Raw genomic sequence first — 57,671 nt, forward strand, 5'->3', positions numbered from 1 at the left:
CTCTTTTGGTGCAGTATCGGAAATCACCGGCCACCCCAGAGCGCCAAAGCCTTTACCAAAGAACGCCAGCGCCATCAATGCAACGACCAGGACGGTATTATCAGTGTAATTACACAGAATAATGGTCGAAGCCAGAAGCATTCCGAGCACAATCGGCAGCTTACGTGCCAGAGTGATACTGAAACCACGTTTAATCAGATAATCAGAGAACACTCCGCCCAGTACACCGCCAGCAAACCCGCAAAGCGCCGGAATTGAGGCAACCAGACCGACTTTCAGAATCGACATGCCTTTTTCCTGCACCAGGTAAATCGGGAACCAGGTCAGGAAGAACCAGGTGATGGTGTTGATAAAGTACTGTCCGAAGAACACTCCCAGCATCATGCGATTGGTCAGCAGTTGCTTGATATAGTGCAATTTCGGGCCACTCGCAGCCGCAGTGCCAGGCTTCTTGTGGTCCATATCCACTACCGCGCCGTTATCAGAGATAAACTTCAGCTCTTCTTGCGACATACGCGGATGATCAGTTGGATTATGGATAAGCTTGACCCACAGCCCGGTCAGGACAAAACCAATCACACCCATCACGGTAAAAACATGTTCCCAGCCCCAGGCGAAGGTCAACCAACCTAACAATGGCGAGAATAGCGCCAGAGAGAAATACTGCGCCGAGTTAAAAATCGCCGATGCCGTGCCACGTTCTTTAGTCGGGAACCAGGCCGCAACAATACGGGCGTTAGCCGGGAAAGAAGGCGCTTCAGAAAAACCAAGCATGAAACGCATGATAAACATTGATATCCCTGCCCAGGCCAGTGGGAACATGTCCACAAAGCCCTGCAGGAAGGTAAACAACGACCAGAAGAACAGACTGTAGGTGTAGACTTTCTTCGAACCAAACTTATCAAGCAGCCAGCCGCCGGGGATTTGCATCAACAAATAGGCCCAGCCGAAGGCGGAGAAAATATAACCCATGGATATGGCGCTTAACTGCAACTCTTTTGCCACTTCGGTACCAGCAATAGATAGCGTCGCACGATCCGCATAGTTAACGGCTGTAACAATAAATATTATCAGCAATATTAAATATCTGGTATGCGTACCTTTCTTTTCCTCTACTACCGTATCCAACATCATTCTATTTACCTCGGGTACATAAAAACATTTTATTATTATTTGGTGGGTATTCGTGGTGATGAATTACCGATAAAAAGATATACGATAATTTATCAGACGCTATTAAACCGTGATTCAGTATAATCAGCTGCGCGCTGTTAATCATTGTGCAAAAGCTCATTTAAGACATACTGTTAAAAGATTATTTTGGTCATATGCACATAATCATGGGCGCTAATGCACACATTTACGTATTGCTATCCCCGATGGCAAGGCTTTCCTGATGTTAAGTGATCCTGGTCACATTCTTCAAATTAAACTCCTGACATTCTTATTTAACGACAAAGAGTCTTTATTACTTATAATTAGATTCAATATACATATTCGCACTATTATCACCACCTGGCTGGAGAATACTGGACAATGGCCGACATCGAAATTAGGCAAGAATCGCCTACGGCGTTTTATATTAAAGTACACGACACGGATAATGTGGCGATTATTGTCAATGACAATGGTCTGAAAGCCGGGACGCGTTTCCCGGACGGACTGACGCTGATTGAACATATTCCCCAGGGTCATAAAGTGGCGCTCACGGATATTGCTGTTCACGGTGAAATTGTGCGCTATGGCGAAGTGATCGGCTATGCCGTTCGCGACATCGCACGCGGTAGCTGGATTGATGAGTCGATGGTTGAGCTGCCCAAAGCCCCGCCACTGGAGACACTGCCGCTGGCAACCAAAGTACCAGAGCCACTTCCACCTCTTGAAGGTTACACCTTCGAAGGCTACCGCAATGCAGACGGTAGCGTCGGCACCAAGAACCTGCTCGGCATCTCCACCAGCGTGCACTGTGTGGCAGGCGTTGTGGATTATGTGGTGAAAATAATTGAGCGCGATCTGCTGCCAAAATACCCGAACGTAGACGGTGTTGTGGGTCTGAACCATTTATATGGTTGCGGTGTGGCGATCAACGCGCCAGCAGCCATCGTGCCCATTAGAACTATTCACAACATCGCCCTGAACCCGAACTTCGGCGGCGAAGTGATGGTTATCGGCCTGGGCTGCGAAAAGCTCCAGCCGGAGCGACTGCTGGAAGGTACTCATGATGTAAAAAGTATTCCGGTGGACAGCGCCAGTATCGTCAGCCTGCAGGATGAAAAACACGTTGGCTTTAAATCCATGATTGATGACATTTTGCAGGTCGCCGAGCGTCATCTGGCGAAACTCAATCTGCGCCAGCGTGAAACCTGTCCAGCATCTGAACTGGTGGTTGGGATGCAATGCGGAGGCAGCGATGCGTTTTCCGGCGTAACGGCCAACCCGGCGGTAGGCTACGCCTCCGATCTGCTGGTACGCTGCGGCGCAACCGTCATGTTCTCAGAAGTGACCGAAGTGCGTGATGCGATCCACCTCCTGACCCCGCGCGCGATCAACGAAGAAGTGGGCAAACGTCTGCTGGAGGAGATGGCCTGGTACGATAACTATCTTGATATGGGCAAAACTGACCGCAGTGCTAACCCTTCTCCGGGCAATAAAAAAGGAGGTCTGGCGAACGTGGTCGAAAAAGCGCTGGGTTCCATTGCGAAATCAGGCAAAAGCGCAATTGTGGAAGTGTTGTCGCCAGGTCAGCGCCCCACCAAACGCGGCCTGATTTATGCCGCAACGCCTGCCAGCGATTTTGTCTGCGGTACGCAACAGGTGGCTTCCGGGATCACCGTGCAGGTGTTCACCACCGGTCGCGGCACGCCGTACGGCCTGATGGCAGTACCGGTAATTAAAATGGCGACCCGCACCGAACTGGCTAATCGTTGGTTTGACCTGATGGACATCAACGCCGGGACCATCGCCACCGGAGAAGAAACCATCGAAGAGGTGGGCCTGAAGCTGTTCGAATTTGTTCTCGACGTCGCCAGCGGGCGTAAGAAAACCTTCTCGGATCAGTGGGGACTGCATAACCAGCTGGCCGTGTTTAACCCGGCGCCAGTGACCTGATTATCTCATCCTGCTGTTAAAAAGCATGCCTACGGGCATGTTTTTTTTTGCCTGTAGCTTTCATAACCCTCCCATTCCTTTCGAAACTTTCATTTTTCCGATCAAAATCACAAAATAACATTACGAAACCCTATATTTTGTTTCGACAAAAGAAATCGAAAGAAATCGGAGGAAGGATGTTCATTATTTCAAGCAAAACGATGCTCAGGAAGGCCCAGCAAGAAGGCTATGCGGTGCCTGCCTTTAACATCCACAATCTCGAAACCTTACAAGTGGTAGTAGAAACTGCTGCAGAGTTACGTTCGCCATTAATTGTCGCCGGAACACCTGGCACCTTTAGCTACGCAGGAGTTGGCAATATCGTTGCTATCGCCAGCGAACTGGCGAGAAGCTGGAACCATCCCCTCGCTATTCATCTCGATCACCATGAAAAAATTATCGACATTCAAGAGAAGGTCGCTGCAGGTGTCCGCTCGGTCATGATCGATGGTTCGCATTTACCGTTTGCCGACAACATCGCCCTGGTCAGAAACGTGACTGACTACTGCCACCGCTACGACGTCAGCGTAGAGGCTGAACTGGGACGTTTGGGTGGACAGGAAGATGATCTGATCGTCGAGGGAAAGGATGCTCTGTATACCCACCCAGAGCAGGCTCACGAGTTCGTTACAAAAACCGGTATTGATTCCCTGGCGGTAGCTATCGGCACAGCACACGGCCTGTATACCGCAGAGCCAAAACTGGATTTTGAACGGCTGGAAGAAATTCGTCAACGCGTTGATATCCCTTTGGTTCTACATGGCGCATCCGGCCTGCCCCCTCAGGATATTAAGCGAGCTATCTCGCTGGGAGTCTGCAAAGTCAATGTCGCTACTGAACTCAAAATCGCCTTTTCTAATGCGCTAAAAAACTATTTGAGCACGCACGCCGATGCAAGTGACCCACGGCACTACATGGTTCCCGCCAAGGCGGCCATGAAGGAAGTAGTAAGCAAAGTCATAGCTGACTGCGGCTGCGAGGGAAAGCTGTAATCCATTAATTCATTTGAATAGCACGGGTTCTGACGAAGGTTTGTTTTTAAAGCTGGATCACGAAAGAGGCTTTTGACCTTTGCCTTCAATCCAAAAATATTATGAAGATAAACAAAAGATATCGGAGATAGAAGTGAAAGAAATAATCTCTCGTCATAAAGCAGGTGAACATTTAGGAATTTGCTCTGTTTGTTCAGCACATCCGCTGGTCATTGAATCCGCATTACGTTTTGATCTCAATACGGACAGTAAAGTCCTGATTGAAGCAACGTCCAATCAGGTCAACCAGTTTGGCGGTTACACCGGAATGAAACCCGCCGATTTTCGTGATTTTGTCTATAACATCGCGCAAAACATTGGTTTCCCACGCGAAAGACTGATTTTAGGGGGCGATCATTTAGGCCCTAACTGCTGGCAAAATGAACCAGCAGCAGAAGCTATGGAAAAATCCGTGGCTCTCATTAAGGCCTATGTCTCTGCAGGTTTCAGCAAAATTCATCTTGATGCCTCAATGTCCTGTGCTGGCGACCCCATGCCGCTGGACCCGGTGACCGTCGCCCAGCGTGCAGCCGTGCTTTGTCAGGCTGCAGAAGAGACAGCCACCGAAGAACAGAAACACCAACTGACTTATGTTATTGGTACGGAAGTTCCTGTGCCGGGCGGAGAAGCCAGTACCATTGGTACCGTTCACGTCACGCGTGAAGAAGATGCCGCCCGTACACTGGAAACACATCAGGTCGCCTTTCGCGCATTAGGGCTCGAAGACGCATTAACCCGCGTGATCGCGATTGTGGTCCAACCCGGCGTAGAGTTCGATCACACTCAAATCATTCATTACCAGCCTCAGACTGCCAAAGCGCTTTCCGCCTGGATCAAAGAGACACCAATGGTCTACGAGGCACACTCTACTGACTATCAGACCCGTCAGGCCTATCGTGCCCTCGTACGCGATCACTATGCGATTCTGAAAGTCGGTCCGGCGCTGACCTTCGCCCTCCGTGAAGCCATTTTTGCACTGGCACAAATGGAAAATGAACTCATCGCTCCGGAACAACGGAGTCAGGTGCTGGAGGTGATTGATGAAGTCATGTTGAATGAGCCGGATTACTGGAAAAAGTACTATCGCCCTACCTGGAGTCAGGCAATGGTCGATATTCATTTTAGCCTTTCCGACCGCATTCGTTATTACTGGCCTCATCCACGTATTCGTCAAGGCGTGGAAAAGTTAATCAGCAACCTGAATGACGTCGAATTACCGTTAGGGTTAATAAGCCAATTTTTGCCCGTGCAGTTTGAACGCCTGACCGAAGGTACGATTACTGCCTCACCCCATAATCTGATTATCGACAAAATCCAGGACGTCCTGCGCGCCTATCGCTTTGGTTGCGCGCCAGCTATAGCCTGAAATCTGGAGAATATATGAGCCAACTCTTTGTCCGAACCGGTATTAATTTTAGCTCGTGTCAGCATGCGCTGACACACATTGGGGAGGAGATGCTGGCCAAAGGGGTCGTGCATAAAAGCTACCCACAAGCCTTGATTGAGCGTGAAGCAACATTCCCGACAGGGATAGCGCTGGAGCGTCATGCAGTCGCTATTCCGCACTGTGAAGCTATCCATGCAAAATCTCCAGCTATCTATCTGATTCGCCCGGATACACCTGTCAATTTTCAACAAGCAGATGATGACGAAGAGATAGCTGTCTCTTTAATTATCGCCTTAATCGTTGAGAACCCTGCGGCACAGCTGAAACTCCTGCGCCGTCTGTTTAGTGAGCTACAAAACCCGAACACCATTGAAGCATTATTGAATGCTCCAGAAGCTGAACTGGAAATGCTCTTTCGGGAATCAATCCTTGAGTCTGAGCCATGTGCGCAGGCCTGATAAAAAACTGATAATAAAAGGAATACCCTATGAAGCGTAAAGTAATTGTGGCCTGTGGCGGTGCGGTAGCAACTTCAACAATGGCTGCGGAAGAAATTAAAGAACTGTGCGAAGCCAACAATATCCAACTCGACCTGGTGCAGTGCCGGGTAACTGAAATCGAGACCTATATGGATGGCGCAGACCTCATCTGCACTACCGCCCGCGTTGACCGCACTTTTGGTGATATTCCTGTGGTTCACGGCATGCCTTTTGTGTCCGGCGTGGGTATCGAAGCATTACAGCAAAAAATCCTGACCATTCTCGTGGGGTAACGCCATGTTTAGCGAAATTATGCGTTATATCCTTGATTTAGGTCCAACGGTCATGCTGCCGTTAGTGATCATCATCTTCTCAAAACTGTTGGGGATGAAACTCGGGGATTGTTTTAAATCCGGTCTGCATATTGGGATTGGTTTCGTCGGTATCGGACTGGTTATCGGCCTGATGCTCGACTCTATTGGCCCTGCAGCAAAAGCCATGGCGGAACAGTTTCAAATCAACCTGCATGTGATTGATGTGGGCTGGCCGGGGTCATCTCCGATGACGTGGGCATCGCAGATCGCGCTGATTGCGATCCCTGTCGCCATCGGAGTCAATATCCTGATGCTGGTCACGCGAATGACCCGCGTGGTGAACGTCGATATCTGGAATATCTGGCATATGACATTTACCGGCGCAATGTTACATCTGGCGACGGGGTCTTACTGGCTAGGTATTCTGGGTGTGATCGTTCATGCCGCCTTCGTCTACAAACTTGGCGACTGGTTCGCGAAAGATACGCGAGACTTTTTTGGTCTTGAAGGGATAGCTATACCACACGGATCGTCAGCCTATCTGGGGCCAATAGCGGTATTGGTTGATACCATCATTGAAAAAATACCCGGTCTGAATCGCATCCATTTTAGCGCAGACGATGTACAAAAACGCTTCGGTCCTTTTGGCGAGCCGGTTACCGTTGGCTTTGTTATGGGTCTGGTCATCGGTATGCTGGCTGGTTACGACGCGAAAGGGGTTCTGCAACTGGCCGTCAAAACAGCGGCGGTGATGCTGCTGATTCCACGCGTGATCAAACCAATTATGGATGGCTTAACGCCGATTGCGAAGCATGCACGTAAACGTCTGCAGGCCAAATTTGGCGGTCAGGAATTCTTAATCGGTCTGGATCCTGCGTTGCTGCTCGGCCATACATCGGTGGTTTCCGCCAGTCTAATCTTTATTCCGCTGACCATTCTGATTGCCGTCCTGGTACCTGGTAACCAGGTACTGCCATTCGGCGACCTCGCAACCATCGGTTTCTTTGTGGCAATGGCCGTTGCGGTGCATCAGGGTAATCTGTTTCGCACGCTGATCTCCGGCGTCATCATCATGGGCATCACCCTTTGGATTGCCACACAAACCATTGGCTTACATACCCAGCTCGCCGCCAATGCAGGCGCGCTGAAAGCTGGTGGAATGGTGGCATCAATGGACCAGGGGGGTTCCCCAATAACCTGGCTGCTGATTCAGCTCTTTACCTGGCAAAACGTTGTGGGCTTCATTGTTATTGCCGTCATTTATCTGACTGGTGTTCTGCTGACCTGGCGTCGGGCGCGTAACTTCACCGCTGCGGAAAAAGCCGCCTCTATCTCAGAAAGCCAGCCCGCATCTTAATTTCTGGGGGGCATTTGCTCCCCTTCACATTTCTGGAGACTTTTATGAAATCAGTGGTTATTCACGCTGAGGGAGACGTGCGCGTTGAAGAACGTCCCGTACCACAGTTGCAAACTGAAGACGATGTATTGGTCAGGGTTGTTAGCTCGGGACTTTGCGGTTCAGATATTCCCCGCATTTTTAATCATGGTGCACACTATTACCCGATAACGCTAGGCCATGAATTCAGCGGCTATGTTGAATCGTACGGTGCAAGTGTTACTGACATGCAGCCCGGCGATGCCGTCGCCTGCGTACCGCTACTCCCCTGTTTTCACTGTCCACAGTGCGAGCGAGGATACTTCTCGCTGTGCAAGCAATATCAGTTTGTCGGTTCACGCAGCGAAGGCGGTAACGCGGAATATGTAGTCGTAAAACGCGCCAATCTGTTCCGCCTGCCTTCAGATATGCCGATCGATGATGGGGCGTTCATCGAACCTATTACCGTCGGACTGCATGCGTTTCACCTGGCTCAGGGTTGCGAAGGTAAAAATGTGATTATTGTGGGTGCCGGTACTATCGGTTTGCTGGCAATGCAATGCGCCCGCGAACTCGGCGCGAAAAGCATCACTGCGATTGATATCAACCCACAGAAGCTGGCATTAGCAAAAGAGCTGGGAGCAACTCATGTTTTTAACAGCCGGGAAATGAGTGCTACGGAGATTCACTCGAGCCTTACCGATATTCAGTTTGACCAGCTCATACTGGAAACCGCAGGAACCCCACAAACTGTAACCTTGTCTGTCGAAATTGCAGGCCCTCGCGCGCAGGTGGCGTTGGTCGGAACACTGCATCACGATCTGACGCTGGCTTCAGGAGTATTTGGTCAAATATTGCGTAAAGAGTTAACCATTCTCGGTAGCTGGATGAACTATTCCAGTCCATGGCCTGGAGAAGAATGGGAAATCGCAGCACGTTTACTGACTGAAAAACGCTTGCAACTGGAACCTTTAATCGCCCACAGCGGTAATGCCGAGAGCTTCGCCAGTGCCGTTAAGTCACTTAATGGCGCGCCGATGCAGGGAAAAATCCTGCTTAAACTATCCTGATCTCACGAGCCAGCAACCTGCGCTGGCTCACATTTACTTTCGAAATTTGGCGTTCACCTTTCGCAATCCTTCGATTAAACTAGTGACAATTAAATTGTCAGGCAAATCAATATGAACTCATTTGAGAGAAGGAACAAAATTGTCGACCTGATTAATACGCAAGGTAGCGTACTGGTAATGGATCTTTCGAATACCTTTGGTATTTCTGAAGTAACCATTCGCGCCGACCTGCGATTATTAGAAGAGAAGGGGCTTGTCACCCGTTTTCACGGTGGTGCGGCAAAACCTGGAAGCCATCTGGCCGAAGGTGACAATCAGGAAGTGATATTAGAAGAACGGTATCAGCTCGCCAGTGATCCCAAAAAAAGGATTGCCCAGGCCGCTACTGCGATGGTTGAAGAAGGGATGACCGTGATTCTGGATAGCGGAAGCACTACCTTACTGATCGCGGAGGCGTTAAACCGGAAAAGCAATATTACCGTGATTACCAATAGCCTGCCTGCCGCATTTACGCTGTCAGAAAACAAAGACATTACGTTGGTTGTCTGTGGGGGAACGGTACGCCACAAAACCCATTCAATGCATGGCACCATCGCGGAACGTTCATTACAAGGGATAAGCGCTGACCTGATGTTTGTTGGCGCCGATGGGATTGATGCCACGAATGGTATTACCACATTCAATGAAGGTTATTCCATTAGCAGCGTAATGGCAGCGGCGGCGCATAAGGTCATTGCCGTACTGGATGCGACTAAGTTCAATCGACGTGGTTTTAATCAGGTATTACCGATGGAGAAGATTGACTGCGTGATTACCGATGACGGCATTAGCAAACAGGATAAATCAGCACTGACAAAAACAGGCGTTGAATTGCTGGTCGTTTAGAGGTGCCAGGTTTCCCGTTTCCCCCCAGAGCGTTGCAGCCTATCTTTTTGCTGCAACGCTTTCTGGTTGATGCCTACAATAAATTACATATTGAAGTATCACACTTACTTAATACGACAAATATTCCTTCATATATTATATAATATACCCTCAAACATACAATCTTCAAAAAAAATACAACCTTCGATAATGTCATGACGAGCTAGTATAATTATACGCACAACGTTACCATTAAAAAAATCAACATCACCTATAAACGTCAGTAAATCATGCGCTAAATAATGATTCCAAAATCGTTATCAACGTAATAAAAAACATAAAATGAATATAAATTTATTCCCAAAAATACATGCCTTCGTTCTAATTTACAAACATAAATCATACAATAAAAAGCTTACAAACTTATCGCTAAAATAATATTCATTCATGAAATAAATATCACAAGGATTAGGTTATTATGACGTTAATAAACAAAATGCTGATTGTGGGCGCGCTAGCTTTAGCCGCAGGCAATGCTGCCGCAACCGATGGGCAAATAATCTTTAATGGCGAGATCATCGAATCTACCTGCGAAATCAACACTCCTAACCGTGAAGTTAATGTCGAACTGGGAAGCTACAATAGGTACCAGTTCAGGGCCGCTGGCGACCGCAGCCCAAAAATTCCGTTCACTCTTCCATTAATCAACTGCCCAATGACCGCATGGGAGCACATTGATGGAACCAAGGATGCGTCATTCCAGTTATGGCTGGAAACACGCTCAGGCGGCACGGTCGTTAACCACCCAGACCTGGCGAAAGTCAGCAGTATGACCACCGCCGCTGACGGGGTCGGTATCCAGATTGAGGATGCAAAAACCCAAACGATCATACCGTTGAACAGGCTGGCCACGCCGAAAATATCCTACAAGATTACGGGGGCCACGATGAACGTCGACCTGTTCGCCTACTACGTTTCAACAGAAGCTCCCGCTGACATTACCGCCGGTGAAGCCGACGCTGCCGTTGATGTCACACTCGATTACCGTTAATCGTCACTGCGGTGCAGCCTGCGCATTTACACGGGCTGTACCCATTCCCCCTGTTTTTGCAGCATCAGGTAGAAAAATGACCATCTTGATACGGATCATCACGGTAGTAATAACCTTGTTGTGTAACACCCTTGTCAGCCAGGCGCAGGCCGGAGGCGTAGTATTACAGAGAACGCGGGTTATCTATAACGCCGATCGTAAAGAGGCGGCGCTACCGCTGCTCAACCACAGCGATAAAATGCCTTATCTGCTGCAATCCTGGGTTGATAATCTCCAGGACGGCGAGCGCGGCCCATTTATTATTACGCCACCGCTATTTCGTCTTGATGCAGGTGATAGTTCGTCATTGCGTATTATAAAAACGGATGCTTCATTACCTGACGATAAAGAATCAATGTTTTATATCAATGTGCGAGCCATTCCTGCGCAAAATAAATCAACCGCCGACAAGAACATGCTGACGCTGGTTTTTAAGACCCGTATCAAGCTTTTTTACCGTCCTGCGCAGCTTAAAGGACGGGCTGTCGATGCCTGGAAAACGGTGGTATTTAAACGTAGCGGTAATTCACTCAATATTTATAACCCGTCTGAATATTATGTTGTTTTCGCAGGAATGAATGTTGGAAAAACCGAATTAACGCAGAGTATTGATTATCTGGCTCCCGGCGAAAATAAAACATTGCCGCTGCCTGCGAACACTGGAAATACCGTGAAATGGGCGGCAATAAATGATTACGGTGGCAGTACTGAACCGGAAACCCGTCAATTGCAATAAGCACATAACAGCAAACAAAATTACGGATTCCAGTAATGAAAATAATCATAGCCCCCAAGAGCAGGCTGATTTTTAACCGCTTGACGGTTTTCGTCAAACACAGTTTACCGCTGGTCTTTTCCGCCAGTGGGCTGGTCTGTAGCACAGCCTATACCGCAGAATATTATTTTGATTCGTCCATGCTGGAAACTCAAAAAAGTGGCATGCAACCTACCGATCTGTCGCTATTTTCACAGGAAAAATCGCAGCTTCCGGGCGATTACCGCGTAGATATTTATCTCAATAAAAATAAAATCGGGCAGAAGACGCTAGCGTTTACCGCCAACGCCAGCCAGCAGCTGGAACCGCAGTTCACCATCGCTCAGCTACGTGAACTGGGGGTAAAGGTGGATGATATTCCGGCGTTAGCCGAGAAAAGCGACGACGCGATAATCAGCGCATTGCCGTCGCTTATCCCCAGTACGACCATAGACTTCGACTTCAACCACAGCCGGCTGAATATGAGTATTCCGCTGATTGCGCTCTATCGTGATGCCCGAGGCTACGTTGCCCCCTCCCGTTGGGATAGCGGCGTCCCAGCCCTATTCACCAATTACAGCTTTTCCGGCTCTGATACACGCTATCAGCGAGGCGACCAGAGCGAGCGCCAATATCTTAATTTGCAAAATGGTGCCAACGTCGGCCCATGGCGGCTGCGCAACTACAGCACCTGGAACCGCGACGATCGGTCGTCCAGTTGGAATACCATTAACAGTTATCTCCAGCGCGATATTAAGACGCTGAAATCTCAGCTATTGATAGGTGAAAGTGCCACCACTGGCAGCCTGTTTTCCAGCTATCAGTTCACCGGGATGCAGCTCGCCTCTGACGACAACATGCTGCCCAACAGCCAGCGCGGTTTTGCGCCGACCATTCGCGGCATCGCCAATACCAGCGCCATCATCACGGTACGGCAAAACGACTACATCATTTATCAAAGTAATGTACCCGCCGGGGCATTTGAAATTAACGACCTTTACCCCAGCGCCTCCAGCGGCGACCTGGATATCACCATTGAAGAGAGCGACGGCTCCCTTCGCCACTTTGTCCAGCCTTACTCCTCGCTACCGTTGATGCAGCGCCCAGGGCGTTTGAAGTACAGCGTCACCGCCGGGAAATTTCGCGCCACTACCAGCAACGATAGCGACGAACCCGAGTTTGCCGAAGGGACGGCGATATATGGCCTGAATAACACACTCACGCTCTACGGTGGCCTGCTCGGAGCAGAAAACTATCAGTCGCTGGGCGCAGGCGTCGGCAGCACACTGGGGATGATTGGGGCACTGGCGGTGGACATCACTCGTGCCGACAGTCAGTTCGACGATCAACAGTCTGCATCGGGCTACCAGTGGCGAACCCAATACACCAAAGAGATCCCGGAAACAGGAACCAACCTGTCGCTGAGCTATTATCGCTACACCAGCAGCGGCTTCTTTACCTTCTCAGATGCGAATGCACACGGTCAGGACAGTAGCCAACGCCAGCGTAGCCAAATTCAGCTCAACCTTAGCCAGTCGCTGTTTGGCAGCGTGAGTTTTTACACCTCTGGCTCGCAACGTGATTACTGGAATAGCGGTGGGCATGATCGCAACTTATCGCTGGGGATTAACGGCCAGATAGCCGGAATTGGCTACAACCTTAGCGGGCAGTTCACCGACTATGACGAAGAAGATAACGACCGCACGCTTTCGCTTAGCCTCAGCATTCCACTGGATCGCTGGCTACCACACAGTCGGGCGTCATACCGCATGACAAATCAGAAAGACCGCGCCACTCAGAATGAAGCCCGCCTCGATGGCTCATTGTTGCAGGACAACCGTCTGAGCTACTCGCTCAAGCAAACCCAGGATACTGATAACAACCACAGCAGCAGCCTTGGCAGTAGTTATCGCTCAGCCTATGGCACTTTCAACGCCAATTACGACTACAGCAATGACAGCCGCCAGTACAGCTACGGCGCGTCCGGCGGCATCGTGATGCATCGGCACGGCGTCACGCTGTCGCAACCGCTGGGTAACAGTTTCGCGCTGATCGACCTCAACGGCGCACCCGGCGTACGCGTGCAGAACTATCCCGGTATCGCCACCGATCCGTTCGGTTACGCGGTGATCCCTTATCTGACTTCGTACCAGGAAAACCGGATCTCACTGGATACCACGCTAATGCCTGATGACGTTGACGTGCAGCAAACCACACAAGTGGTTGTGCCAAACAATGGTGCAGTGGTCACCGCCCGTTTTACTGCCGATATCGGCCTGCGCGTGTTGGTCACGCTGCGCGACAAAAATGGCAACCCTGTGCCATTTGGCGCACGGGCCAGCAATCCAGATAGCGGGCAGGAAAATATTGTCGATGAAGGCGGCGTTCTTTATCTGGCGGGGGTCTCTACGCAGCCACAGCCCTGGACTGTGCAGTGGGGGAATCAGGCCGATCAACAGTGCCAGTTTACCTTCAGCTTACCTGCCGGCAAAGCCAGCAAGGCCTCAGTTTTGCGTGGCACTGCCCAGTGTCTCTAAGGATAAAAACAATGAAAAAAAGCGCGTTTATCATGGCTATTTTACTGTGTAGCAGCCATTCTGCGCAGGCTGCCTTCGGCAGTTGTGAAGCCAATGAGGTCTATTCCAGCGATCTTTCTGCCGACTGGAGTGAAGCTGACAACGTTGTCGGGCATAACTCGACATCGACTGCCCCGGTCACGGGAAACAGTTATCAAATCACCTGCGACTGCCCGAAAAACACCGGGGTTAATCCCTATTACAGGGCGGACTCACTGCTCCCGACCCAGGGACAAACTACGGGTTACTACAAGCTGAACGATAGCCTGGATATTCGCACCACGCTCAGAGACATTCCCGGAAAAGGCGAACAGGTTGTTCCCATGGCGAGCGTGAAAGAGAGCGTGCTCTACCAGGAGAGATCCGACAACGGTTTGTGTCGCGACGATGACCCCAGCAAACGTGCCGCCGCCGTAACGATCGGGGCACAAACTAAGTTTGAACTGCGCATTACTAAACCGTTTTTAGGGGAGTTGATTATCCCGCAGACGGATGTAGCGGTGATTAAAGCCGCGTGGAGCAACAATGTATCCTCTCCTCAAAGCCCTGGCGCCTATAAAAACCTGGTTACGCTTTCCATCAGCGGGCGGATCACCGTACCGCAGAACTGCAAAATTAATCAGGGCGACGTGGTTCAGGTCAATCTTGGTTTTATTAACGGCAACCGCTTTACCACCAAAGACGCCATGCCCGACGGCTATACGCCGGTAACATTCGATATTACCTACGATTGTGGCGATACCTCGACCATCGCAAATACCTTACAGATGAGATTTGACGCTGACGATATCATCAATCAGTACATTCTCGTGGCTCGGCGCAGAAGCGGGGATAACGTTCCGGATGTAGGTATTCGTATGCGGCATACCGACGGAGGAGCAACGAATATTCCGTTTTCTGACGGCATTGTTGCTCTCGACTCGTCAGGTTCCGGCGCAGCCCATATGTCCGCGTACCCCGTCAACCTGGTCGGCGGCGTGCTGGCTCCGGGAAAATTCAGTGGCACGGCCACCATCACAATTATTGTCAGATAACGCGATGACGAATGAAAAAATCGGATGACGCGTCGCTGACCAGAACCACAAAAAAACGTACAATTTATTGAAATTTAACATCATTGTAGTATTTGGCAAGCACAGCGACGCCCGATGAAATATTACTAGCCCTGCTGCTCCAGCGCATATTTATACAGCGCATTTTTCTTCACGCCGTGGATCTCTGCCGCCAGGGCTGCCGCTTTCTTCAGCGGTAGCTCTTTTTGCAGCAATGCCAGCGTGCGCAATGCTTCGGCAGGTAGTTCATCTTCCTGCGCTTTATGCCCTTCGACAATCAGCACCATTTCACCCTTACGGCGATTTTCATCTTCTTTTACCCATGCCAGCAGTTCGCCGACCGGTGCGCCGTGAATGGTTTCCCAGGTTTTGGTCAGCTCGCGCGCCAGGACCACGTAGCGGGATTCCCCCCACACAGCCACCATATCTTCCAGACTATCCAGCAGGCGATGGGTTGATTCATAGAAAATCAATGTACGTGGTTCAGCTTCGATGGCTTTCATCGCATCACGACGGCCTTTCGATTTCGCCGGTAAGAAACCTTCGTAGCAAAAACGATCCGACGGCAAACCGGCTGCGCTCAGCGCGGCAATGGCAGCACACGGGCCAGGCAGAGGAACCACACGAATACCGGCTTCCCGGCAGGTGCGCACTAAATGGTAGCCAGGATCGTTAATCAGCGGCGTTCCGGCGTCGGAAACCAGCGCGATGTTTTGCCCTTCTTTCAACTTCGCCACCAGCGTTTCGGCCTTTTGCTGTTCGTTATGGTCATGCAGCGCAAACAAACGGGCGTTAATCGCGAAATGTTGCAGCAATAAACCTGTATGACGCGTATCTTCAGCGGCAATTAAATCAACAGCTTGCAATACTTCGAGCGCTCGTTGGGTAATATCAGCCAAATTTCCGATAGGAGTAGGTACAATAAAGAGTTGGCCTTGAGAATTATCCGCCGATTCGTGTTGTTTCATTGTGTCGTCCGTATTGCCGATTTAATATTGAGCATTGCGTAAAAAATATCACTGGATACAGTATGGTACCCTCAACATTTTCTCGTTTGAAAGCCGCGCGCGCTCTGCCAGTAATCCTGGCAGCATTGATCTTCGCCGGCTGTGGCACCCAGGCGCCAGACCAAAGTGCAGCCCACATGCAGGGCACCGCACAGGCTGATTCCGGCTTTTATCTGCAGCAAATGCAGCAAAGCTCAGATGATAGCAAGACCAACTGGCAATTACTCGCCATTCGTGCGCTGCTGAAAGAAGGCAAGACCCAGCAGGCTGTCGAATTGTTCAAGCAACTCCCACAGAGTCTGAACGATACACAACGTCGCGAACAGTCTTTATTGGCTGTTGAAATCAAGCTGGCACAAAAAGACATTGCTGGCGCGCAGGCGCTGCTGGATAAACTCACTCCGGCCGATTTCGATCACAACCAGCAGGCTCGCTACTGGCAAGCGCAGATCGATGCCAGCCAGGGGCGCCCATCGTTAACACTGCTGCGCGCTCTGATTGCTCAGGAACCGCTACTGTCAGCACAGGACAAGCAGAAAAACATCGACGCCACCTGGCAGGCTCTCTCGTCAATGACGAAAGAGCAGGCACAGACACTGGTCATCAATGCGGATGAAAACGTTCTGCAAGGCTGGCTGGATCTGCAACGCGTGTGGTTCGATAACCGTAGCGACCCGGATATGATGAAAGCGGGTATTGCCGACTGGCAAAAACGTTATCCGCAAAACCCTGGTGCGAAATTACTACCCACTCAGTTGATAAACGTCCAGAGCTTTAAGCCAGCATCCACCAGTAAAATTGCGCTGTTGCTGCCTCTGAATGGCCAGGCTGCTGTTTTTGGTCGTACTATTCAACAGGGCTTTGAAGCGGCTAAAAATATGGGCACGCAACCCGTAGCTACTCCTGTTGCAGCCCCCACCGCATTGGCTACGAGCAACACTGAAGCGAATACTCAACCGCAGACTGCCGACGGTGTTGCCAGCCCTTCTCAGGCCTCGGTGAGCGATCTGACACAGGATGCGCCAGCACAGCCAGAAGCTGCTGTCAGCACACCGCAAACTGCACCAGCCCCGGCGACGACGGCAAGCACGCCAGCGAATCCATCCGCTGAGCTGAAAATCTACGACACCTCATCACAACCGCTAAATCAAATCCTGGCCCAGGTTCAGCAGGATGGCGCCAGCATTGTTGTCGGCCCGCTGCTGAAAAACAATGTTGAAGAACTGATGAAAAGCAACACACCGCTGAATGTGCTGGCGCTTAACCAACCTGAGGCGGTGCAGAATCTGGCAAATATTTGCTATTTCGCTCTGTCACCAGAAGACGAAGCTCGCGATGCCGCACGCCATATTCACTCGCAGGGTAAGCAGGCCCCGCTGCTGCTTATCCCTCGTAGCGCGCTTGGCGATCGCGTGTCCAACGCCTTTGCTCAGGAGTGGCAGGCGCTTGGTGGCGGCGTGGTGTTACAGCAGAAATTCGGCTCCACCGCGGAACTGAAAATGGGCGTCAACGGCGGTTCAGGGATCTCCCTGACGGGTAGCCCTATTGTATCCTCTATACCTTCGCAGCCTGGCGTGACGATTGGTGGCCTGACAATTCCAGCTCCACCAAGCGATGCGCAAATCACCGGTGGCGGTGGTCGCGTTGATGCCGTGTATATTCTGGCAACGCCAGAAGAAATCGCGTTTATTAAACCGATGATTGCTATGCGTAACGGCAGCCAGAGCGGTGCAACCCTTTACGCCAGCTCTCGTAGCGCACAAGGCACAGCCGGCCCTGACTTCCGACTGGAAATGGAAGGCTTGCAGTACAGCGAAATCCCGATGTTGGCCGGCGGTAACGAGCCTCTCATGCAACAAGCGCTAAGCGCGGTGCATAACGACTACTCGCTTGCGCGCATGTACGCAATGGGTGTCGATGCCTGGTCGCTGGCTAACCACTTTTCGCAAATGCGTCAGGTGCAGGGCTTCGAAATTAATGGCAACACCGGTGCATTAACCGCGACTCAGGATTGCGTGATTAACAGGAAGTTATCATGGCTCAAATACCAGCAAGGGCAAGTCGTCCCCGCCAGTTAACGAGTAAAGAGACCGGTGACGCGTGGGAAGCTACCGCGCGTGACTGGCTGGAACGCAAAGGACTGCGTTTTATTGCCGCCAACGTACGTGAACGTGGCGGCGAAATTGACCTGATAATGCGTGAAGGCAAAACGACCGTCTTTGTTGAAGTCCGTTTCCGCCGTTCAGCCCTTTTTGGCGGCGCGGCAGCAAGTGTGACCCGTAGCAAACAACACAAATTATTACAGACCGCCCGTTTGTGGCTCGCCCGTCATAATGGGAGTTTTGATACTGTGGATTGCCGGTTCGATGTGTTAGCCTTCACCGGAAATGATGTTGAGTGGTTTAAGGATGCGTTTAATGACCACTCATAATTGAAGATACAGAGCCTGGTTCTTAAGGATTAGCGTGTTAGATAGAATTAAAGTCTGCTTTACAGAAAGCATTCAAACTCAGATTGCTGCGGCTGAAGCGCTTCCGGATGCGATTTCCCGTGCAGCCATGACGCTGGTTCAATCCCTGCTCAATGGCAACAAAATTCTCTGTTGTGGTAATGGGACGTCCGCTGCCAACGCACAGCATTTTGCTGCCAGCATGATCAACCGTTTTGAAACAGAACGCCCCAGTTTACCTGCTATTGCACTAAATACTGATAATGTGGTCTTAACTGCGATTGCCAACGATCGCCTGCACGACGAAGTTTATGCAAAACAAGTCCGTGCGCTGGGACATGCAGGTGATGTTCTGTTGGCTATCTCTACGCGTGGTAATAGCCGCGATATCGTTAAAGCCGTTGAAGCTGCCGTCACGCGTGACATGACGATCGTAGCGCTGACCGGTTATGACGGGGGTGAACTGGCCGGATTATTGGGGCCACAGGATGTCGAAATCCGCATTCCCTCACACCACAGCGCCCGCGTTCAGGAAATGCATATGCTGACGGTAAACTGCCTTTGCGATCTCATCGATAACACGCTTTTCCCTCACCAGGATGATTAAGGAGTACACATGAAGGCATTTTCGCCGCTCGCAGTCGTTATTTCTGCGTTGCTGTTGCAAGGCTGTGTAGCTGCCGCCGTTGTCGGAACTGCAGCTGTAGGGACTAAAGCCGCAACAGACCCTCGCAGTGTCGGCACCCAGGTAGATGATGGTACCCTGGAATTACGCGTCAATACGGCGTTGTCAAAAGATGCCCAAATTAAGAAAGAAGCGCGCATCAACGTCAGCGCCTATCAGGGTAAGGTGCTGCTGGTCGGTCAGTCTCCTAATAGCGAGCTTTCTGCACGAGCAAAACAAATTGCTATGGGCGTAGAAGGCACGACGGAAGTATTTAACGAGATCCGTCAGGGCCAGCCAATCGGTCTTGGCGAAGCATCCAACGATACCTGGATCACCACCAAAGTTCGTTCCCAGTTGCTGACCAGCGATCAGGTGAAATCCTCTAACGTTAAAGTGACAACCGAGAATGGAGAAGTATTCCTGTTGGGTCTGGTCACCGAGCGTGAAGCGAAGGCTGCAGCAGATATCGCCAGCCGGGTAAGTGGCGTGAAGCGCGTCACCACAGCCTTTACGTTCATCAAATAACGCGTAAATAGCCCGGTGAGGCCATACTCGCCGGGTTATTTCGCTCTTTCCCGAAGCTGGGATGAAGTAAGAACTGACACCCCTTCATGAGCAGGTGAGATAGCTTCCGCCAGCATTGCCCGCGCAACATCACGCGCCTCAATCGATTTCCAGTTTCCGGGCAGCAGCCGGAATAACGGTGCAAAGAACATTTCATTTGCCCGCTGCTTATCCCGTTCCCCCAACAACATTGAAGGCCGTGCAATCGTTAACCGTGGCCAGTTCTGAGCAATCAGCGCCTGTTCCATTTCACCTTTAACCCGGTTATAAAAAAATGGGGAGTTGGCATTGGCTCCCATAGCGCTGACTACCAGCATATGCTGGGCCCCCAGGCGAAGACCCGTCAGGGCGGTATCCACCACTAGGGTATAGTCTGCGTGAATAAATGCCTCTTTGCTGCCCGCTTCTCGTCGGGTGGTTCCCAGGCAGCAAAAAACGATATCTATCGGATCGTTCACCTGTGCCAGCGCATCTGTCAGTTGCGGATCGTGCGGGTTATAAACCCCAACCGTATCGGCCAGTGGGCGGCGTGTTGGAGCAGTAATGGCGTGGATCCGCGGTTCATTCAGCAGCATACGCAATAAATGCCCCCCCACCAACCCCGTTGCACCTGTAATTAACACCTGACTCATCGCTTCTCCTTCCTTTGCGCCCACTATCATTTATCTAACTATAGATCACGTAGCCAAAGCATTTTTTTACCAAAACCCAATGTGTTGTCAGTGAATTTGATTTCATCCAGCCGAATCTCCCAGACGGGCGCAGGCATCATTTTGGCGACAGGGAAGCGGCGATTATAAGCTTTACGCGCTAAGTCACTCTCTTCTCCCTCCAGACGCCTGATTTCCCCTTTAAACTGCACACCGCGGATCAGCGCCACCGTTTTGGGCTGGCCGTTTACCGTTCCAGCAACGGGTGCGCGCGGGCCGGACATCTGTGCATGGCGCGTCTTCTCTTCGGTGAGCAAATAGAACGCCATCTTTTGTGCATCAAACAGATAAAATGCATTGGCACACCACAATTCACCCTCATGGTGCACACACCAGGTCACGACGTGCTGTTTTGCCAGCCAACGAGTCACCGCAGTCAGTGTTTCCATTTCTGTTCTCTTTTATACTGTAAGTTTGAAAATTATCACGTCGATGGTGACAATGACACCCTGGTATCTGTACCTGATCCGTACCGCAGACAACGCCCTATACACCGGAATAACAACCGATGTGCAACGCCGCTATAAGCAGCATCAGAGTGGAAAAGGCGCAAAAGCACTGCGCGGAAAGGGGGAATTAACTCTGGCATTTGCGGCGCAAGTCGGCGACCGTTCGCTGGCCCTGCGCATAGAATATCGTATTAAACAGCTTACAAAGCGTCAGAAAGAACGCCTTGTAGAAGGCGAAGGGTTTGAGGCGCTACTGAGCAGCCTGCAAACCCCGGCGCTTAAAAACGATTGAAGTGATCGTGGTATTCCACCAAACCCGTCACACCATTCAGCGCATCTTCCGCCAGGCGATGCACCTGAAATGCGCTTTCGGTACCAGGCCAGCGGCAATGAAGATCGTGGTGAGCGGCCAGTTCAAAGCCTAAGCGACTGTACAATGCTGGATCGCCCAGTGTGACCACCGCGGCGTAACCAAACTCGTTCAGCGAATCCAGCCCTTCATAAACCAGTTGACGCGCCAGACCCTGTCCACGGTAGTTTTCATCAACCGCCAGTGGAGCCATTCCGACCCATTGCAGGTCTTCACCCTGTACATCAACAGGACTGAACGCGACATAGCCCACAACCTGGCCTTCGTCATCGGTCGCAACCAGACCCAGCGTCAGAAAGCCATCTTCGCGCAGGTCATGTACTAACTTCGCTTCTGCATCGCTATCAAATGAGCGGCGCAGCAACGCATCAATACCAGGGGCATCAATGGGAATTTCAACTCGAATCAGCATGGTTCACCTACCGAGGTCTGTTTGGTTTCTGGCGAATGTTTCATACCCGCCTCAACAAAGTCCGCCAGTTGCAGCAGCATGACACGCAACGGTTTCGGCATCTGCTCCAGTTCAATGGCGTCCATCAGATTTTTCACATGTAGCCCTAATTCTGTATCGCCTTCAATCACCAGGCGACGCTGGAAGAAAAGCGTATCCGGGTCCTGCTTGCGCGCTGCAATCATCAATAAATCGCTGGCATCTGCGCTAAAACTCACATCAGCGTCTGCGTCCTGACTGACGATAAGTTTGTCGTTCTCAACAGAGGTATACCATCTGAGGCCAATATCGCGAACATTTATGCTCAACCAGCGACCGTCGAGAAACTCAAGTTCTCCATCGGCCAGCGCCTGGCGAAATTGCCAGCTCAAGACTTGTTCCAAGACCTGGCGCTTCAGCGTAAAGGGCGTCAGTTTAACCGGTACACTCATCAGAGAAGGACCAAAATGTACTAAGCGTGAACGCAGTTTTTCCAACACGAGCTTTACTCCCTGTTTCAATAGTCCTGCTATTTTGCCATATCAAATAAACGACATAGCGGCATAAATCAACAATTCGATGCGAAATTGTTACCTCTTTATTGGTGTCACCAATACGACTTTAACTGCCTCAAATCAAAAATTGTCTCAGCAAGGTTAACTAAAATCCCTCTTCGTTAACATTTTTGCGCCCTGGTGGCGCAACTTTCAGGATAAATTATGGAGCTGCTCTGCCCTGCCGGAAATCTCCCGGCGCTTAAGGCGGCCATCGAGAACGGCGCTGATGCTGTATACATCGGGCTGAAAGATGACACCAACGCCCGTCATTTCGCCGGCCTTAATTTTACCGAGAAAAAATTGCAGGAAGCGGTGAATTTTGTCCATCAACACCGCCGTAAGCTGCACATCGCAATTAACACCTTTGCGCACCCGGATGGTTACGCACGTTGGCAACGAGCCGTTGATATGGCGGCGCAACTGGGTGCTGATGCGCTGATCCTCGCCGATCTCGCTATGCTTGAGTATGCCGCAGAGCGCTACCCGCATATTGAGCGCCATGTCTCCGTTCAGGCATCCGCAACCAACGAGGAAGCGATTAATTTCTACCATCGCAACTTTGACGTCGCACGCGTTGTTCTACCACGTGTGCTATCAATCCATCAGGTAAAACAGCTCGCTCGCGTAACACCAGTTCCTTTAGAAGTGTTTGCCTTTGGCAGTCTGTGCATTATGGCGGAAGGTCGCTGCTATCTTTCGTCTTATCTGACGGGTGAATCCCCCAACACCGTTGGTGCGTGCTCCCCTGCCCGATTTGTTCGCTGGCAGCAAACCCCAGCAGGCCTTGAATCTCGCCTGAATGAAGTGCTGATTGACCGCTATCAGGACGGTGAAAACGCAGGTTATCCAACGCTTTGTAAGGGACGCTATCTTGTGGACGGTGAGCGTTATCATGCGCTGGAGGAGCCGACCAGCCTTAATACGTTAGAACTGCTACCCGATCTGATGGCAGCCAACATCGCCTCGGTGAAAATTGAGGGACGTCAGCGTAGCCCGGCTTACGTCAGCCAGGTGGCGAAAGTGTGGCGCCAGGCGATTGACCGTTGCAAAGCCGATCCGCAGAACTTTGTTCCGCAAAGCGCCTGGATGGAAACACTCGGTTCAATGTCCGAAGGCACGCAGACTACGCTTGGTGCGTATCACCGTAAATGGCAGTGAGAAAAGCAATGAAATATTCCTTAGGACCAGTGCTCTACTACTGGTCGAAAGAAACGCTGGAAGATTTTTATCAGCAGGCCGCTACCAGTAATGCCGACGTTATCTATCTTGGGGAAGCTGTGTGTAGCAAACGCCGCGCCACCAAAACGGGTGACTGGATTGATATGGCAAAATCACTCGCCAGTAGCGGGAAACAGGTGGTGCTGTCCACGCTGGCGCTGGTTCAGGCATCATCGGAGCTGGGTGAGCTGAAGCGCTATGTAGAAAATGGCGACTTCCTGCTGGAAGCCAGCGATCTGGGCGTTGTGAACATGTGCGCCGAACGTAAACTGCCATTTGTCGCCGGGCATGCGCTCAACTGCTACAACGCCGTGACCCTTCGTCTGTTGCTTAAACAAGGCATGGTGCGCTGGTGTATGCCAGTAGAACTATCCCGCGACTGGCTGGTGAATCTGCTCAACCAGTGTGATGACTTGGGTATTCGCAACCAGTTTGAAGTCGAAGTTCTGAGCTACGGGCATCTACCTTTAGCGTACTCTGCCCGCTGCTTTACCGCACGCTCTGAGGACCGACCAAAAGACGAATGCGAAACCTGCTGCATCAAATATCCAAATGGCCGCGATGTCCTGTCGCAAGAGAACCAGCAGGTCTTTGTCCTGAATGGGATTCAGACCATGAGCGGTTATGTCTACAACCTCGGTAATGAACTGACGTCCATGCAGGGCCTGGTTGATATCGTCCGTCTGTCCCCATTAGGAACCGAGACATTCGCGATGCTTGATGCCTTCCGTGCCAATGAGAATGGCTGTGCCCCATTACCACTTACTGCCCACAGCGACTGTAACGGCTACTGGAAACGTCTGGCAGGTCTGGAGCTTCAGGCGTAAAAAAGCTCACTTTGTTAACAACGGTAATCAAATTTTAATGCAGTATTAAAAGATTAACCGGTAACAAAGTGAGCCGTTATGACTGACAAAATTATTCCGTTCTCGGTGCTGGATCTGGCACCGATCCCCGAAGGTTCCAGTGCAAAAGAGGCTTTTACGCACTCTCTGGATCTCGCTCAACTGGCTGAAAAGCGCGGCTACCATCGCTACTGGCTGGCTGAACATCACAATATGACCGGTATCGCCAGTGCAGCAACCTCTGTACTGATAGGTTATCTGGCAGCCAATACCACCACCCTGCGTCTGGGGTCCGGTGGGGTCATGCTACCTAACCATTCACCGTTGGTGATCGCTGAGCAGTTCGGGACGCTGAATACGCTGTATCCTGGCCGTATCGACCTGGGCCTTGGACGTGCGCCAGGCAGCGATCAACCCACCATGCGCGCACTGCGCCGTCATATGAGCGGTGATATCGATAACTTCCCGCGCGATGTGGCGGAACTGGTGGACTGGTTTGACGCATGCGATCCTAATCCACAAGTACGCCCGGTTCCCGGCTATGGTGAGCAAATTCCGGTCTGGTTACTGGGATCCAGCCTGTACAGCGCACAACTGGCAGCACAGCTTGGTTTGCCGTTTGCCTTCGCCTCACACTTCGCACCAGATATGCTGCACCAGGCATTGCATCTGTATCGCACTCAGTTCAAACCTTCAGCACGGCTGGCAACACCGTATGCCATGGTGTGCATCAATATCATTGCCGCTGACAGCAATCGTGATGCCGAATTTCTCTTTACCTCGATGCAGCAGGCATTCGTAAAATTGCGTCGGGGTGAAACCGGACAGTTACCACCTCCGGTAGAAAATATGCATCAGCTGTGGTCCGCTTCTGAGCAGTATGGCGTTCAGCAGGCACTGAGTATGTCGCTGGTGGGAGATAAAGTGAAAATACGTCATGGACTGGAGTCGATTCTGCGTGAAACACAAGCGGATGAAATTATGGTCAATGGGCAGATTTTCGACCACCAGGCACGTTTACATTCGTTTGATTTAGCGATGCAGGTGAAAGAAGAGTTGGTTGGGTAGGGCGTTGTTTTGCCCGGTGGTGCTTCGCTTACCGGACCTACGAGAGCGTGTAGGCCGGATAAGCGTAGCGCCATCCGGCACTAAAAGGTTACTGGTACACAGGCAATAGATTCACGCTCGACAGGATGTGGATAACCGCGTTGCCGACGCCGAAGACCAGGATCAGAGCAATCATCGGCTTGCCCCCCCATACACGGAATTTCGGGCTACCGAAGCGTTGACGGGATTTACGCGCCAGTAATGCCGGGACAATTGCCGCCCAAATCGTTGCTGCTAATCCTGCATAACCAATTGCATACAGGAAACCGTTCGGCCACAGCAGGCCACCCACAATCGGCGGAACAAAAGTCAGTAATGCCGTTTTAAAGCGGCCCATTGCAGAATCGTCAAAACCAAACAGATCCGCCAGATAGTCAAACAGCCCCAGCGTCACTCCAAGAAACGAACTCGCTACCGCAAAGTTAGAGAACACCACCAGCAGCAGATCCAGACTACGGCTGTTCAACACACCACTCAGCGCCTGCACCAGCACATCAATGTTACCGCCCTGCTGTGCAATACCAACAAATTCAGGACGCGGAATATTGCCCATCGTCCCCAGCAACCATACGGTGTACAGCACCAGCGCCAGCAGCGTGCCGTAAACGAGGCATTTAACAATGGTGCGCGGGTCTTTGCCGTAGTACTTCATCAGACTCGGTACGTTGCCGTGGTAGCCAAATGAGGCGAGGCAAAACGGCAGCGTCATCAGCAAATACGGCGTATATGAAGCATTGCTTTCCGCCACGTTAAACAGCGTAGTCGGTGTCACATGCCCTAACAAACTGCCGAAGGTCAGGAAGAACGTTATTACCTTCGCACCCAGTACAATGGCGGTCATGCGACTGACCGCTTTAGTACTCAACCACACCACAAACGCTACCAGCAGAGCAAAACCAAATCCTGCCGCACGTGCCGGAACATTCAGCGACATCTCCGAGAAGGTGTGATGCAGGATCGAACCGCTCGCAGAAATGTATGCATAGGTCAGAATATAGAGTACAAAAGCAATCGAGATACCATTAACAACGTTCCAGCCCTTGCCCAACAGGTCTTTAGTAATGGTGTCAAAACTGGATCCAATACGATAATTCAGATTGGCCTCCAGGATCATCAGCCCGGAATGCAGCATACAAAACCAGGTAAAGATGAGCGCCGCCATAGACCAGAAGAACCACGCCCCGGACATGACCACTGGCAGAGAAAACATTCCTGCGCCAATAATGGTGCCGCCGATAATCACTACGCCGCCGAGCAGCGAAGGTGACGTTTGGGTGGTGGTTAGTGTTGCCATTCAGCCATCTCTCCAGTCAATTATATTGTGACTACATTTTAATGTGTCGCACTGTACCAGTACACGAGTACAAATGAAATAAAAAAAGCCCCGATTGTTTAGATCGGGGCTGTATATTTTACTTTACGCTTTTAAACCGTAAGGCTTATGCGTCACCACCGAAACGACGACGGCCAGCAGAGTCATCACGGCGAGGCGTAGAAGAATCATCGCGGCGCGGACCACGGTTACCTTCACGACGCTCACCGCTGAAACGACGACCATCGCCACGGCCGCCTTCACGACGCTCACCGCTGAAACTACGACCTTCACCACGACCGCCTTCACGACGTTCGCCGCTGAAGCGACCACCGCCACGACGCTCACCACCGGTGTGCGGTACTGCATCGCCAACCAGTTGCATGTTCATCGGTTTGTTCAGGATACGGGTACGGGTAAAGTGCTGCAGCACGTCGCCCGGCATGCCTTTCGGCAGTTCGATGGTGGAGTGGGAAGCAAACAGCTTGATGTTACCAATATAACGGCTGCTGATATCGCCTTCGTTAGCAATCGCGCCAACGATATGACGAACTTCAACACCGTCGTCACGGCCCACTTCAATGCGGTACAACTGCATATCACCAACGTCACGACGTTCACGACGTGGACGATCTTCACCACCACGTTCTGGACGGTCGCCACGCGGGCCACGATCGTTGCGGTCACGCGGACCACGATCATCGCGGTCGCGGAATTCGCGTTTCGGACGCATCGGAGCATCTGGCGGCAGGATCAGCGGACGTTCACCCTGAGCCATTTTCAGCAGTGCTGCGGCCAGAGTTTCGATATCCAGTTCTTCTTCCGGCTGCATTTTTGCCAGCAGAGCACGGTACTGATCCAGATCGCTGCTTTCCAGCTGTTGCTGTACTTTCGCGGCGAATTTTTCCAGACGGCGTTTGCCCAGCAGGTCTGCGTTCGGCAGTTCTACTTCCGGAATGGTCAGCTTCATGGTGCGTTCGATGTTACGCAGCAGACGACGCTCGCGGTTCTCAACGAACAGCAGCGCACGACCCGCACGACCCGCACGACCAGTACGACCAATACGGTGAACGTAAGACTCAGAGTCCATCGGGATGTCGTAGTTAACAACCAGGCTGATACGCTCAACGTCCAGGCCACGAGCAGCAACGTCGGTCGCAATCAGAATATCCAGACGGCCATCTTTCAGACGCTCCAGAGTCTGCTCACGCAGAGACTGGTTCATGTCGCCATTCAGTGCAGCGCTGCTATAGCCGCTACGCTCCAGTGCTTCAGCGACTTCCAGGGTCGCATTTTTGGTACGTACGAAGATAATCGCCGCATCAAAGTCTTCTGCTTCCAGGAAACGTACCAGAGCTTCATTTTTACGCATGCCCCACACAGTCCAGTAGCTCTGGCTGATGTCAGGACGCGTGGTTACGCTGGACTGAATACGAACTTCCTGCGGCTCTTTCATAAAGCGGCGGGTAATACGACGAATCGCTTCCGGCATAGTTGCAGAGAACAGAGCGGTCTGATGACCTTCCGGGATCTGCGCCATAATCGTTTCAACGTCTTCGATGAAGCCCATACGCAGCATTTCATCAGCTTCGTCCAGCACCAGACCGCTCAGTTTGGAGAGATCCAGAGTACCGCGCTTCAGGTGATCCAGCAGACGTCCCGGCGTACCGACAACGATCTGCGGGCCCTGACGCAGGGCACGTAATTGCACGTCATAACGCTGGCCGCCGTACAGGGCAACCACATTCACGCCGCGCATATGTTTAGAGAAATCCGTCATGGCTTCTGCAACCTGAACCGCCAGTTCGCGGGTCGGTGCCAGCACCAGAATCTGAGGTGCCTTCAGCTCAGGATCAAGATTGTTGAGCAGCGGTAAAGAGAACGCTGCAGTTTTGCCGCTACCGGTCTGGGCCATACCCAGAACATCGCGACCGCCCAGCAGATGCGGAATGCACTCTGCCTGGATTGGAGATGGTTTTTCGTAACCCAGATCGGTAAGGGCTTCAAGGATAGGAGCCTTCAGGCCCAGATCTGCAAAAGTGGTTTCGAATTCAGCCATGTAGTACGTGTGCCTCAAAATTAATGGCGGCCAGTCTACATAACTCATCATGAAATTGATCTGCAATTTTCATTGAAAAGTGTGAACCGGCTCAAAGTAGGTGTATTAACGAACAACAACGCCCTCACCCGCGAAGGTGATGGCAATCAAAAAGATTACGGGCTGATGTGTACGTCAGCTATTGCTGGTCCGATTCTGCCAGGTCATCTTGGTCCTGGCCCAGGAGCGATAATTCCAACAATGCGTATCGGTGCTCAACAAAGTTATGAACGTTGTTAGCCACCGCCAGTTTGAACAATGCCGTAGCGTTGTCCAAATCCCCCAGACTTAGGTAGTACTTACCTAAATAGAAGTTGGTTTCACTGAGATGCTCAGCGAGCGAGGTGTTATCCGTTGCGTCCGCCTTCAGGCGTTCCATCAGCGTTGCTTCGCTAATGTTGCCCAGGTAGAACTCGACAATGTTCCATCCCCATTGTTCTTTATCCGATTTCTCGAAGCGCTGCTTTAACGCTTCTTTAGCCTGCTTCTCATCGAGCTTCTGCTCAGCGAGATAAAGCCACAGACTGCGGAAAGGATCATTGGGATCGTCTTGATAAAACGCCAGCAGATCATCTTGCGCTAACTTATCACGACCGCCGTAATACAATGCGATACCGCGATTTAAGTGCGCGTAGTTGTAAGTTGGATCAAGCTCAAGTACAGAATCAAACGCTTCATAGGCAGCATCAAAATTGCCTGCCTGCGTTAAATATATACCTAAGTAATTGAATACTTCAGGCATATCTGGTCGGATTGCCAGCGCTTGTGAAAAATCATTTCGCGCCAGTGCCCTCAGACCGAGACTATCATACAACACTCCGCGCTCATATAAAAGCTGTGCGCGTTCGTCATCGGTTAAAGCCCGACTGGCAAGAATTTGTTCCATACGTGCCAGAATCACTTCCTGCTGTAAAGTCGGTTGCAGTGGTACTGCGAGGACTTCACTCTTACGCCAGGTGGAATTACTGCATCCAGCCAGCGTGAGTGCTGTCGCAACGAAACACCAGCGCAAAAAAGGCTTCATTTCCCACTCCCGAAGACAACGATTGAATGAACGTCCAGTTCCCCGGTTGCTAACAAGGCGTCCTGCCGGGTTAAAGGCCCTCCGCTCACACGGAGGGCAATGGCAACCTTACTCGCCCTGCTGGCTCACCGGTGCTTCCGGTGCAGCTGCGGGTTGAGATTGCTCAGTTGCTTCTTTAATGCTCAGACGTACGCGGCCCTGGCGATCAACTTCCAGAACTTTAACCGGTACTTCCTGGCCCATCTGCAGGTAATCGGTCACTTTCTCTACGCGCTTGTCGGCGATCTGAGAGATGTGTACCAGACCTTCTTTACCGCCACCGATGGCAACGAATGCGCCAAAGTCAACGATACGGGTCACTTTACCGTTGTAGATACGGCCTACTTCGATTTCTGCGGTGATCTCTTCGATACGACGGATAGCATATTTTGCTTTTTCACCGTCGGTCGCCGCGATCTTCACAGTACCATCATCTTCAATTTCGATGGTGGTGCCGGTCTCTTCGGTCAGAGCACGGATAACAGAACCGCCTTTACCGATAACGTCTTTGATCTTGTCCGGGCTGATCTTGATAGTATGGATACGCGGAGCGAACTGAGAAATGTCGCCGCGCGGCGCGTTGATCGCCTGTTCCATCACTCCCAGGATGTGCAGACGCGCACCTTTAGCCTGGTTCAGAGCAACCTGCATGATCTCTTTGGTGATACCTTCAATTTTGATATCCATCTGCAGTGCAGAGATACCGTCGCGGGAACCCGCCACTTTGAAGTCCATATCGCCCAAATGGTCTTCGTCACCCAGGATGTCAGACAGAACAACAAAGTTGTCGCCTTCTTTCACCAGACCCATCGCGATACCCGCAACAGCGGCTTTGATTGGCACACCTGCATCCATCAGCGCCAGGGAAGCACCACACACGGAAGCCATGGAAGAAGAACCGTTAGATTCAGTGATTTCAGACACAACACGTACGGTGTACGGGAATTTGTCCAGGTCCGGCATTACTGCCAGCACGCCGCGTTTCGCCAGACGACCGTGACCAATTTCACGACGTTTCGGAGAACCGACCATGCCAGTTTCGCCTACGCAGTACGGAGGGAAGTTGTAATGGAACAGGAAGTTGTCAGTACGCTCGCCCATCAGTTCATCAAGGTTCTGCGCATCACGCGTGGTTCCGAGGGTCGCAGTAACCAACGCCTGAGTTTCACCACGGGTGAACAGTGCGGAACCGTGAGTACGCGGCAGAACGCCAGTACGCACGTCCAGACCACGGATCATATCTTTTTCACGACCGTCGATACGCGGCTCACCTGCCAGTACGCGGCTACGAACAACGTTTTTCTCGATAGCGTGCAGAATTTCACCCAGTTCGTTAGCGTCCAGGGTTTCGTCTTCTGCAACCAGCGTAGCGATGGTTTCAGATTTGATCACGTCAACCTGAGCATAACGCTCTTGTTTGTCGGTGATGCGGTAAGCATCGCTCAGACGAGATTCTGCCAGCGCTGCAACGCGCGCATTCAGCGCTTCGTTGACGGCTTCTGGCTGCCAGTCCCAACGCGGTTTGCCAGCTTCTTTTACCAGCTCATTGATCGCCTGAATAACAACCTGCTGCTGCTCGTGACCGAACACTACAGCGCCCAGCATCTGGTCTTCGCTCAGCAGTTCAGCTTCGGATTCAACCATCAGTACGGCAGCTTCAGTACCCGCTACAACCAGGTCCAGTTTACTTTCTTTCAGTTCGTCCTGGGTCGGGTTCAGTACGTACTGGTCATTGATGTAACCAACGCGTGCTGCGCCAATCGGGCCGTTGAACGGAATGCCGGACAGAGACAGCGCAGCGGATGCACCGATCATTGCCACGATATCCGGGTTAACCTGCGGGTTAACGGAAACAACAGTCGCGATAACCTGTACTTCGTTTACGAAGCCTTCCGGGAACAGCGGGCGAACCGGGCGGTCAATCAGACGCGCGATCAGGGTTTCACCTTCGCTCGGACGACCTTCACGACGGAAGAAGCTACCTGGGATACGACCAGCAGCGTAAGTACGCTCCTGATAGTTAACAGTCAGCGGGAAGAAATCCTGGCCTGGTTTCGCTTTTTTCTGACCAACAACGGTAACGAATACCGCAGTGTCATCCATGCTAACCATAACGGCGGCAGTCGCCTGACGCGCCATCATGCCGGTTTCCAGCGTTACGGTGTGTTGACCGTACTGGAATTTACGAACGATCGGATTAAGCAAAATAATATCCTTTCTCTATTTTTTTTGACGACACAAATGCGCCATCGTTAATACCCGATCTTCTGCGCATCCTCGCGACTAATGACAACCCTAACCCACGCTTATTGGGTAAAGCCTCTCATTAGCCGCGCGAACCTCTGCAACGGAAGATCATACTTAGCAACAATACATTAGTTTCCAGCGAATTGCTGCCATCTGCTGGAAAAAAGGGGCCATGAAGGCCCCCTCTTTCTGAAACTCGAAAGAATTAGCGACGCAGGCCCAGACGCTCGATCAGCGCGGTGTAGCGTGCAACATCTTTACGTTTCAGGTAGTCGAGCAGTTTACGACGCTGAGAAACCATGCGCAGCAGACCACGACGGCTGTGGTGATCTTTTTTGTGCTCTGCAAAGTGGCCCTGCAGGTGGTTAATCTGTGCAGTCAACAGAGCAACCTGAACATCGGTAGAACCGGTGTCGTTTGCATCACGACCAAACTCAGAAACGATTTTAGCTGTAGCTTCAGTACTTAGAGACATTTTAAAACTCCAAAGTGTTAAGAATGAAAGGACGCCGATCTCTAATTCAGCGATCCCAGTGTATACACTTCATCCTTCAAACTGACTCTGCGTTGGCTGCGTCCGCTCACCTCAGTCACTTACTTAAGTAAGCCCCTGAGGATTCTCAGACTTGCCGCCTTGATGCAGCTCGAATGATTTGTGTACACGCCGCGCAAACTGTTAAATAATTTGCGCGACGTTAAGCGGCAGTATTCTACTCGCAGCGCCCTTTTATCGCAAGACAGAGAGCGCTACGCAGGATACTCAACCACCAGTCGACGGGGGGCGACACGACCTTCATCGTCTATCTCCCCCATGCCGATAAATTTGCCTTCGTCACCTTCCGTCACGCGAACCAGTCCTTCCAGAGGCACGCCCGTCGTACGCACAGGATTACCATTTTTAAAGTAAACCGATGACGTTAAAGGAAGATTAACAACAGGATAGTCAGACGCCGGGCTGTCCATTGGCATCAGCAGCGGATCAAGCAACTGCGCTGGCGGAATGTTCTGCTGTTCGGCTTGTTCAACCAGACTGCGTAAATGCTCCAGCGTGACCATACGATCTACCGGATATTTGCTGACCGTCAGACGGCGCAGATACGTAACATGCGCGCCGCATCCCAGTTTTTCGCCCAGATCGTCAATAATAGTTCGAATGTAAGTTCCTTTGGAGCAATGCACTTCCAGCTCCAGATCGTTACCTTCATGACGAATAAATAGCAGCTCATAAACAGTAATCGGACGTGCTTCACGCGGTACTTCAATGCCTTGACGTGCATATTCGTACAGTTTTTTACCCTGATACTTCAGCGCCGAATACATCGAAGGTATTTGTTCGATATCGCCGCGAAAAGTGTCCAGCGCATTCGCAAGCTGTTCCGGGGTAAACGTCACCGGACGCTCCTGCACGATTTGCCCATCAGCATCGGAAGTGTCTGTGCGCTGTCCCAAACGGGCAACCACACGATAGCGTTTGTCAGAATCCAGCAGGTACTGCGAAAACTTTGTCGCTTCCCCGAGGCAGATAGGCAACATGCCTGTAGCCAGCGGATCCAGCGCACCAGTGTGACCGGCACGGTTGGCATTGTAGATGCGTTTTACTTTTTGCAGTACGTCATTGCTGGACATGCCCTGTGGCTTATCCAGCAATAGAACACCATGAATGTCGCGACCACGACGACGAGGACGACTCATCAGTCCTCCTTGCTGTCGTCCGCAGGATTCACACGACGTTCATCGTCATGTTTCACCACGCTGGTCACCAGGTTAGACATGCGCATCCCTTCGACCAGTGAGTTGTCGTAAAAGAAAGTCAGCTCAGGCACGATACGCAGACGCATGGCTTTACCCAGCAGCGAGCGGATAAAACCGGAGGCTTCTTGCAACGCTTTGATTCCGGCTTTAACAGCCGCTTCATCTTTGTCGTTCAGGAAGGTGACAAATACTTTGGCATACGCCAGGTCACGGGACATTTCGACACCTGAAACAGTTGTCATCATACCCAGACGCGGATCTTTAATTTCGCGCTGCAGGATGATTGCGATCTCTTTTTGCATCTCCTGGGCCACGCGTTGCGGGCGACCAAATTCTTTCGCCATAATAAATTCTCCAGAATAAAGACAAAAAAGGGGCCATTAGCCCCTTTTTAAATTTCATTGCCGGGTGGCGCTTCGCTTACCCGGCCTACCGCAAATAAGCTTCCATGGATTGGGCTGTCCAACACATCAACAACCCAAAAGACGACGAAGATTATGCGATGGTACGTTTGATTTCGATGATTTCGAATACTTCGATCATATCGCCGGTACGTACGTCGTTGTAGTTCTTAACGCCGATACCACATTCCATACCGTTACGGACTTCGTTGACATCATCTTTGAAGCGACGCAGGGATTCCAACTCGCCTTCATAGATAACCACGTTGTCGCGCAGGACGCGGATTGGGTTGTGACGTTTAACCACACCTTCGGTAACCATACAGCCTGCGATAGCGCCGAATTTCGGTGATTTGAACACATCACGGACTTCAGCCAGACCGATGATCTGCTGTTTCAGTTCCGGAGACAGCATACCGCTCATCGCTGCTTTCACTTCGTCGATCAGGTGATAGATGACGGAGTAGTAACGCAGATCCAGACTTTCAGATTCAATCACTTTACGTGCAGAGGCATCAGCACGTACGTTGAAGCCAACCAGAATCGCGTTGGATGCAGCAGCCAGAGTTGCGTCGGTTTCGGTGATACCACCAACCCCAGAACCGATGATCTTCACTTTTACTTCGTCGGTAGACAGTTTCAGTAAAGAGTCGGAGATCGCTTCTACAGAACCCTGAACGTCTGCTTTCAGTACGATGTTCACTTCGTGAACTTCGCCTTCGGTCATGTTAGCGAACATGTTCTCGAGTTTAGATTTCTGCTGACGAGCCAGTTTAACTTCACGGAATTTGCCCTGACGATACAGTGCAACTTCACGCGCTTTCTTCTCGTCACGTACGACGGTAACTTCGTCACCGGCAGCCGGAACACCGGACAGACCCAGAATTTCCACCGGAATGGATGGACCTGCTTCCAGTACTTCCTGACCCAGTTCGTTACGCATTGCACGAACGCGGCCATACTCGAAACCACACAGAACGATATCGCCTTTGTTCAGCGTACCTTCACGAACCAGAACCGTTGCTACCGGACCACGACCTTTATCCAGGAAGGATTCGATAACCGCACCGCTCGCCATACCTTTACGAACAGCTTTCAGTTCCAGAACTTCGGCCTGCAGCAGGATTGCATCCAGCAGCTCGTCGATACCGGTACCCGCTTTCGCAGATACGTGTACGAACTGGCTTTCGCCGCCCCACTCTTCCGGCATGATACCGTACTGGGACAGTTCATTTTTAACGCGATCTGGATCCGCTTCTGGCTTATCGATTTTGTTGACCGCTACCACAACCGGCACCTGCGCCGCTTTCGCGTGCTGGATAGCTTCGATGGTCTGCGGCATCACGCCGTCGTCTGCAGCGACAACCAGTACAACGATATCCGTTGCCTGAGCACCACGAGCACGCATAGAAGTAAACGCGGCGTGACCCGGGGTATCCAGGAAGGTGATCATACCGTTGTCAGTTTCAACGTGGTACGCACCGATATGCTGAGTAATGCCGCCCGCTTCGCCTGAGGCCACTTTCGTTGAACGAATGTAGTCCAGCAGAGAGGTTTTACCGTGGTCAACGTGGCCCATGATGGTCACTACCGGTGCGCGAGCTTCAGCTGCAGCACCTGTATCACGGTCGCTCATTACCGCTTCTTCCAGCTCGTTTTCACGACGCAGGATAACTTTGTGACCCATCTCTTCGGCAACCAGCTGCGCGGTTTCCTGGTCAATAACCTGGTTAATAGTGGCCATTGCGCCCAGCTTCATCATCGCTTTGATAACCTGAGAGCCTTTAACCGCCATCTTGTTCGCCAGATCGCCAACAGTGATGGTTTCGCCAATCACAACGTCACGGTTAACAGCCTGAGCCGGCTTCTGGAAGCCCTGCTGCAGAGAAGAACCTTTACGCTGTTTACCACCTTTACCGCCGCGAACTGCTGCACGAGCTTCTTCACGGTCAGCTTTAGATTCAGCGTGTTTGTTGCCTTTTTTCGCCGGACGCGCTGCTTTCGTGCTGCGAGTACGGCCACGGCCGCCTTCTACTTCACGATCGTTCTCGTCTTCTGCCTGGCGAGCATGCTGAGAAGTGGTGACGTGATAATCACTCTTATCTTCTTCCACTTTCTCTTGCTCTGCCCAAACACCGGCATTCTCTTCCGCCATACGACGGGCTTCTTCAGCCACACGACGCGCTTCTTCTTCAAGCTTACGGCGCGCTTCTTCTTCCGCTTTACGCTTCAGTTCAGCGGCTTCATTTTCACGGCGGGCTTTTTCGGCCTGGGCGGTTTTAGTCATATCGTCGGTCTGTTGATTGCTCACTTTGTCTTTTTCCGCAGCTTCACGTTTCGCTTTATCAGCGGCTTCACGTTTAGCTTGTTCTGCGGCCTCACGTTCGGCTTTTTGTTGCGCCTCGCGTTTGGCAGCTTCTTCTGCCTCACGACGGGCTTGCTCTTCCGCTTCACGCTGCGCCTGCTCTTCCGCGGCAAGGCGTTCAGCCTCTTGCGGATCGCGTTTCACAAAGGTGCGTGTCTTGCGGACTTCGATTTGTACCGATTTACTTTTTCCACCGGTACCAGGAATATTGAGAGTACTGCGCGTTTTACGCTGCAATGTTAACTTATCCGGCGCCGATCCATTTTCACGGTTCAGGTGCGCCAGTAAGGTTTGTTTCTCTTGTGCGGACACAGAATCATCAGCAGACTTCGGGATACCAGCATCAGCAAATTGCTGAACCAGGCGATCCACGGAGGTCTGAATCTCTGCAGCCAGCGTTTTTACGGTTACATCTGTCATACTGTTCCTTCCTGCTACAGTTTATTACGCTTCGTCGCCGAACCAGCAAATATTACGGGCAGCCATAATCAGCTCACCGGCTTTTTCGTCGGTCAACCCTTCGATATCAGCCAGATCATCAATGCCCTGTTCAGCGAGATCTTCCAGCGTACAAACACCACGGGCAGCCAGTTTGAATGCCATTTCGCGATCTAATCCTTCCAGATTCAGCAGATCGTCAGCCGGTTTGTTATCACCGAGGCTTTCTTCCTGGGCCAGTGCCAGAGTGGTCAGTGCGTTTTTAGCACGCTCGCGCAGCGCTTCAACGGTCTGCTCATCAAGGCCGTCAATTTCCAGCAGTTCTTTCATTGGCACATAGGCCAACTCTTCCAGCGTAGCAAAACCTTCTTCCACCAGAACCGTCGCGAAATCTTCATCGATATCGAGATACTTGGTGAAGGTATCAATGGCTGCATGCGCTTCAGCCTGATGCTTAGCCTGCAGGTCATCAACGGTCATGACGTTGAGTTCCCAACCGCTCAGTTGTGAAGCCAGGCGGACGTTCTGACCATTACGTCCAATCGCCTGAGCCAGGTTACCGGCTTCAACCGCGATATCCATGGTGTGTTTATCTTCATCCACCACGATAGAAGCGACGTCTGCTGGCGCCATTGCGTTGATCACGAACTGTGCCGGGTTATCATCCCACAGGACGATATCGATACGCTCGCCACCCAGTTCGGTAGAAACCGCCTGAACACGCGCACCGCGCATACCCACACAAGCACCAACCGGATCAATGCGCTTATCGTTGGTTTTCACCGCGATTTTCGCACGAGAACCCGGATCGCGAGCTGCCGCTTTAATTTCGATCACTTCTTCGCCAATTTCTGGCACTTCAATGCGGAACAGTTCAATCAGCATTTCCGGCTTGGAACGCGTAACAAACAGTTGCGCACCGCGCGCCTCCGGGCGAACAGAATACAGAACGCCACGAATACGGTCTCCCGGGCGGAAGTTTTCACGCGGCAGCATGTCTTCACGCAGGATCACAGCTTCAGCGTTACTGCCGAGGTCCAGAGAGATGTTGTCGCGGTTTACTTTCTTCACCACACCGGTGACGATTTCGCCTTCGTGTTCACGGAATTGATCAACAACCATCGCACGTTCAGCTTCACGTACTTTCTGCACGATAACCTGTTTCGCGGTCTGGGTAGTGATACGGTCAAAGGTTACAGATTCAATCTGATCTTCAACATATTCACCCACGTTCAGACTTTCGTCTTCGTAACGTGCAGCTTCCAGCGTAATTTCTTTGGTTGGCTGAGTGACTTCTTCCACAATTACCCAACGGCGGAAGGTATCGAAGTCACCGCTTTTACGATCGATCTCTACGCGAACGTCGATCTCTTGTTCATATTTTTTCTTTGTTGCTGTAGCCAGCGCACTTTCCAGCGCTTCAAAAATTTTCTCGCGTGGCAGCGCTTTTTCGTTGGATACGGCTTCAACAACAGCCAAAATTTCTTTGTTCATCGCGGGCTTTTCACCTCAATCCAGACTGTTAAAAGTGGGGAACCAGGTTCGCCTTCTGGATATTACTCAGCGCGAACACTTCATCTTTACCTTCGACTGTGACAGTGATCATTTCACCATCCACCGCTTTGATAACGCCCTGCCATTTACGACGGTTTTGCACCGCCATACGAAGAACCAGCGTGACTTCTTCACCCAGGAAACGCACGTAGTGTTCAGCCGTGAACATAGGACGGTCGAGACCCGGTGAGGAGACTTCCAGGTTATAAGCTACAGTGATCGGATCTTCGACATCCATCACAGCACTTACCTGGTGGCTCACATCAGCACAATCATCAACATTGATGCCATCTTCACTATCAATATAGATGCGCAGTGTGGATGTGCGACCGCGAATAAATTCGATGCCGACCAGCTCGTACCCCAAGGCTTCAACTGGCGCTTTAATCATCTCTGTTAATTTTTGCTCTAATGTGGACAAGCCCACCCCCAAGACATAAAAAAAGGGCCTAAAGCCCAGTTATTCTGTAGTCAGATAACAAAAAACCCCGATAAATCGGGGCTTTAGATAACTGAACCCTATAACCGCACCTGCGGTTCGGAGAACCTTCCGAAAGAATTTTTTTCAAATCCAGCTACGAAGGCTTAAGTCTTCACAGTATATTTGAAAAAGAACTCTAAGGGAAAGTGGTTGCGGGGGCCGGATTTGAACCGACGACCTTCGGGTTATGAGCCCGACGAGCTACCAGGCTGCTCCACCCCGCGCCTGAAACGTGGCAAATTTTACTCGTTTTGGGTAAAAAATGCAAATACTGCTGGGATTTGGTACCGAGGACGGGACGTAAAATCTGCGCACAGTATATTGATTCTTTATACGTTATGTCAACCTTGATACAACTATGCAAATGGATGAATGCTGACGGATGTATAATAAACAGAACGCAATAGCAATAAAATCGCCGTCTACGCCGTTATTTAACGAAATTATCACTAAGCTCTTCCTGTCATCCTTAAAAGATGATTAAATGAAAACTCACTTATTTTGCATAAAAATGCAATCAACATAAAAAACCGACCTCTTCACCAGTCTATCAAGCAGGGTTTTATTTTATGACGACGATTCTCAAGCATCTCCCGGTAGGTCAACGTATTGGTATCGCTTTTTCTGGCGGCCTGGACACCAGTGCAGCACTGCTGTGGATGCGACAAAAAGGGGCTGTCCCATATGCATATACTGCGAATTTGGGCCAGCCAGATGAGGATGACTATGACGCCATTCCTCGCCGTGCAATGGAGTATGGTGCTGAGAATGCTCGCCTGGTAGATTGCCGTAAGCAGTTGGTTGCTGAGGGGATCGCCGCAATTCAGTGTGGTGCATTCCACAACACCACGGGTGGACTGACCTACTTCAACACCACTCCACTGGGCCGTGCCGTGACCGGTACTATGCTGGTAGCCGCCATGAAAGAAGATGGTGTGAATATCTGGGGCGACGGCAGCACCTATAAAGGAAACGACATTGAGCGTTTTTATCGTTACGGTTTGTTGACCAACGCGGAACTGCAGATCTACAAACCGTGGCTGGATACCGATTTCATCGACGAACTCGGCGGTCGCCATGAGATGTCCGAATTTATGATCGCCTGTGGTTTCGACTACAAAATGTCTGTCGAAAAAGCCTATTCCACTGACTCGAATATGCTCGGCGCGACCCACGAAGCGAAAGATCTGGAATTCCTGAACTCCAGCGTCAAAATCGTCAACCCGATTATGGGCGTCAAGTTCTGGGATGAAAGTGTGAAGATCCCGGCTGAAGAAGTGACTGTCCGTTTTGAGCAGGGGCATCCGGTTGCACTGAACGGCAAAACCTTCAGCGATGACGTAGAGATGATGCTGGAAGCCAACCGCATCGGTGGCCGTCACGGTTTGGGCATGAGCGATCAAATTGAAAACCGTATTATCGAGGCGAAAAGCCGTGGCATCTATGAAGCCCCGGGAATGGCGCTTCTGCATATCGCTTACGAGCGTCTGCTGACTGGTATTCATAACGAAGATACCATTGAACAATACCACGCTCACGGTCGCCAGCTTGGCCGTCTGCTGTATCAGGGCCGCTGGTTCGACTCTCAGGCGCTGATGCTTCGTGATGGTTTACAACGTTGGGTAGCAAGCCAGATCACCGGCGAAGTGACGCTGGAGCTGCGTCGTGGTAACGATTATTCGATTCTCAATACTGTGTCCGACAATCTGACCTACAAACCAGAACGTCTGACCATGGAAAAAGGTGATTCAGTGTTCTCACCGGACGATCGTATTGGACAACTGACCATGCGTAACCTGGACATCACCGATACCCGCGAGAAACTGTTCGGCTACGCCCAGTCTGGTTTGCTGACTGCATCTTCCACAACTGGCCTGCCACAGGTAGAGAATCTGGAAAACAAAGCGAAGTAATCGTAATCGCGTTACAAAAATGACAAAAGCCGCGCAAGCGGCTTTTTTATGCGCTGAATTTAAAGTGAGTATCATGCAGGCTGGATAAAGACTTCACCGCCCTTCTTTAGAGAGGAAACCTGTATTTACACAAACTTCAAATGCAAAAATGGACGCTAATTAGCGTCCATTTTCTTTGGAATTTGGTACCGAGGACGGGACTTGAACCCGTAAGCCCTATTGGGCACTACCACCTCAAGGTAGCGTGTCTACCAATTCCACCACCTCGGCACTGAAATCTTAGCGTGGGATATCGCTGGTCGGCTGAGCCGGAGCAGCTGGCTGAGTTTGCTCGGTTTTCGCCGGTGCACTCAGATTTTCCCACTCACTTCCTTTATTGGTCTTATTGCTGTTCATGTTACCCAGCACCAGACTGATGATGAAGAACAAGGTTCCCAATACAGCTGTCATTCGGGTCATGAAGTTACCAGAACCACTTGAACCAAACAGTGTACCAGAAGCGCCTGCGCCAAAAGAGGCTCCCATATCAGCGCCTTTACCTTGCTGCAGCATGATCAAGCCAACCAGGCCAATTGCCACAATAAGGAAAACTACTAAAAGAGCTTCGTGCATAATCAACCTGTTCCTTGCGGAGTTGCCGCGTACCAATGCTTCGACCAATAAAGCGGGACCGTTATACTGTTTCCCACTGAAGCGGGTGTGAATACTAACCAAAGCGAATAACCTTCGCAAGGGCAATTTGTTTGCATTGTATCAACTGCGGAAAAAATCGCCATATCAATCAAAAACGCAGCAACTTATCCCAGCATCTCTGCATAACTGACCGCTGATCCTCAAGATTAGCCCAGACAACAACCGGGATTTCACTTATCAGCTCTGAATTCTCTGGCCAACAGTGGATAATATCCTGATTCACCAACTCCTCAGCCACCATCGATTCCGGTAACCATGCCATCCCCATATGGCGCAGCACCATTTCTCGTATCGTTTCGCTTAAACCACTCTCAAACACCTTTTTCAACCGTGGTCGCACACACTGTTCTAACGGGTCAATAATACGCCTGACAAAGGTGTAGTCGCTGTAGCATAGCCAAGGGATCTGTACGCCTGGATCATCAAGACTGTCCGCCAGCTGTGCAGAAATTACCGGGATAAAACGCTCATACCGCCACAAGGCTCGTTTTAACCCTCCGGCAATCTCCAGCCCCGGCTGCGACGAGGGCAAATCATAGGTTACCAGTAGATCAATTTGGCGGTTTATCAAAGCATTAAAGTGGTTATCAATCCCCTGAATGCAGGCATTTACCGTAAAATTTAATTGTGGTTCGCTTTGTCGCAGATAGTTGATCATGTCAGGCAGGATATTCACCGACAACGTATGCAAACTGACCATTACCAGCGTGTTATCTGTTGCTGGCATCATTGCGGACAGCTCATGGCGCGCTTCCGTCAATGTACTCAGAACATGCCGGGCATAAGGTTCAAAACGCTCGCCATAGGAGGTCAACGTAACGGGAGTCGTGGTGCGATCGAACAGCGGGACACCCAGCACCTCCTCCAGCGCCTTAATACGCCGGCTTAGTGCTGGTTGAGTGATATGCCGCTGTGTAGCGGCCTGGGAGTAATTCCCATGCTGACTTAAAGCCAGAAAATCTTCTAACCACTTACAATCCACGTCAAACTCTCCGTCATGCCATAACAGTATCCACCGATAACAAATCGGAAATAGTCACAGTTATAGTAATGGCTTTAATGTGGACATCATAACAACAATATTCTGTTTCACCTGCCGAGTCTCCTTCCCCTTGACGTTTGACAGGACTGATATGTTTACTTTACTGACCAATGCCCGTGTATTTTCCCCTGAAGATTTAGGCCTCTGCTCCCTGCTCATACATGCCGATCGTATTGTGGCAGTAGAAAAAGATATTTCACTCTTTGATGGCGTCAAAGACGTCATCGATTGCCGGGGTAAGTGGGTTATCCCAGGTATTATCGATCAGCACGTCCATCTTACCGGCGGTGGTGGTGAAGCAGGGTTTGCCAGCCGAACACCTACCGTCAAATTGCGCGATCTGATTCTGGCCGGTATTACAACGGTCGTCGGTGTGCTTGGCACCGATGCTATCTCTCGTTCCCCCAAAGATCTCTACGCAAAAATGCAGTCTCTTAACCTGGAGGGACTACGTGCGTTTATGCATACCGGAGCCTATGCGGTACCCAGCCCGACGATTACGCAATCCATTCGCGATGATATGGCATTTATCCCGGCGATTCTCGGTGTGAAAATCGCTCTTGCCGATCACCGTGGCTCATATCCCTCTTTCCAGGAGTTGTTGAGAATAGTCAGCGATATCCGGGTCGCCTCACTGCTGGCAGGTAAAAAAGGGTTACTGCATGTCCACCTCGGCAACCTGCCGGAAGGAATGTCGCAACTTGTGGAGCTTTGTGATGCAGGGATCCCGATCCACCATATTTCGCCAACCCATGTTGCAAGGACAGAGGCGTTGTTCGAACAGGCTACCAATTTCGCGCGTCGCGGTGGCCATATTGACGTGACGTCTGGCGGTAGTCGATTTATGCCTCAGGAAGAAGCTATTCTCCACGCACTGGAAGCTCAGGTTCCAGCCGATCGCATTACCATTAGCTCTGACGGCAACGGCAGTGTGCCACGCTTTAACGCTCAAGGAATTGTTGAAGGATTAAGTGCAGCCCCGGTAGCAGGTAACCTCAATTTGCTTCCTCGCCTGATCGATGTCGGTATTCCAATATCTCAGGCGGTCGCGATGATGACGGCGAACGTCGCACGATCGTTGGGGATTTCCGGCGGCATGCTTTGTGCTGGAGAACGGGCCGATATTTGCGTACTCAATAACGATCTCTCACTGGCGCATCTGTTTGCCGCTGGCAAGCCGTTACTGCGTGATGGTGAATGCCTAGTTAACGGCAATTTTGAGTGAGGATGTGAAAATGTCATTATTGCTGGCGCTAGTCGCCATTATTTTTGCCGGACGCCTGATCCTGAAAAAGTATCACCCACAATCGGTGCTACTGTTGACCGGGATTGTGCTGCTGCTCATCGCACATTTTAGCGGGCTGACCACGCTCACTAGCCTAGTGAAAAAAAGCACCGGGTTTGGCCCCTTTGATGCCTTTGAGTTTATACGCGATACCCTGAGCGTTCGCCTCGGCGGTCTCGGACTGCAAATTATGCTGATTGGCGGCTTTGCCACCTATATGTCGGCAATTGGTGCAAGCCAGGTACTGGTTCGTGTCACTTCCCGGCCTTTGCAGCGTCTGAACTCCCCTTATCTGCTGCTTGGGCTTGCATTATTGCTGGGGCAATTCCTGTCGCTGTTTATCAGCAGCGCCACGGGCCTGGGATTACTACTGATGGCAACGCTTTACCCATTACTGACTCGTCTGGGTTGTAGTCGTGCCGCGGTAGCAGCCGTGATCGCCAGTACTTGCGCGGTTGAGTTTGGGCCCGGTTCAGGCAACTCTGTGCTGGCGGCTAAAACTGCGGGTATCGAGGTCGTGAACTATTTTGTCCAGGACCAGCTTCCCATCGTCGTACCCGTTATTCTCTTCATCGCCCTGCTCCATATCGTTGTTCAGCGTTTTTTCGATCGCCGGGAAAGTGGGGACCATGTGACTCAGCAGATGCAAACATTAACATCAACCGAAGAAACCAACGCACCGATAGCATGGCTGTTCCTGCCAATGCTACCGCTGGTATTGATGTTGTTATGTAGCGACCTGCTGTTCAGTTCACTAAAAATCACCCTGGATACAGCCGTACTGATAAGCCTGGCCATTACGTTGATTTGCGAGTATTGCCGCCACCGAAAAGCGCGTGATGTAATGGCAGGCGTGCAAAAAGTTTTCGACAGCATGGGCAGCGTTTTTGCCACCGTCGTCACGCTGATTATCGCTGGTGAAGTTTTTTCTGCCGGGCTGAAAGCAATTGGCGCAGTCGATGCGCTCCTGTCACTCTCCGGTGAATTTGGTCTCAGTGCCGCTTCGATTATCTTGCTGATGACACTGATCACCTTCGCAATTTCGGCACTAATGGGTTCCGGAAACGCGGCGTTTTTCTCTTTCGCACCGATGGTGCCGGATATCAGTCGCCATATTGGGAGCGACATTGCGGTGATGATGCTGCCTATTCAGATATCAGCGGGCATTGGTCGAACGTTATCGCCGATTGCCGGCGTTATCATTGCCATTGCGGGGATCGCTGGCGTATCACCGGTGGATATTGTTAAACGTACCGCAATTCCGATGCTGGGAGGATGGTTGTTAATGATTGTGCTGACATTTGCACGTTCAGGGCATTTGCTGGCGGTTCTGCCGTGGTTGGCGGGTCTTGTGCTAATAATGGCCGGGGGCTACTTCTGGCAACATCGACGCAAACAGGCACTTTCAGCACAGTAAAAAAAAAGCCGGAGTCCTGTCCTGGACTCCGGCGCTGATTCTTTACAAGCGTTAAACCGCTTTCACAGCATCCGCAATACGGTGAGCGAACTCTGTTACCTGCGCTTCATCTTCACCTTCCACCATCACTCGTATTAATGGCTCAGTGCCTGATTTACGCAGCAGCACACGCCCACGGCTGCCCAATGCTGCTTCAACATCTGCCATCACCGCTTTCACGTTTTCATTTTCCAGCGGATCGCCGCTGCCAGCAGTAAAGCGAACATTAACCAGCAACTGCGGGAACATTTTCATTCCACTGCACAGGTCGTGCAGACTCATATGGTTACGAACCATCGCTGCCAGCACCTGCAGACCCGCCACAATACCGTCACCAGTGGTAGTTTTATCCAGCAGGATCACGTGACCCGAGTTTTCAGCCCCGATGCGCCAGCCTTTTTCCTGCATTTTTTCCAGCACATAGCGGTCACCCACTTTTGCACGGGCAAACGGGATCCCCAGCTGTTTCAGTGCCAGTTCCAGCCCCATGTTACTCATCAGCGTACCGACAGCACCGCCACGCAATTGCCCCTGGCGCAAAGCCTCACGGGCAATGATATACATGATTTGATCGCCATCGACCTTGTTACCTTCATGGTCAACCATGATCACGCGATCACCATCACCGTCCAGCGCAATACCCAGATCGGCTTTTTCAGCTATCACGCGAGCCTGCAGCGCACGGACATCGGTAGCACCAACTTCTTCATTGATGTTAACGCCATTCGGCTCACAGCCAATCGCAATCACGTTAGCACCGAGTTCACGCAGTACATTTGGGGCAATGTGATACGTTGCACCGTTAGCGCAATCCACCACGATTTTTAACTCATTCAGACTCAGTTCATTCGGGAACGTGCCTTTGCAGAACTCAATATAACGACCGGCAGCATCGACGATACGGGTCGCTTTACCCAGTTCAGCCGAGTCCACACAGGTAATCGCTTTTTCCATCTCGGCTTCAATTGCCTCTTCAACCGCATCTGGCAGTTTGGTCCCATCGGTGGAGAAGAATTTAATTCCGTTATCATAAAATGGGTTGTGCGAGGCAGAAATAACAATTCCGGCTTCGGCGCGGAAAGCGCGCGTCAGATAAGCGACGGCAGGCGTTGGCATGGGTCCGGTGAAAGAGGCAGACAGACCGGCAGCAGCCAGGCCCGCTTCCAGCGCAGACTCCAGCATATAGCCGGAAATACGCGTATCTTTACCGATAATGATTTTGCGAGAACCATGACGTGCCAGCACTTTTCCTGCCGCCCAACCAAGTTTGAGCACGAAGTCAGGGGTGATTGGAGCATCACCTACGCGGCCGCGGATCCCATCAGTGCCAAAATATTTACGATTACTCATAGCGTTTGTTTTCCTTTGCAGACAATGTGGCTTCCACCACACGCATCGCTTCTACGGTTTCTTTGACGTCATGGACACGAATAATCTGCGCCCCCTGCATTGCGGCAATCACCGCGCATGCGAGGCTACCACTCAGACGCTCAGATGGACCCACATTGAGCAACTGGCCAACCATTGATTTTCGTGACATTCCTACCAGCAGCGGCAGATTAAAATGATGAAACTCTGCCAGGCGTGCCAGTAATGTGTAGTTGTGAGCAAGATTTTTACCGAATCCGAATCCAGGGTCGAGCAGCAATTTATCTTTTGTGATTCCGGCCCTTTCACAACGCGCTATTTGCTCAATAAAGTAACGATTTACCTCAACAAAGACATCTTCATACTTTGGCGCTTCCTGCATAGTTTTCGGCTGTCCCTGCATATGCATCAGGCAAACCGGCAATCCGGTTTCCGCCGCCGCTTCCAGCGCCCCCGGTTCAGAAAGCGAGCGAATGTCATTAATGATATGTGCGCCAACTCTGGCACATTCGCGAATGACTTCCGGTTTCGAAGTATCTACTGAAATCCACACTTCAAAACGTTGAGCAATGGCCTCAACGACCGGGATCACACGCTCCAGCTCTTCTTCCACGCTCACGTCTGCGGCACCTGGACGAGTGGACTCGCCCCCCACATCAATGATAGTCGCCCCTGCGTTAATCATCAGATTTGCGTGTTTCACTGCTTCAACCAGCGTATTGTGTGCCCCGCCATCGGAAAAGGAGTCTGGCGTAACGTTTAAAATTCCCATTACGTGGGGATGACTGAGATCCAGTGAAGAACCCTGAGCAAAGAGTTTCATAGTTTTATCCCTGGTAAAATCTTGAGTAAGCAGATAAGAAAAACCCCGGAGCAAGCCCCAGGGTTTTCAATTAAAACATGGTCATCAACAGCGATAACTTATTTGTCGCCTAACTGCTCTGACATGTTGCCCGCATTCGGCGTACGCGGCTCTTCAGTCGGACGCGGCGCACTCGGGGTGCCATTGTTGCCAGAGTTGTTAGAAGTACCAGACTCTTCCCAGCCAGCTGGCGGGCGCACATCACGACGAGCCATCAGGTCATCAATCTGTGGTGCATCGATAGTCTCATATTTCATGAGCGCATCTTTCATCGAGTGCAGAATATCCAGGTTATCGTTCAGAAGGCGACGAGCGCGGTCATAGTTACGTTCAATCAGCAATTTAACTTCCTGATCGATGATGCGCGCAGTTTCATCGGACATATGTTTTGCTTTCGCAACAGAACGTCCCAGGAACACTTCGCCTTCTTCTTCCGCATACAGCAACGGACCCAGTTTTTCAGAGAAGCCCCACTGCGTCACCATGTTACGCGCCAGGTTAGTCGCGACTTTAATGTCGTTCGACGCACCGGTAGAAACATGTTCTGCACCGTAGATGATCTCTTCAGCCAGACGACCGCCGTACAGCGTAGAGATCTGGCTTTCCAGTTTCTGACGGCTGGCGCTGATTGCGTCACCTTCAGGCAGGAAGAAGGTCACCCCCAGCGCACGACCGCGCGGAATAATCGTCACTTTATGCACCGGATCGTGTTCCGGTACCAGGCGGCCGATAATCGCGTGGCCCGCTTCGTGATACGCGGTGGATTCTTTCTGCGCTTCCGTCATCACCATGGAGCGACGTTCCGCACCCATCATGATTTTGTCTTTCGCTTTCTCGAATTCAACCATCGACACAACGCGCTTGTTGCCACGGGCAGCAAACAGTGCCGCTTCGTTCACCAGGTTCGCCAGGTCTGCACCGGAGAAGCCAGGGGTACCACGGGCAATGATTGCCGCATCGATGTCCGGAGACAGCGGTACGCGACGCATATGCACTTTCAGGATCTGTTCACGACCACGAACATCCGGCAGACCAACAACAACCTGACGGTCAAAACGGCCTGGACGCAACAGCGCAGGGTCAAGAACGTCCGGACGGTTAGTTGCCGCGATAACGATGATACCTTCGTTACCTTCGAAACCATCCATCTCAACCAGCATCTGGTTCAGCGTTTGCTCACGTTCATCATGACCACCACCCAGACCTGCGCCACGCTGGCGACCTACGGCGTCGATTTCATCGATGAAGATGATGCACGGTGCAGCTTTCTTGGCCTGTTCGAACATGTCACGCACACGAGATGCACCGACACCCACGAACATTTCCACGAAATCAGAACCGGAAATAGTGAAGAATGGAACCTTTGCTTCACCCGCGATGGCTTTCGCCAACAGGGTTTTACCCGTACCCGGAGGACCGACCATCAGGACGCCTTTCGGGATTTTACCGCCCAACTTCTGGAAACGGCTAGGTTCGCGCAGGTATTCAACCAGTTCAGCCACCTCTTCTTTCGCTTCGTCACAACCTGCAACGTCAGCAAAAGTGGTTTTGATCTGATCTTCCGTCAGCATGCGCGCTTTACTCTTACCGAACGACATGGCGCCTTTGCCACCACCGCCCTGCATCTGACGCATAAAGAAGATCCAGACACCAATCAGCAGCAGCATTGGGAACCAGGAAATGAAGATAGAAGCCAGCAGGCTCGGCTCTTCAGGCGGCTCGCCAACAACCTTGACGTTTTTGGTCAGCAGGTTATCAAGCAGCTTCGGATCGTTAACCGGGATGTAGGTCGTGTAACGGTTACTATCTTTCTTGGTAACGTTAATCTCACGTCCGTTGATACGCGCTTCACGAACCTGGTCCTGATTGACCTCTTGCAGGAAGGTAGAGTAATCAACCTTACGGCCATTAGACTCGCTGGGCCCAAAGCTCTGGAATACTGACATCAGCACAACGGCAATGACCAGCCAGAGTATTAGGTTTTTCGCCATGTCACTCAAGGGATTAACCTCATATTACAACTGTGTTAAAAACAGCGTCAGGATACTCTATATCCAGCGTCTTTCAAACTTCCGTTTGAAATCTACCGGTTATGGTTTACGCCCGGTCGCTACAATGTACACTTCACGCGAACGGGCGCGAGAAGAGTCCGGCTTACGAACTTTGACCTTCGTAAACAGGGAGCGAATCTCTCTTAGATACTCATCGAAACCTTCGCCCTGGAACACCTTCACTACAAAACTACCACCTGGCGCTAATACATCACGAGCCATTCCAAGCGCCAGCTCTACCAGATACATGGCCCGGGGAATATCCACCGCCGGTGTTCCACACATATTTGGCGCCATATCAGACATGACAACTTGTACTTTACTGTCACCTACGCGCTCAAGTAACGCTTTCAGGACTAATTCATCACGAAAGTCGCCCTGAAGGAAGTCCACACCAACGATTGGATCCATAGGTAAAAGATCACAAGCGATAATGCGGCCGCTGTTCCCGATCTGCGTAACCGCATATTGCGACCAGCCACCGGGTGCAGCGCCGAGGTCAACAATCGTCATCCCCGGCTTAAAAATCTTGTCACTCTGCTGTATTTCATCAAGTTTAAACCAGGCACGGGAACGTAACCCCTTTTTCTGTGCCTGTTGAACATATTTATCGCTAAAGTGTTCCTGAAGCCAGCGGCTTGAGCTGGCAGAACGCTTTTTACCTGTCATTTCACTTTCCCATCGGGCAGTTCATCGTAACCAATGGTGTAAATTTCTACACAGCTATTTGGCGATATAAGGGAGATGGCGGTAGAATGACCCGTTTTCAATCCCAACGTAAGCAAAAATATACGATGAATCTGAGTACTAAACAAAAACAGCACCTGAAAGGTCTGGCACATCCGCTCAAGCCTGTAGTTATGCTTGGCAATAATGGTTTGACCGAAGGGGTACTGGCCGAGATTGAACAAGCGTTAGAGCACCATGAACTTATCAAGGTGAAAATCGCCTCGGAAGATCGCGATACTAAAACCTTGATCGTGGAAGCTATCGTACGCGAAACCGGCGCCTGTAATGTACAGGTCATCGGCAAAACGCTGGTACTGTATCGCCCGACTAAAGAACGTAAAATCTCGCTGCCACGCTAAGAATATCCCAAAATTGAACACGAAGTTTGTGTAAAACGCGGGAGTTTCTGCTAGCAGGAGAGCAAAATGCCACGCTCTCTTCGTTGATAAAAGGCCGCTATGCGGCCTTTTTCCTTTCTTTACAATACATCAACATCTTGAGTATTGGGTAATTCTTACAGGTATTCTACCTTAATCACTTCATATTCCACTTCACCGCCCGGCGTTTTGATAACCACCACATCATCCTGCTCTTTACCGACCAGGCCACGCGCGATAGGGGAATTCACAGAAATCAGGTTCTGTTTAAAATCAGCTTCATCATCGCCCACGATGCGCCAGGTCTGCTCTTCGTCGTTATCGAGATTCAGCACTGTTACCGTTGCACCGAAAACGACGCGGCCATTGTTTGGCATTTTAGTGACATCGATAACCTGCGCGTTAGACAGCTTAGCTTCGATATCTTTAATGCGCCCTTCGCAGAATCCCTGCTGTTCACGGGCCGCGTGATACTCCGCGTTCTCTTTAAGATCACCGTGCTCACGAGCATCGGCGATAGCGGCGATAATTTCAGGGCGGCGCACAGATTTCAGAAAATCCAGCTCTTCGCGCAGTTTTTCAGCACCACGTAAGGTCATCGGGATAGCTTGCATTTGTTATACCTCTTGAACATTCCTGTAGGGGGCGCTTGTCTTCACCCCGGCTGCTAAGCCCACCCTGGCATACGCCATGCCAGAGTCAGAAGCAAAAAAATACCGACCCGGGGCACAAAGCTCCAGGTCAGCTACGATTTTCTATTTGATGATCATTTTACCCTGGAGTTCCCTATGGGTCATCGTTTACTTTTTGGGGCGTTGCGCCGTAGTATGACGGCCTGTTTCCAGGTTGTTAGCGCGAGATTATGCGATTTTCCAGATTTACCATTGGATTGACTGCCACTATAGCGGCGTTCAGCGTTCAGGCTGCGAATGTTGACGAGTACATCAACCAGCTTCCTGCTGGGGCCAACCTCGCCCTTATGGTACAGAAGGTCGGGGCCCCTGCACCCGCGATTGATTACCATAGCCAGCAGATGGCGCTACCCGCCAGTACCCAAAAAGTTATCACCGCCCTCGCGGCATTGATTCAGCTTGGGCCTGACTTTCGTTTTGCCACGACGCTTGAGACAAAAGGCAATGTGGAAGGCGGGATATTGAAGGGTGACTTAGTAGCGCGATTTGGTGCCGATCCGACGCTAAAACGCCAGGATATTCGCAATATGGTGGCGACCCTGAAAAAAGCAGGTGTAACGCAAATTGACGGAAATGTCCTTATTGATACGTCCATTTTTGCCAGCCATGATAAAGCGCCAGGCTGGCCCTGGAACGACATGACGCAGTGTTTCAGCGCCCCGCCTGCAGCAGCAATTGTCGATCGTAACTGTTTCTCTGTTTCGCTTTACAGCGCACAAAAACCAAACGACCTCGCCTTTATTCGCGTAGCATCTTACTACCCGGTCACCATGTTCAGTCAGGTACGCACGCTGGCACGTGGTTCTGCGGAAGCCCAATATTGTGAACTGGATGTGGTTCCTGGCGATCTGAACCGCTTCACGCTGACTGGTTGTCTGCCTCAGCGCGCCGAACCACTGCCTCTCGCGTTTGCCATTCAGGATGGTGCCAGCTATGCCGGAGCCATTATCAAAGATGAGCTGAAACAAGCAGGTATAACCTACAGCGGTACACTGCTGCGCCAGACGCTGGTCAACGAGCCTGGCACTGTTGTTGCCAGCAAACAGTCAGCACCTTTGCACGATCTGCTTAAGATTATGCTGAAAAAATCGGACAACATGATTGCCGACACCGTTTTTCGTATGATTGGCCACGCACGATTTAATGTGCCGGGAACCTGGCGTGCAGGCTCCGATGCCGTACGCCAGATCCTGCGCCAGCAAGCAGGTGTTGATATTGGCAACACCATCATTGCTGATGGTTCAGGACTGTCGCGTCATAACCTGATTGCGCCCGCCACCATGATGCAGGTGCTGCAATATATTGCGCAGCATGATAATGAGCTGAACTTTATCACGATGCTGCCGCTGGCAGGCCATGATGGCTCTCTGCAATACCGTGCTGGTCTGCATCAGGCAGGCGTCGATGGCAAAGTCTCTGCGAAGACAGGCTCTTTACAAGGGGTTTATAACCTCGCCGGGTTCATTACCACGGCAAGTGGGCAACGGATGGCGTTTGTGCAATACCTGTCTGGCTATGCGGTTGAGCCGGCTGACCAGCGCAACCGCCGTATTCCTTTGGTACGCTTCGAGAGTCGGCTGTATAAAGACATTTATCAGAACAACTAAGAACATTTCTTGCCGGATAGCGGCTCACGCCCTATCCAGCCTACGGAAAAAAAACGGGCCGCATAAGCGGCCCGTTAGCTATTCATCGGATGACAAAATTAACGCTTGTAGATGAACTCAACGCCTTCTTCGTCGTCTTCGTCCCAGTCGTCATCCCAGTCATCTTCCGCTTCGTCTTCGACTTCAGCGAGCTGCTGACGGTGATAATCGTCCCACATGAACTCCACTTTCTCCGGCTGTTTCGCTTCTTCAGCCTGAACAATCGGGTTCTCAATGATGAAGGTCATCACATCCCAGCAAAGATCTTTCACACCCAACTGACTGGCGGCAGAGATCAGATAATATTTACCTTCCCAGCCCAGCGCTTGCGCGATCGCTTTCGCTTTTTCTTCCGCTTCAGTCTTGTCCATCAAATCAATTTTGTTAAACACTAACCAACGCGGCTTAGAAGCCAGATCCTGACTGTATTTTTCCAGTTCACCGATAATGATACGGGCGTTTTCTACCGGATCTGAACCGTCAATTGGATCGATATCGATGAGGTGCAGCAGCACGCGACAACGTTCCAGATGTTTCAGGAAGCGGATCCCCAAACCTGCGCCTTCAGCAGCCCCTTCAATCAAACCCGGGATGTCGGCAACCACAAAGCTCTTTTCGTTGTCCATACGCACAACACCCAGGCTAGGAACCAGGGTGGTGAACGGATAATCCGCGACTTTCGGCTTCGCTGCAGATACCGCACGAATAAACGTCGATTTACCGGCGTTTGGCATGCCCAGCATACCCACATCCGCTAACAGCATCAGCTCCAGCATTAGATCGCGCTTATCTCCCGGTGTACCCATCGTTTTCTGACGTGGAGTACGGTTAACCGAGGATTTAAAACGGGTGTTACCCAGGCCGTGCCAGCCGCCTTTCGCGACCATCAGACGTTGCCCGTGTTTGGTCATGTCACCCATGGTTTCGCCCGTACCCTGATCGATAACGCGCGTACCTACAGGGACTTTGATGGTGACGTCTTTACCACGCTTACCGGTGCAATCACGGCTCGCGCCATTCTGACCACGTTCCGCACGGAACGATTTTTCAAAGCGATAATCGATCAGCGTGTTCAGGTTTTCGTCGGCTTCCAGCCATACGTCACCACCATCACCACCATCGCCGCCGTCCGGGCCGCCTTTCGGGATATACTTTTCGCGGCGGAAGCTGACGCAACCATTACCGCCATCACCTGCAACGACCAGGATCGATGCTTCATCAACAAACTTCATTTTACTCTCCGTAAATCATTCGCCTGAGCGGGGTTGCGAAACCACCGTTTCATGCTTACGTAAACCGCCCCAAATACGATGACCAATGGCGGAATACATCGCGCCCGCAACCACGATAAACGCACCGAGATAACCTAAAAGGTTTAGCATCGGTCTGGCGAAGAAATCGGGCCAGGCCAGTGATAATAAATCTGAAAATAACAGCGTAAACAGCGGCGTGAGCGTAATAATGGCGCTCACCTGCGCCGCCTGCCAGCGTGCCATCGCTTCCGCGAGGGCACCGTATCCTACCAGCGTATTCAGGCCGCAGAACACCAGACAGGCAAGCTGCCAGTCGCTAAGCTGCGCTATTACACCGGGTTTAGCCAAGGGCAATAGCGCTATCGTACATAAAGTGTACAGTAAAAACAGGATCTGCGGTGAAGCCAGGCGACGCAATAACACCTTTTGCGCAACCCCATAGCTCACCCAAACCATCGCCGCGCCGACACCAAAAATTACACCCCAGGTGTAATCGGTCAGCTTGGTGAAAATTTCGATCAGACTGGTATTAAAAAACAACACCAGCCCGCTCAGAAGCATAATGGCGCCAATGACCTGCGTACCACGCATCTTTTCTTTCAGAATAAAGACGCTGGCGATCATCATGCCAACCGGTGACAGTTGACCGATAACCTGCGAAGCCGTTGGGCTCAAATATTGCAAAGAAGAACTAAACAGAATGAAGTTACCGAACAGTCCACCCGTGGCGATAGCCAGTAGTACCAGCCAACGCGCTTTACGAAAAATACGCAAAGGTGGGAGCTTTTTTTTAACCGCAAGAATAGCTCCAAGGCCAATGCTTGCCATTAAAAAACGGTAGAACACCACGGTAGGAGGCTCCATCACCTCCAGCACTTGCTTCATCGCTATTGGTAAAGCACCCCAACAGACTGCGGTCGTGAGTGCCAAAAGAATACCAATACCTGCCTGCTGCTTCATGCCGTATTCCCTGCAAGGGCTCGTTCCGGATTGCGACGGTACAACGAGCATATTTACCGGTCGTCGAATGTAAAAAGCCCCGCAACGTGTTGCGGGGCTTTTATCCGTTACCGGGACGCGAAAAACTTATTCAGCAACAATGCTGATGAATTTACGGTTTTTCGGGCCTTTCACTTCAAATTTCACTTTACCGTCTGCTTTAGCAAACAGAGTGTGGTCTTTGCCGCAACCAACGTTAGAGCCAGCGTGGAATTTAGTACCACGTTGACGAACGATGATGCTACCAGCCAAAACTGTTTCGCCGCCGAAGCGTTTTACGCCCAGACGTTTAGCTTCTGAATCGCGACCGTTACGAGTCGAGCCGCCAGCCTTTTTATGTGCCATTTAACCTGCTCCCCTTAACTTAAGCGCTGATGCCAGTGATTTTCACATCAGTGAACCACTGACGATGGCCCTGCTGCTTACGATAGTGTTTACGACGACGAAACTTAACAATCTTAACTTTCTCGCCACGACCGTGAGCAACAACTTCAGCTTTGATAACGCCGCCATCAACGAAAGGAACGCCGATTTTGACTTCTTCACCGTTTGCGATCATCAGAACTTCTGCGAATTCAACAGATTCGCCAGTTGCGATGTCCAGCTTTTCCAGGCGAACGGTCTGACCTTCGCTTACTCGGTGTTGTTTACCACCACTTTGGAAAACCGCGTACATAAAAAACTCCGCTTCCACGCACACCTTTTTGATGATTCAGAGTGCGCTATAAATATTCACAATAGGGCGCGAATATTACGCAAAACGCGAGCCTTTGACAAGTGCTACCGTCAATACATGAAGAAAAAAAACACAACACGTACGGCAACGTTTATCTGTGGCGTTTTTTCAGTACAATCAGCATATATTTCTAACCCTAAACCCGACGTTACCTTGTCATACTGTGAGGTAATCGGGGCGAGAAGCCCGGCTTTTGCGATGAATTTAGAAAAAATCAATGAGTTAACCGCGCAAGATATGGCGGGTGTCAATGCAACAATCCTTGAACAGCTCAATTCCGACGTTCAGTTGATCAATCAGTTGGGGTACTACATCGTTAGCGGTGGCGGAAAACGTATTCGCCCGATGATCGCCGTACTCGCTGCTCGCGCCGTTGGCTATCAGGATAATGCACACGTTACGATCGCGGCCCTAATCGAGTTTATCCACACCGCGACTCTGCTTCATGACGATGTTGTGGATGAATCCGATATGCGCCGAGGCAAAGCAACGGCGAATGCCGCATTTGGTAATGCGGCCAGCGTGCTGGTCGGCGATTTTATCTATACTCGCGCCTTTCAAATGATGACCAGCCTCGGTTCACTGAAAGTGTTGGAGGTTATGTCGAAAGCGGTAAACGTCATTGCCGAAGGTGAAGTTCTGCAGTTGATGAACGTAAACGACCCGGACATTACCGAAGAAAACTATATGCGCGTTATCTACAGCAAGACTGCGCGTCTGTTTGAAGCAGCGGCCCAATGTTCTGGCATTCTGGCTGGTTGTAGCGCTGAGCAGGAAAAAGGGTTGCAGGATTATGGCCGCTATCTCGGCACCGCTTTCCAGCTAATTGACGATTTACTGGATTACAGCGCAGATGGCGAACAGTTGGGTAAAAACGTCGGGGATGACCTCAATGAGGGTAAACCTACACTTCCGCTGCTACATGCCATGCGTCATGGTACTCCAGAACAGGCGCTGATGATTCGCCAGGCTATTGAGCAAGGGAATGGTCGTCACCTTCTGGAGCCTGTTCTTGAAGCTATGAATGCCTGCGGTTCACTGGAGTGGACTCGCCAGCGTGCAGAAGAAGAAGCCGATAAGGCCATTGCCGCACTTCAGGTTCTTCCTGATACGCCGTGGAGAGAAGCCCTGATCGGCCTGGCACATATCGCGGTTCAGCGCGACCGTTAATCCCCCCCTGAATCATACATTATCCCGTGCCACGCACGGGATAATCCTATAAGTTCCAATAAACTCCTTTTGCACTATCCCTCTGACAGAACCAACGCTAGCCCTCCTGGCATATTCTGAATATTCTTAAACATTACACGAACATTTTAGAGCATTCATTCTCTGAGCGTATAGTG

54 protein-coding genes and 2 tRNA genes (1 of these 56 cut by a window edge) are annotated in these 57,671 nt (G+C 51.1%); 26 read left to right on the forward strand and 30 right to left on the reverse strand.

The window, feature by feature from the left end; all coding sequences use genetic code 11:
* Positions 1-1,134, reverse strand: the 5' portion of a protein-coding gene (garP, locus tag OH663_RS02895) for a galactarate/glucarate/glycerate transporter GarP (RefSeq protein ID WP_045447935.1). Its footprint begins 201 nt before the window's first position; only the first 1,134 of its 1,335 coding nucleotides appear in the window; it begins with the start codon at positions 1,132-1,134; its stop codon lies beyond the left edge, outside the window.
* A gap of 402 nt (positions 1,135-1,536) precedes the next feature.
* Between garP and garD the strand changes: the two genes are divergently transcribed.
* From garD to OH663_RS02955, 12 genes are all read left to right on the forward strand, one after another.
* Positions 1,537-3,108 (forward strand): galactarate dehydratase, encoded by a 1,572-nt coding sequence (garD, locus tag OH663_RS02900; RefSeq protein ID WP_200041797.1) that lies wholly within the window; start codon positions 1,537-1,539, stop codon positions 3,106-3,108.
* A gap of 176 nt (positions 3,109-3,284) precedes the next feature.
* Positions 3,285-4,139: a tagatose bisphosphate family class II aldolase gene (locus tag OH663_RS02905; protein WP_200010057.1), complete on the forward strand. Its 855-nt coding sequence runs from the start codon at positions 3,285-3,287 to the stop codon at positions 4,137-4,139.
* Between the two features lie 133 nt (positions 4,140-4,272).
* Positions 4,273-5,544 (forward strand): tagatose-bisphosphate aldolase subunit GatZ, encoded by a 1,272-nt coding sequence (gatZ, locus tag OH663_RS02910; RefSeq protein WP_200010059.1) that lies wholly within the window; start codon positions 4,273-4,275, stop codon positions 5,542-5,544.
* A 14-nt stretch (positions 5,545-5,558) separates the two neighbouring features.
* On the forward strand, positions 5,559-6,023 hold the full coding sequence (gene gatA / locus OH663_RS02915) for a PTS galactitol transporter subunit IIA (RefSeq protein ID WP_045447947.1): 465 nt from the start codon (positions 5,559-5,561) through the stop codon (positions 6,021-6,023).
* A gap of 29 nt (positions 6,024-6,052) precedes the next feature.
* Complete coding sequence (gene gatB / locus OH663_RS02920) at positions 6,053-6,337, forward strand: PTS galactitol transporter subunit IIB (protein WP_003828616.1); 285 nt, start codon at positions 6,053-6,055, stop codon at positions 6,335-6,337.
* A gap of 4 nt (positions 6,338-6,341) precedes the next feature.
* Positions 6,342-7,715, forward strand: coding sequence for a PTS galactitol transporter subunit IIC (locus OH663_RS02925; protein ID WP_263525683.1), 1,374 nt, complete (start codon positions 6,342-6,344; stop codon positions 7,713-7,715).
* A gap of 44 nt (positions 7,716-7,759) precedes the next feature.
* Positions 7,760-8,803 (forward strand): galactitol-1-phosphate 5-dehydrogenase, encoded by a 1,044-nt coding sequence (gene gatD, locus OH663_RS02930; RefSeq protein WP_200010061.1) that lies wholly within the window; start codon positions 7,760-7,762, stop codon positions 8,801-8,803.
* A 111-nt stretch (positions 8,804-8,914) separates the two neighbouring features.
* Positions 8,915-9,688 carry a DeoR/GlpR family DNA-binding transcription regulator gene (locus OH663_RS02935; RefSeq protein WP_045447957.1) on the forward strand — a complete coding sequence of 258 codons (774 nt, stop codon included), beginning with the start codon at positions 8,915-8,917 and terminating at the stop codon, positions 9,686-9,688.
* A gap of 457 nt (positions 9,689-10,145) precedes the next feature.
* Positions 10,146-10,718 carry a fimbrial protein gene (locus OH663_RS02940; protein WP_045447960.1) on the forward strand — a complete coding sequence of 191 codons (573 nt, stop codon included), beginning with the start codon at positions 10,146-10,148 and terminating at the stop codon, positions 10,716-10,718.
* A gap of 76 nt (positions 10,719-10,794) precedes the next feature.
* A complete protein-coding gene (locus OH663_RS02945; RefSeq protein ID WP_045447962.1) occupies positions 10,795-11,493 on the forward strand; it encodes a fimbrial biogenesis chaperone in 699 nt (232 codons plus the stop codon).
* 35 nt (positions 11,494-11,528) lie between these two features.
* Positions 11,529-14,048 carry a fimbria/pilus outer membrane usher protein gene (locus OH663_RS02950; protein WP_200010063.1) on the forward strand — a complete coding sequence of 840 codons (2,520 nt, stop codon included), beginning with the start codon at positions 11,529-11,531 and terminating at the stop codon, positions 14,046-14,048.
* 11 nt (positions 14,049-14,059) lie between these two features.
* Positions 14,060-15,121, forward strand: a complete 1,062-nt coding sequence (locus OH663_RS02955; protein ID WP_200010064.1) for a fimbrial protein — start codon at positions 14,060-14,062, stop codon at positions 15,119-15,121.
* Positions 15,122-15,246: 125 nt separating this feature from the next.
* Here the strand turns inward: OH663_RS02955 and rsmI are convergent, their stop codons facing one another.
* Positions 15,247-16,107 (reverse strand): 16S rRNA (cytidine(1402)-2'-O)-methyltransferase, encoded by an 861-nt coding sequence (gene rsmI, locus OH663_RS02960; protein WP_200010067.1) that lies wholly within the window; start codon positions 16,105-16,107, stop codon positions 15,247-15,249.
* Between the two features lie 62 nt (positions 16,108-16,169).
* Here rsmI and OH663_RS02965 point away from each other — a divergent pair, with 62 nt between their 5' ends.
* From OH663_RS02965 to dolP, 4 genes are read left to right on the forward strand one after another with little or no spacing between them, the layout of a single operon-like run.
* Positions 16,170-18,224, forward strand: a complete 2,055-nt coding sequence (locus OH663_RS02965) for a penicillin-binding protein activator (RefSeq protein WP_200010069.1) — start codon at positions 16,170-16,172, stop codon at positions 18,222-18,224.
* Entirely contained in the window at positions 18,182-18,577 is a 396-nt protein-coding gene (locus OH663_RS02970; RefSeq protein WP_045447978.1) for a YraN family protein, read from the forward strand. The genes OH663_RS02965 and OH663_RS02970 overlap by 43 nt, the downstream gene beginning before the upstream one ends.
* Before the next feature lie 34 nt (positions 18,578-18,611).
* Positions 18,612-19,202, forward strand: a complete 591-nt coding sequence (gene diaA / locus OH663_RS02975) for a DnaA initiator-associating protein DiaA (protein ID WP_003024948.1) — start codon at positions 18,612-18,614, stop codon at positions 19,200-19,202.
* A 9-nt stretch (positions 19,203-19,211) separates the two neighbouring features.
* Positions 19,212-19,787: a division/outer membrane stress-associated lipid-binding lipoprotein gene (dolP, locus tag OH663_RS02980; RefSeq protein ID WP_045447981.1), complete on the forward strand. Its 576-nt coding sequence runs from the start codon at positions 19,212-19,214 to the stop codon at positions 19,785-19,787.
* 35 nt (positions 19,788-19,822) lie between these two features.
* On the opposite strand, the gene OH663_RS02985 is transcribed toward dolP, so the two are convergent.
* Positions 19,823-20,458 carry an NAD(P)H-binding protein gene (locus OH663_RS02985; RefSeq protein WP_045447984.1) on the reverse strand — a complete coding sequence of 212 codons (636 nt, stop codon included), beginning with the start codon at positions 20,456-20,458 and terminating at the stop codon, positions 19,823-19,825.
* Between the two features lie 38 nt (positions 20,459-20,496).
* Positions 20,497-20,925 carry a YhbP family protein gene (locus tag OH663_RS02990; RefSeq protein WP_200010071.1) on the reverse strand — a complete coding sequence of 143 codons (429 nt, stop codon included), beginning with the start codon at positions 20,923-20,925 and terminating at the stop codon, positions 20,497-20,499.
* Positions 20,926-20,977: 52 nt separating this feature from the next.
* Here OH663_RS02990 and OH663_RS02995 point away from each other — a divergent pair, with 52 nt between their 5' ends.
* A complete protein-coding gene (locus OH663_RS02995) occupies positions 20,978-21,277 on the forward strand; it encodes a GIY-YIG nuclease family protein (protein ID WP_045447990.1) in 300 nt (99 codons plus the stop codon).
* Here the strand turns inward: OH663_RS02995 and OH663_RS03000 are convergent.
* On the reverse strand, positions 21,264-21,767 hold the full coding sequence (locus tag OH663_RS03000) for a GNAT family N-acetyltransferase (protein WP_045447993.1): 504 nt from the start codon (positions 21,765-21,767) through the stop codon (positions 21,264-21,266). The genes OH663_RS02995 and OH663_RS03000 overlap by 14 nt on opposite strands.
* Positions 21,761-22,285 carry a ubiquinone anaerobic biosynthesis accessory factor UbiT gene (gene ubiT / locus OH663_RS03005; protein WP_200010072.1) on the reverse strand — a complete coding sequence of 175 codons (525 nt, stop codon included), beginning with the start codon at positions 22,283-22,285 and terminating at the stop codon, positions 21,761-21,763. The genes OH663_RS03000 and ubiT overlap by 7 nt, the downstream gene beginning before the upstream one ends.
* Before the next feature lie 219 nt (positions 22,286-22,504).
* On the opposite strand from ubiT, the gene ubiU reads away from it, so the two are divergent.
* The 3 genes from ubiU (at position 22,505) to OH663_RS03020 (ending at position 25,473) form a co-directional block, all read left to right on the forward strand.
* Positions 22,505-23,500 (forward strand): ubiquinone anaerobic biosynthesis protein UbiU, encoded by a 996-nt coding sequence (gene ubiU / locus OH663_RS03010; protein ID WP_045447998.1) that lies wholly within the window; start codon positions 22,505-22,507, stop codon positions 23,498-23,500.
* Between the two features lie 8 nt (positions 23,501-23,508).
* Positions 23,509-24,387 (forward strand): U32 family peptidase, encoded by an 879-nt coding sequence (locus OH663_RS03015; RefSeq protein WP_045448000.1) that lies wholly within the window; start codon positions 23,509-23,511, stop codon positions 24,385-24,387.
* Between the two features lie 78 nt (positions 24,388-24,465).
* Entirely contained in the window at positions 24,466-25,473 is a 1,008-nt protein-coding gene (locus tag OH663_RS03020) for a luciferase-like monooxygenase (protein WP_045448002.1), read from the forward strand.
* 88 nt (positions 25,474-25,561) lie between these two features.
* Here the strand turns inward: OH663_RS03020 and mtr are convergent, their stop codons facing one another.
* The 12 genes from mtr to OH663_RS03080 all read right to left on the reverse strand — a co-directional run bounded on the left by mtr (position 25,562) and on the right by OH663_RS03080 (position 39,447).
* Complete coding sequence (gene mtr, locus OH663_RS03025) at positions 25,562-26,806, reverse strand: tryptophan permease (RefSeq protein ID WP_045448005.1); 1,245 nt, start codon at positions 26,804-26,806, stop codon at positions 25,562-25,564.
* 145 nt (positions 26,807-26,951) lie between these two features.
* The gene (locus OH663_RS03030) at positions 26,952-28,883 is read right to left on the reverse strand and encodes a DEAD/DEAH family ATP-dependent RNA helicase (RefSeq protein ID WP_200010073.1); all 1,932 of its coding nucleotides are present in this window, start codon (positions 28,881-28,883) and stop codon (positions 26,952-26,954) included.
* Positions 28,876-28,956, reverse strand: a complete 81-nt coding sequence (gene yrbN / locus OH663_RS03035; RefSeq protein ID WP_010723222.1) for a protein YrbN — start codon at positions 28,954-28,956, stop codon at positions 28,876-28,878. The genes OH663_RS03030 and yrbN overlap by 8 nt, the downstream gene beginning before the upstream one ends.
* A gap of 105 nt (positions 28,957-29,061) precedes the next feature.
* Positions 29,062-29,946 carry a lipoprotein NlpI gene (gene nlpI, locus OH663_RS03040; RefSeq protein ID WP_040234121.1) on the reverse strand — a complete coding sequence of 295 codons (885 nt, stop codon included), beginning with the start codon at positions 29,944-29,946 and terminating at the stop codon, positions 29,062-29,064.
* Positions 29,947-30,054: 108 nt separating this feature from the next.
* Positions 30,055-32,190, reverse strand: a complete 2,136-nt coding sequence (pnp, locus tag OH663_RS03045) for a polyribonucleotide nucleotidyltransferase (protein ID WP_045448013.1) — start codon at positions 32,188-32,190, stop codon at positions 30,055-30,057.
* Between the two features lie 247 nt (positions 32,191-32,437).
* A complete protein-coding gene (gene rpsO / locus OH663_RS03050) occupies positions 32,438-32,707 on the reverse strand; it encodes a 30S ribosomal protein S15 (protein ID WP_000059465.1) in 270 nt (89 codons plus the stop codon).
* A 272-nt stretch (positions 32,708-32,979) separates the two neighbouring features.
* Positions 32,980-33,924, reverse strand: coding sequence for a tRNA pseudouridine(55) synthase TruB (truB, locus tag OH663_RS03055; protein WP_045448017.1), 945 nt, complete (start codon positions 33,922-33,924; stop codon positions 32,980-32,982).
* The gene (rbfA, locus tag OH663_RS03060) at positions 33,924-34,328 is read right to left on the reverse strand and encodes a 30S ribosome-binding factor RbfA (RefSeq protein WP_013364561.1); all 405 of its coding nucleotides are present in this window, start codon (positions 34,326-34,328) and stop codon (positions 33,924-33,926) included. The genes truB and rbfA overlap by 1 nt, the downstream gene beginning before the upstream one ends.
* Before the next feature lie 151 nt (positions 34,329-34,479).
* Positions 34,480-37,170: a translation initiation factor IF-2 gene (infB, locus tag OH663_RS03065; protein WP_045448023.1), complete on the reverse strand. Its 2,691-nt coding sequence runs from the start codon at positions 37,168-37,170 to the stop codon at positions 34,480-34,482.
* Positions 37,171-37,194: 24 nt separating this feature from the next.
* Positions 37,195-38,682 (reverse strand): transcription termination factor NusA, encoded by a 1,488-nt coding sequence (gene nusA, locus OH663_RS03070; protein ID WP_045448026.1) that lies wholly within the window; start codon positions 38,680-38,682, stop codon positions 37,195-37,197.
* Positions 38,683-38,710: 28 nt separating this feature from the next.
* Entirely contained in the window at positions 38,711-39,163 is a 453-nt protein-coding gene (gene rimP, locus OH663_RS03075; RefSeq protein ID WP_045449801.1) for a ribosome maturation factor RimP, read from the reverse strand.
* Positions 39,164-39,370: 207 nt separating this feature from the next.
* Positions 39,371-39,447 (reverse strand) — tRNA-Met (locus OH663_RS03080).
* A 345-nt stretch (positions 39,448-39,792) separates the two neighbouring features.
* Between OH663_RS03080 and argG the strand changes: the two genes are divergently transcribed.
* Positions 39,793-41,136 carry an argininosuccinate synthase gene (gene argG, locus OH663_RS03085; protein ID WP_003024998.1) on the forward strand — a complete coding sequence of 448 codons (1,344 nt, stop codon included), beginning with the start codon at positions 39,793-39,795 and terminating at the stop codon, positions 41,134-41,136.
* A 183-nt stretch (positions 41,137-41,319) separates the two neighbouring features.
* Here the strand turns inward: argG and OH663_RS03090 are convergent.
* The 3 genes from OH663_RS03090 to OH663_RS03100 form a co-directional block, all read right to left on the reverse strand.
* Positions 41,320-41,406, reverse strand: a tRNA-Leu gene (locus OH663_RS03090).
* A 9-nt stretch (positions 41,407-41,415) separates the two neighbouring features.
* Positions 41,416-41,748: a preprotein translocase subunit SecG gene (secG, locus tag OH663_RS03095; RefSeq protein WP_003025000.1), complete on the reverse strand. Its 333-nt coding sequence runs from the start codon at positions 41,746-41,748 to the stop codon at positions 41,416-41,418.
* A 169-nt stretch (positions 41,749-41,917) separates the two neighbouring features.
* Entirely contained in the window at positions 41,918-42,811 is an 894-nt protein-coding gene (locus OH663_RS03100) for a LysR family transcriptional regulator (RefSeq protein WP_045448029.1), read from the reverse strand.
* 151 nt (positions 42,812-42,962) lie between these two features.
* On the opposite strand from OH663_RS03100, the gene iadA reads away from it, so the two are divergent.
* Positions 42,963-44,096 (forward strand): beta-aspartyl-peptidase, encoded by a 1,134-nt coding sequence (iadA, locus tag OH663_RS03105; RefSeq protein ID WP_200010074.1) that lies wholly within the window; start codon positions 42,963-42,965, stop codon positions 44,094-44,096.
* 10 nt (positions 44,097-44,106) lie between these two features.
* Positions 44,107-45,573 (forward strand): C4-dicarboxylate transporter DcuC, encoded by a 1,467-nt coding sequence (dcuC, locus tag OH663_RS03110; RefSeq protein WP_200010079.1) that lies wholly within the window; start codon positions 44,107-44,109, stop codon positions 45,571-45,573.
* A 51-nt stretch (positions 45,574-45,624) separates the two neighbouring features.
* Here the strand turns inward: dcuC and glmM are convergent, their stop codons facing one another.
* From glmM to rlmE, 4 genes are all read right to left on the reverse strand, one after another.
* Positions 45,625-46,962 (reverse strand): phosphoglucosamine mutase, encoded by a 1,338-nt coding sequence (gene glmM / locus OH663_RS03115; protein ID WP_048220486.1) that lies wholly within the window; start codon positions 46,960-46,962, stop codon positions 45,625-45,627.
* Positions 46,955-47,803, reverse strand: a complete 849-nt coding sequence (folP, locus tag OH663_RS03120) for a dihydropteroate synthase (RefSeq protein ID WP_045448041.1) — start codon at positions 47,801-47,803, stop codon at positions 46,955-46,957. The genes glmM and folP overlap by 8 nt, the downstream gene beginning before the upstream one ends.
* 98 nt (positions 47,804-47,901) lie before the next feature.
* The gene (gene ftsH / locus OH663_RS03125) at positions 47,902-49,833 is read right to left on the reverse strand and encodes an ATP-dependent zinc metalloprotease FtsH (protein ID WP_045448044.1); all 1,932 of its coding nucleotides are present in this window, start codon (positions 49,831-49,833) and stop codon (positions 47,902-47,904) included.
* A 99-nt stretch (positions 49,834-49,932) separates the two neighbouring features.
* Complete coding sequence (gene rlmE / locus OH663_RS03130; protein WP_004106110.1) at positions 49,933-50,562, reverse strand: 23S rRNA (uridine(2552)-2'-O)-methyltransferase RlmE; 630 nt, start codon at positions 50,560-50,562, stop codon at positions 49,933-49,935.
* A 125-nt stretch (positions 50,563-50,687) separates the two neighbouring features.
* On the opposite strand from rlmE, the gene yhbY reads away from it, so the two are divergent.
* Positions 50,688-50,981 carry a ribosome assembly RNA-binding protein YhbY gene (gene yhbY, locus OH663_RS03135; RefSeq protein WP_003025016.1) on the forward strand — a complete coding sequence of 98 codons (294 nt, stop codon included), beginning with the start codon at positions 50,688-50,690 and terminating at the stop codon, positions 50,979-50,981.
* A gap of 155 nt (positions 50,982-51,136) precedes the next feature.
* Here the strand turns inward: yhbY and greA are convergent, their stop codons facing one another.
* Positions 51,137-51,613, reverse strand: a complete 477-nt coding sequence (gene greA / locus OH663_RS03140; RefSeq protein WP_045448047.1) for a transcription elongation factor GreA — start codon at positions 51,611-51,613, stop codon at positions 51,137-51,139.
* Positions 51,614-51,861: 248 nt separating this feature from the next.
* Here greA and dacB point away from each other — a divergent pair, with 248 nt between their 5' ends.
* Positions 51,862-53,298: a serine-type D-Ala-D-Ala carboxypeptidase gene (gene dacB / locus OH663_RS03145; protein ID WP_200010081.1), complete on the forward strand. Its 1,437-nt coding sequence runs from the start codon at positions 51,862-51,864 to the stop codon at positions 53,296-53,298.
* A 98-nt stretch (positions 53,299-53,396) separates the two neighbouring features.
* On the opposite strand, the gene cgtA is transcribed toward dacB, so the two are convergent.
* The 4 genes from cgtA to rplU form a co-directional block, all read right to left on the reverse strand.
* Positions 53,397-54,569, reverse strand: coding sequence for an Obg family GTPase CgtA (gene cgtA / locus OH663_RS03150; RefSeq protein ID WP_045448051.1), 1,173 nt, complete (start codon positions 54,567-54,569; stop codon positions 53,397-53,399).
* A 15-nt stretch (positions 54,570-54,584) separates the two neighbouring features.
* Positions 54,585-55,550, reverse strand: a complete 966-nt coding sequence (locus OH663_RS03155; protein WP_045448053.1) for a DMT family transporter — start codon at positions 55,548-55,550, stop codon at positions 54,585-54,587.
* Between the two features lie 126 nt (positions 55,551-55,676).
* Positions 55,677-55,934 carry a 50S ribosomal protein L27 gene (rpmA, locus tag OH663_RS03160; RefSeq protein WP_003025030.1) on the reverse strand — a complete coding sequence of 86 codons (258 nt, stop codon included), beginning with the start codon at positions 55,932-55,934 and terminating at the stop codon, positions 55,677-55,679.
* A gap of 19 nt (positions 55,935-55,953) precedes the next feature.
* Positions 55,954-56,265: a 50S ribosomal protein L21 gene (rplU, locus tag OH663_RS03165; RefSeq protein WP_003025032.1), complete on the reverse strand. Its 312-nt coding sequence runs from the start codon at positions 56,263-56,265 to the stop codon at positions 55,954-55,956.
* Between the two features lie 258 nt (positions 56,266-56,523).
* Here rplU and ispB point away from each other — a divergent pair, with 258 nt between their 5' ends.
* Complete coding sequence (ispB, locus tag OH663_RS03170) at positions 56,524-57,495, forward strand: octaprenyl diphosphate synthase (RefSeq protein WP_045448055.1); 972 nt, start codon at positions 56,524-56,526, stop codon at positions 57,493-57,495.
* Positions 57,496-57,671 lie beyond the last annotated feature (176 nt).

Origin of the sequence: Citrobacter sp. Marseille-Q5395 (assembly GCF_947057495.1) — a bacterium.
Taxonomy (GTDB): domain Bacteria; phylum Pseudomonadota; class Gammaproteobacteria; order Enterobacterales; family Enterobacteriaceae; genus Citrobacter; species Citrobacter murliniae.

Coding starts and splice junctions, on each gene's coding strand:
- rlmE (WP_004106110.1), bottom strand. CDS start 50,562: ATGACAGGTAAAAAGCGTTCTGCCAGCTCAAGCCGCTGGCTTCAGGAA.
- argG (WP_003024998.1), top strand. CDS start 39,793: ATGACGACGATTCTCAAGCATCTCCCGGTAGGTCAACGTATTGGTATC.
- dcuC (WP_200010079.1), top strand. CDS start 44,107: ATGTCATTATTGCTGGCGCTAGTCGCCATTATTTTTGCCGGACGCCTG.
- OH663_RS03020 (WP_045448002.1), top strand. CDS start 24,466: ATGACTGACAAAATTATTCCGTTCTCGGTGCTGGATCTGGCACCGATC.
- secG (WP_003025000.1), bottom strand. CDS start 41,748: ATGCACGAAGCTCTTTTAGTAGTTTTCCTTATTGTGGCAATTGGCCTG.
- gatA (WP_045447947.1), top strand. CDS start 5,559: ATGAGCCAACTCTTTGTCCGAACCGGTATTAATTTTAGCTCGTGTCAG.
- OH663_RS02965 (WP_200010069.1), top strand. CDS start 16,170: ATGGTACCCTCAACATTTTCTCGTTTGAAAGCCGCGCGCGCTCTGCCA.
- OH663_RS02990 (WP_200010071.1), bottom strand. CDS start 20,925: ATGGAAACACTGACTGCGGTGACTCGTTGGCTGGCAAAACAGCACGTC.
- rsmI (WP_200010067.1), bottom strand. CDS start 16,107: ATGAAACAACACGAATCGGCGGATAATTCTCAAGGCCAACTCTTTATT.
- iadA (WP_200010074.1), top strand. CDS start 42,963: ATGTTTACTTTACTGACCAATGCCCGTGTATTTTCCCCTGAAGATTTA.
- OH663_RS02945 (WP_045447962.1), top strand. CDS start 10,795: ATGACCATCTTGATACGGATCATCACGGTAGTAATAACCTTGTTGTGT.
- gatD (WP_200010061.1), top strand. CDS start 7,760: ATGAAATCAGTGGTTATTCACGCTGAGGGAGACGTGCGCGTTGAAGAA.
- OH663_RS02905 (WP_200010057.1), top strand. CDS start 3,285: ATGTTCATTATTTCAAGCAAAACGATGCTCAGGAAGGCCCAGCAAGAA.
- OH663_RS02995 (WP_045447990.1), top strand. CDS start 20,978: ATGACACCCTGGTATCTGTACCTGATCCGTACCGCAGACAACGCCCTA.
- ftsH (WP_045448044.1), bottom strand. CDS start 49,833: ATGGCGAAAAACCTAATACTCTGGCTGGTCATTGCCGTTGTGCTGATG.
- cgtA (WP_045448051.1), bottom strand. CDS start 54,569: ATGAAGTTTGTTGATGAAGCATCGATCCTGGTCGTTGCAGGTGATGGC.
- OH663_RS03000 (WP_045447993.1), bottom strand. CDS start 21,767: ATGCTGATTCGAGTTGAAATTCCCATTGATGCCCCTGGTATTGATGCG.
- ispB (WP_045448055.1), top strand. CDS start 56,524: ATGAATTTAGAAAAAATCAATGAGTTAACCGCGCAAGATATGGCGGGT.
- OH663_RS02950 (WP_200010063.1), top strand. CDS start 11,529: ATGAAAATAATCATAGCCCCCAAGAGCAGGCTGATTTTTAACCGCTTG.
- OH663_RS02955 (WP_200010064.1), top strand. CDS start 14,060: ATGAAAAAAAGCGCGTTTATCATGGCTATTTTACTGTGTAGCAGCCAT.
- garD (WP_200041797.1), top strand. CDS start 1,537: ATGGCCGACATCGAAATTAGGCAAGAATCGCCTACGGCGTTTTATATT.
- OH663_RS02935 (WP_045447957.1), top strand. CDS start 8,915: ATGAACTCATTTGAGAGAAGGAACAAAATTGTCGACCTGATTAATACG.
- glmM (WP_048220486.1), bottom strand. CDS start 46,962: ATGAGTAATCGTAAATATTTTGGCACTGATGGGATCCGCGGCCGCGTA.
- OH663_RS02985 (WP_045447984.1), bottom strand. CDS start 20,458: ATGAGTCAGGTGTTAATTACAGGTGCAACGGGGTTGGTGGGGGGGCAT.
- dacB (WP_200010081.1), top strand. CDS start 51,862: ATGCGATTTTCCAGATTTACCATTGGATTGACTGCCACTATAGCGGCG.
- OH663_RS03030 (WP_200010073.1), bottom strand. CDS start 28,883: ATGGCTGAATTCGAAACCACTTTTGCAGATCTGGGCCTGAAGGCTCCT.
- rbfA (WP_013364561.1), bottom strand. CDS start 34,328: ATGGCGAAAGAATTTGGTCGCCCGCAACGCGTGGCCCAGGAGATGCAA.
- yhbY (WP_003025016.1), top strand. CDS start 50,688: ATGAATCTGAGTACTAAACAAAAACAGCACCTGAAAGGTCTGGCACAT.
- rpmA (WP_003025030.1), bottom strand. CDS start 55,934: ATGGCACATAAAAAGGCTGGCGGCTCGACTCGTAACGGTCGCGATTCA.
- folP (WP_045448041.1), bottom strand. CDS start 47,803: ATGAAACTCTTTGCTCAGGGTTCTTCACTGGATCTCAGTCATCCCCAC.
- OH663_RS02925 (WP_263525683.1), top strand. CDS start 6,342: ATGTTTAGCGAAATTATGCGTTATATCCTTGATTTAGGTCCAACGGTC.
- OH663_RS03155 (WP_045448053.1), bottom strand. CDS start 55,550: ATGAAGCAGCAGGCAGGTATTGGTATTCTTTTGGCACTCACGACCGCA.
- gatB (WP_003828616.1), top strand. CDS start 6,053: ATGAAGCGTAAAGTAATTGTGGCCTGTGGCGGTGCGGTAGCAACTTCA.
- OH663_RS02970 (WP_045447978.1), top strand. CDS start 18,182: ATGGCTCAAATACCAGCAAGGGCAAGTCGTCCCCGCCAGTTAACGAGT.
- truB (WP_045448017.1), bottom strand. CDS start 33,924: ATGAGTCGTCCTCGTCGTCGTGGTCGCGACATTCATGGTGTTCTATTG.
- greA (WP_045448047.1), bottom strand. CDS start 51,613: ATGCAAGCTATCCCGATGACCTTACGTGGTGCTGAAAAACTGCGCGAA.
- rpsO (WP_000059465.1), bottom strand. CDS start 32,707: ATGTCTCTAAGTACTGAAGCTACAGCTAAAATCGTTTCTGAGTTTGGT.
- rplU (WP_003025032.1), bottom strand. CDS start 56,265: ATGTACGCGGTTTTCCAAAGTGGTGGTAAACAACACCGAGTAAGCGAA.
- OH663_RS02940 (WP_045447960.1), top strand. CDS start 10,146: ATGACGTTAATAAACAAAATGCTGATTGTGGGCGCGCTAGCTTTAGCC.
- infB (WP_045448023.1), bottom strand. CDS start 37,170: ATGACAGATGTAACCGTAAAAACGCTGGCTGCAGAGATTCAGACCTCC.
- mtr (WP_045448005.1), bottom strand. CDS start 26,806: ATGGCAACACTAACCACCACCCAAACGTCACCTTCGCTGCTCGGCGGC.
- dolP (WP_045447981.1), top strand. CDS start 19,212: ATGAAGGCATTTTCGCCGCTCGCAGTCGTTATTTCTGCGTTGCTGTTG.
- ubiU (WP_045447998.1), top strand. CDS start 22,505: ATGGAGCTGCTCTGCCCTGCCGGAAATCTCCCGGCGCTTAAGGCGGCC.
- nlpI (WP_040234121.1), bottom strand. CDS start 29,946: ATGAAGCCTTTTTTGCGCTGGTGTTTCGTTGCGACAGCACTCACGCTG.
- OH663_RS03015 (WP_045448000.1), top strand. CDS start 23,509: ATGAAATATTCCTTAGGACCAGTGCTCTACTACTGGTCGAAAGAAACG.
- nusA (WP_045448026.1), bottom strand. CDS start 38,682: ATGAACAAAGAAATTTTGGCTGTTGTTGAAGCCGTATCCAACGAAAAA.
- yrbN (WP_010723222.1), bottom strand. CDS start 28,956: ATGAAAATTGCAGATCAATTTCATGATGAGTTATGTAGACTGGCCGCC.